Origin of the sequence: Streptomyces tateyamensis (genome assembly GCF_003205575.1) — a bacterium.
GTDB lineage: Bacteria > Actinomycetota > Actinomycetes > Streptomycetales > Streptomycetaceae > Kitasatospora > Kitasatospora tateyamensis.
In genome coordinates this window covers 1-48,030 of sequence record NZ_PYBW01000134.1, presented here as the reverse complement: position 1 = coordinate 48,030, position 48,030 = coordinate 1, and the positions used below count along the sequence as shown (strand labels likewise).

Annotated in this window: 41 protein-coding genes, 3 tRNA genes and 1 pseudogene; 26 read left to right on the top strand and 19 right to left on the bottom strand. The window is 72.8% G+C overall.

The window, feature by feature from the left end; genetic code table 11:
• Positions 1-202: 202 nt before the first annotated feature.
• From C7C46_RS34470 to C7C46_RS28905, 3 genes are all read left to right on the top strand, one after another.
• The gene (locus tag C7C46_RS34470) at positions 203-391 is read left to right on the top strand and encodes a hypothetical protein (protein WP_146259243.1); all 189 of its coding nucleotides are present in this window, start codon (positions 203-205) and stop codon (positions 389-391) included.
• Positions 392-885: 494 nt separating this feature from the next.
• Positions 886-1,098 (top strand): excisionase family DNA-binding protein, encoded by a 213-nt coding sequence (locus C7C46_RS28910; protein WP_110672882.1) that lies wholly within the window; start codon positions 886-888, stop codon positions 1,096-1,098.
• Positions 1,098-2,300: a tyrosine-type recombinase/integrase gene (locus C7C46_RS28905; RefSeq protein ID WP_110672881.1), complete on the top strand. Its 1,203-nt coding sequence runs from the start codon at positions 1,098-1,100 to the stop codon at positions 2,298-2,300. Before C7C46_RS28910 ends, C7C46_RS28905 begins: the two co-directional genes overlap by 1 nt.
• Before the next feature lie 350 nt (positions 2,301-2,650).
• Here C7C46_RS28905 and C7C46_RS28900 read toward each other — a convergent pair.
• Positions 2,651-2,724: transfer RNA gene (locus C7C46_RS28900), tRNA-Gly, on the bottom strand.
• A gap of 173 nt (positions 2,725-2,897) precedes the next feature.
• Between C7C46_RS28900 and C7C46_RS36880 the strand changes: the two genes are divergently transcribed.
• Together C7C46_RS36880 and dcd are read left to right on the top strand one after the other, a co-directional pair.
• Positions 2,898-3,101, top strand: coding sequence for a hypothetical protein (locus C7C46_RS36880; RefSeq protein ID WP_110672880.1), 204 nt, complete (start codon positions 2,898-2,900; stop codon positions 3,099-3,101).
• Between the two features lie 97 nt (positions 3,102-3,198).
• Positions 3,199-3,774 (top strand): dCTP deaminase, encoded by a 576-nt coding sequence (dcd, locus tag C7C46_RS28890; RefSeq protein WP_110672879.1) that lies wholly within the window; start codon positions 3,199-3,201, stop codon positions 3,772-3,774.
• A 48-nt stretch (positions 3,775-3,822) separates the two neighbouring features.
• On the opposite strand, the gene C7C46_RS28885 is transcribed toward dcd, so the two are convergent.
• The 4 genes and pseudogenes from C7C46_RS28885 to C7C46_RS28870 form a co-directional block, all read right to left on the bottom strand.
• Complete coding sequence (locus C7C46_RS28885) at positions 3,823-4,713, bottom strand: alanyl-tRNA editing protein (protein WP_110672878.1); 891 nt, start codon at positions 4,711-4,713, stop codon at positions 3,823-3,825.
• 44 nt (positions 4,714-4,757) lie between these two features.
• Positions 4,758-5,660, bottom strand: coding sequence for a Yip1 family protein (locus C7C46_RS28880; RefSeq protein WP_146259242.1), 903 nt, complete (start codon positions 5,658-5,660; stop codon positions 4,758-4,760).
• 209 nt (positions 5,661-5,869) lie between these two features.
• Positions 5,870-6,934: pseudogene (gene manB / locus C7C46_RS28875) on the bottom strand (mannose-1-phosphate guanylyltransferase); the annotation flags it as partial.
• A 293-nt stretch (positions 6,935-7,227) separates the two neighbouring features.
• The gene (locus C7C46_RS28870) at positions 7,228-9,453 is read right to left on the bottom strand and encodes a (Fe-S)-binding protein (RefSeq protein WP_110672875.1); all 2,226 of its coding nucleotides are present in this window, start codon (positions 9,451-9,453) and stop codon (positions 7,228-7,230) included.
• Positions 9,454-9,742: 289 nt separating this feature from the next.
• On the opposite strand from C7C46_RS28870, the gene dnaK reads away from it, so the two are divergent.
• From dnaK to C7C46_RS28840, 6 genes are all read left to right on the top strand, one after another.
• Positions 9,743-11,584: a molecular chaperone DnaK gene (dnaK, locus tag C7C46_RS28865; protein ID WP_110672874.1), complete on the top strand. Its 1,842-nt coding sequence runs from the start codon at positions 9,743-9,745 to the stop codon at positions 11,582-11,584.
• Positions 11,581-12,189 (top strand): nucleotide exchange factor GrpE, encoded by a 609-nt coding sequence (gene grpE, locus C7C46_RS28860; RefSeq protein WP_110672873.1) that lies wholly within the window; start codon positions 11,581-11,583, stop codon positions 12,187-12,189. The genes dnaK and grpE overlap by 4 nt, the downstream gene beginning before the upstream one ends.
• A 90-nt stretch (positions 12,190-12,279) precedes the next feature.
• Positions 12,280-13,425 carry a molecular chaperone DnaJ gene (gene dnaJ, locus C7C46_RS28855; protein ID WP_110672872.1) on the top strand — a complete coding sequence of 382 codons (1,146 nt, stop codon included), beginning with the start codon at positions 12,280-12,282 and terminating at the stop codon, positions 13,423-13,425.
• 6 nt (positions 13,426-13,431) lie between these two features.
• A complete protein-coding gene (locus tag C7C46_RS28850; protein ID WP_110672871.1) occupies positions 13,432-13,944 on the top strand; it encodes a heat shock protein transcriptional repressor HspR in 513 nt (170 codons plus the stop codon).
• Between the two features lie 358 nt (positions 13,945-14,302).
• Positions 14,303-15,091, top strand: a complete 789-nt coding sequence (locus C7C46_RS28845; protein WP_110672870.1) for a helix-turn-helix domain-containing protein — start codon at positions 14,303-14,305, stop codon at positions 15,089-15,091.
• A 678-nt stretch (positions 15,092-15,769) separates the two neighbouring features.
• Positions 15,770-16,387: a TIR domain-containing protein gene (locus tag C7C46_RS28840; RefSeq protein WP_110672869.1), complete on the top strand. Its 618-nt coding sequence runs from the start codon at positions 15,770-15,772 to the stop codon at positions 16,385-16,387.
• Positions 16,388-16,394: 7 nt separating this feature from the next.
• Here C7C46_RS28840 and C7C46_RS28835 read toward each other — a convergent pair whose 3' ends face one another.
• The 5 genes from C7C46_RS28835 to C7C46_RS28815 form a co-directional block, all read right to left on the bottom strand.
• Positions 16,395-17,351, bottom strand: coding sequence for a helix-turn-helix domain-containing protein (locus tag C7C46_RS28835; RefSeq protein WP_110672868.1), 957 nt, complete (start codon positions 17,349-17,351; stop codon positions 16,395-16,397).
• Positions 17,348-18,373 (bottom strand): LuxR C-terminal-related transcriptional regulator, encoded by a 1,026-nt coding sequence (locus C7C46_RS28830; RefSeq protein WP_110672867.1) that lies wholly within the window; start codon positions 18,371-18,373, stop codon positions 17,348-17,350. Before C7C46_RS28830 ends, C7C46_RS28835 begins: the two co-directional genes overlap by 4 nt.
• An 804-nt stretch (positions 18,374-19,177) precedes the next feature.
• Positions 19,178-19,510 carry a hypothetical protein gene (locus tag C7C46_RS28825; RefSeq protein WP_110672866.1) on the bottom strand — a complete coding sequence of 111 codons (333 nt, stop codon included), beginning with the start codon at positions 19,508-19,510 and terminating at the stop codon, positions 19,178-19,180.
• Positions 19,511-19,640: 130 nt separating this feature from the next.
• The gene (locus C7C46_RS28820) at positions 19,641-20,621 is read right to left on the bottom strand and encodes a LuxR C-terminal-related transcriptional regulator (protein WP_110672865.1); all 981 of its coding nucleotides are present in this window, start codon (positions 20,619-20,621) and stop codon (positions 19,641-19,643) included.
• Positions 20,622-20,813: 192 nt separating this feature from the next.
• Positions 20,814-21,923 (bottom strand): TDT family transporter, encoded by a 1,110-nt coding sequence (locus C7C46_RS28815; RefSeq protein ID WP_110672864.1) that lies wholly within the window; start codon positions 21,921-21,923, stop codon positions 20,814-20,816.
• 70 nt (positions 21,924-21,993) lie between these two features.
• Between C7C46_RS28815 and C7C46_RS28810 the strand changes: the two genes are divergently transcribed.
• From C7C46_RS28810 to C7C46_RS28790, 5 genes are all read left to right on the top strand, one after another.
• Positions 21,994-22,905 carry a LysR family transcriptional regulator gene (locus C7C46_RS28810; RefSeq protein ID WP_110672863.1) on the top strand — a complete coding sequence of 304 codons (912 nt, stop codon included), beginning with the start codon at positions 21,994-21,996 and terminating at the stop codon, positions 22,903-22,905.
• An 82-nt stretch (positions 22,906-22,987) separates the two neighbouring features.
• Positions 22,988-25,579 (top strand): ATP-dependent chaperone ClpB, encoded by a 2,592-nt coding sequence (clpB, locus tag C7C46_RS28805; RefSeq protein WP_110672886.1) that lies wholly within the window; start codon positions 22,988-22,990, stop codon positions 25,577-25,579.
• A gap of 140 nt (positions 25,580-25,719) precedes the next feature.
• Entirely contained in the window at positions 25,720-26,274 is a 555-nt protein-coding gene (locus C7C46_RS28800; RefSeq protein WP_110672862.1) for a type III secretion system chaperone family protein, read from the top strand.
• A 145-nt stretch (positions 26,275-26,419) separates the two neighbouring features.
• The gene (locus tag C7C46_RS28795) at positions 26,420-27,580 is read left to right on the top strand and encodes a pyridoxal phosphate-dependent aminotransferase (protein ID WP_110672861.1); all 1,161 of its coding nucleotides are present in this window, start codon (positions 26,420-26,422) and stop codon (positions 27,578-27,580) included.
• Between the two features lie 123 nt (positions 27,581-27,703).
• Positions 27,704-28,963 (top strand): L,D-transpeptidase, encoded by a 1,260-nt coding sequence (locus C7C46_RS28790; protein WP_110672860.1) that lies wholly within the window; start codon positions 27,704-27,706, stop codon positions 28,961-28,963.
• A 25-nt stretch (positions 28,964-28,988) separates the two neighbouring features.
• Here C7C46_RS28790 and C7C46_RS28785 read toward each other — a convergent pair whose 3' ends face one another.
• Entirely contained in the window at positions 28,989-29,234 is a 246-nt protein-coding gene (locus C7C46_RS28785) for a hypothetical protein (protein WP_110672859.1), read from the bottom strand.
• A 219-nt stretch (positions 29,235-29,453) separates the two neighbouring features.
• On the opposite strand from C7C46_RS28785, the gene C7C46_RS28780 reads away from it, so the two are divergent.
• The 5 genes from C7C46_RS28780 (at position 29,454) to pyrE (ending at position 35,330) form a co-directional block, all read left to right on the top strand.
• A complete protein-coding gene (locus tag C7C46_RS28780) occupies positions 29,454-30,755 on the top strand; it encodes an MFS transporter (protein WP_110672858.1) in 1,302 nt (433 codons plus the stop codon).
• 405 nt (positions 30,756-31,160) lie between these two features.
• Entirely contained in the window at positions 31,161-31,811 is a 651-nt protein-coding gene (locus tag C7C46_RS28775; RefSeq protein ID WP_110672857.1) for a DUF2617 family protein, read from the top strand.
• 300 nt (positions 31,812-32,111) lie between these two features.
• Positions 32,112-33,638: a polyamine aminopropyltransferase gene (locus C7C46_RS28770; RefSeq protein ID WP_110672885.1), complete on the top strand. Its 1,527-nt coding sequence runs from the start codon at positions 32,112-32,114 to the stop codon at positions 33,636-33,638.
• An 88-nt stretch (positions 33,639-33,726) separates the two neighbouring features.
• Positions 33,727-34,749 (top strand): SRPBCC family protein, encoded by a 1,023-nt coding sequence (locus C7C46_RS28765; protein WP_110672856.1) that lies wholly within the window; start codon positions 33,727-33,729, stop codon positions 34,747-34,749.
• Positions 34,750-34,781: 32 nt separating this feature from the next.
• Positions 34,782-35,330, top strand: coding sequence for an orotate phosphoribosyltransferase (pyrE, locus tag C7C46_RS28760; protein WP_110672855.1), 549 nt, complete (start codon positions 34,782-34,784; stop codon positions 35,328-35,330).
• Between the two features lie 83 nt (positions 35,331-35,413).
• On the opposite strand, the gene C7C46_RS28755 is transcribed toward pyrE, so the two are convergent.
• Complete coding sequence (locus C7C46_RS28755; RefSeq protein WP_110672854.1) at positions 35,414-36,154, bottom strand: DedA family protein; 741 nt, start codon at positions 36,152-36,154, stop codon at positions 35,414-35,416.
• A gap of 262 nt (positions 36,155-36,416) precedes the next feature.
• Between C7C46_RS28755 and fbaA the strand changes: the two genes are divergently transcribed.
• Together fbaA and C7C46_RS28745 are read left to right on the top strand one after the other, a co-directional pair.
• The gene (gene fbaA / locus C7C46_RS28750; RefSeq protein ID WP_110672853.1) at positions 36,417-37,439 is read left to right on the top strand and encodes a class II fructose-bisphosphate aldolase; all 1,023 of its coding nucleotides are present in this window, start codon (positions 36,417-36,419) and stop codon (positions 37,437-37,439) included.
• Between the two features lie 132 nt (positions 37,440-37,571).
• Positions 37,572-37,991: a DUF3151 domain-containing protein gene (locus C7C46_RS28745; RefSeq protein WP_110672852.1), complete on the top strand. Its 420-nt coding sequence runs from the start codon at positions 37,572-37,574 to the stop codon at positions 37,989-37,991.
• A 91-nt stretch (positions 37,992-38,082) separates the two neighbouring features.
• Here C7C46_RS28745 and C7C46_RS28740 read toward each other — a convergent pair whose 3' ends face one another.
• From C7C46_RS28740 to purS, 4 genes are all read right to left on the bottom strand, one after another.
• Positions 38,083-38,922, bottom strand: coding sequence for a sterol carrier family protein (locus C7C46_RS28740; RefSeq protein ID WP_110672851.1), 840 nt, complete (start codon positions 38,920-38,922; stop codon positions 38,083-38,085).
• A gap of 76 nt (positions 38,923-38,998) precedes the next feature.
• A complete protein-coding gene (purL, locus tag C7C46_RS28735) occupies positions 38,999-41,254 on the bottom strand; it encodes a phosphoribosylformylglycinamidine synthase subunit PurL (RefSeq protein ID WP_110672850.1) in 2,256 nt (751 codons plus the stop codon).
• A gap of 1 nt (position 41,255) precedes the next feature.
• Positions 41,256-41,936: a phosphoribosylformylglycinamidine synthase subunit PurQ gene (gene purQ / locus C7C46_RS28730; protein ID WP_110672849.1), complete on the bottom strand. Its 681-nt coding sequence runs from the start codon at positions 41,934-41,936 to the stop codon at positions 41,256-41,258.
• Positions 41,933-42,184: a phosphoribosylformylglycinamidine synthase subunit PurS gene (gene purS, locus C7C46_RS28725; protein WP_110672848.1), complete on the bottom strand. Its 252-nt coding sequence runs from the start codon at positions 42,182-42,184 to the stop codon at positions 41,933-41,935. The genes purQ and purS overlap by 4 nt, the downstream gene beginning before the upstream one ends.
• Before the next feature lie 491 nt (positions 42,185-42,675).
• Between purS and C7C46_RS28720 the strand changes: the two genes are divergently transcribed.
• The 3 genes from C7C46_RS28720 to C7C46_RS28710 all read left to right on the top strand — a co-directional run bounded on the left by C7C46_RS28720 (position 42,676) and on the right by C7C46_RS28710 (position 43,337).
• Entirely contained in the window at positions 42,676-42,993 is a 318-nt protein-coding gene (locus C7C46_RS28720; protein ID WP_035847257.1) for a histone-like nucleoid-structuring protein Lsr2, read from the top strand.
• A gap of 150 nt (positions 42,994-43,143) precedes the next feature.
• A tRNA-Gly gene (locus tag C7C46_RS28715) sits at positions 43,144-43,216 on the top strand.
• 45 nt (positions 43,217-43,261) lie between these two features.
• Positions 43,262-43,337, top strand: a tRNA-Gly gene (locus C7C46_RS28710).
• A gap of 102 nt (positions 43,338-43,439) precedes the next feature.
• Here the strand turns inward: C7C46_RS28710 and C7C46_RS28705 are convergent.
• The 3 genes from C7C46_RS28705 to C7C46_RS28695 all read right to left on the bottom strand — a co-directional run bounded on the left by C7C46_RS28705 (position 43,440) and on the right by C7C46_RS28695 (position 47,617).
• Positions 43,440-44,339: a phosphoribosylaminoimidazolesuccinocarboxamide synthase gene (locus C7C46_RS28705; protein WP_110672847.1), complete on the bottom strand. Its 900-nt coding sequence runs from the start codon at positions 44,337-44,339 to the stop codon at positions 43,440-43,442.
• Between the two features lie 58 nt (positions 44,340-44,397).
• On the bottom strand, positions 44,398-45,936 hold the full coding sequence (locus C7C46_RS28700) for a N,N-dimethylformamidase beta subunit family domain-containing protein (RefSeq protein WP_110672846.1): 1,539 nt from the start codon (positions 45,934-45,936) through the stop codon (positions 44,398-44,400).
• Between the two features lie 163 nt (positions 45,937-46,099).
• Positions 46,100-47,617: a hypothetical protein gene (locus tag C7C46_RS28695; RefSeq protein WP_110672884.1), complete on the bottom strand. Its 1,518-nt coding sequence runs from the start codon at positions 47,615-47,617 to the stop codon at positions 46,100-46,102.
• Positions 47,618-48,030: the final 413 nt, after the last annotated feature.

Here is a 48,030-nt window from a genome sequence, read left to right as displayed (position 1 = left end):
CTTAAGCTAAGTGGCATTGCATAGCCGGGGCCACCTGCCCGCATACCTGCAGCCTCACCCGAGGTGCCTAATTCTCTATATACGACATCGGAGGAGCCATATCATCGAGCACTACGCCACCGCACCCGCCATCGAATCGGACATCGGCTCTACCGCAGACTCCACCCTCCTGACGGCTGCGAGCGATGCTGCCGCTTGGCGGATGCGCTTCGACCGTCAGCTTCGCGGCTGGAGCACAGGCGAGATCACCTGGCGGGCCGCGGTCGACAGCTGCCCGGCGGCGCGCCAGGCAGCCTGGCCGACTGCGCTACGCCAGCCCCGACGGCGGACCGTCCTGGAAGAGCCCGTCACCATCGGCCAGGTTCTCGGCTTGCTGGCCCTCACTGACTGAGGCCCCTGGGGGCCAGGCTCTGCGGGCGGCCCGACGGGAAGACACACCCCGGCGTACCTGACCACCAGGTCAGCCGACTTGCCCACCTCCGTCGATGAGTGCCGCGCCGTTACAGCGACCGCAGGAGCGCCGCAGAGCTGACGGCACGGCTCGCTGCCCTGGCGGAGCGAAGATCCGTCGCACCCTGCCCGCCGCGTTTTTCCGGGTCGCCTCCCCTCCCGACATTCCCCATCACTACGGACCCGCGCGAGCGTGAACTCCCGCTCCCGCAAGCAGGATCCGACGGGCCCAGCGCACTACCCAGCGCCCGTCGCGGAGCACCGAGCAGAGCCCGCCAGATGCGGCGCCGCCCGGCCCCGGTCATCTGCAAGCGAGCCGCAGCCTCCCAGGCCAGTGCCCGCCTGGGCCACCCTGAAGCCCCGTCTCAGGGACGCCCACCACTCCACCGACACCCACGACGCCGACCACGGTCCGCGCCGTGCAGAAGGACGTGCATGCCCGAGCAGTACCTCACCGTCGCCCAGGTCGCCGAACGCCTGGGCACCAGCGAGCGGTTCCCCCGCCGGCTGATCGCCGAGCGCCGCATCGCCTTCGTCAAGATGGGCACCCACGTCCGCATCGCCGAGAGCACCCTCGCCGCCTACCTCACCTCCGGCACCGTCCCCGCCGTCCCCTCCCGTCGCGACCGCCGAGGGGGTAACGCCTGATGCCGCGTAAGAAGAACGCGCCCAGCCGTCGCCGGTTCGGCGCCGTCCGCCAGTACCGCTCCGGCCGTTGGACCGCCAGCTACCGTGACGCCGCCGGCAAGGAGCACCGCGCTCCGGAGACCTTCGAGACCAAGACCGACGCCGAGGTCTGGCTCACCGTCACCGAGGCCGACCTCACCCGGGGCAACTGGATCGACCCCGACGCCGGCAACGTCGACTTCCAGACCTACGCCCTGCGCTGGACCGACGAGCGCGGGCTGATGCCGACCACCGACGAGCTGTACCGGCGCCTGCTGCGCCTACACCTCCTGCCGACCTTCGCCGCTCTCACCCTCAACGAGATCACGGCTGCCCGCGTCCGCACCTGGCACGCCGAGCGTAAGCAGGCGACCGGCGCCACCACCGTGGCCAAGTCGTACCGCCTGCTGAAGGCTGTCCTGGAGACGGCCGTCGAGGACGACGTGATCGTCCGCAACCCCTGCCGCATCAAGGGCGCCGGTAAGGAGGAGGCCGAAGAGCGGCCCGTCGCCACCGCCGAGCAGGTCTTCGAGCTCGCCGAACTCATGGGCCCGCGGTGGCGGTTCATGGTCTTCCTCGGAGCCTTCGCCACCCTGCGCCCCGAGGAACTCGCCGAACTCCGCCGCGAGGACGTCGACCTGGACAAGCGGACCCTGCGGATCACCGAGGCGTCGCCCGAGCTGAACACGGGCAAACGCGCCACCGGCCCGACCAAGTCGAGGGCCGGCAAGCGCACGATCCACCTGCCGTCCTTCCTCGACCAGGCACTGCGCCAGCACATGGCCTGGTACGCGGAGAAGGAACCCGACGGCCTGCTCTTCGTCGGCGAGAAAGGCGCTCCGTTCCGACGGACCACCTTCGGCCGCAAGTTCGGCAAGGCCCGCGCCAAGGTCATCGACCTGCCGCAGAACTTCACCTTCTACGACCTGCGGCACACCGGCAACACCCTCCTCGCCGAGGAGGGCGCCAGCCTCAAGGACCTCATGGTCCGCATGGGCCAGTCCTCGGTGCGCGCCGCGATGCTCTACCAGCACTCCACTGCCAGCCGCCAGCGCCAGCTCGCCGCCAAGCTCGACACCCGTGTCCGCAGCGACACCGGACGCACCCCGCCGACACCACCCACACCCCCTGCCGGGGTACCTAGTGGTGCGGCAGTGGTGCGCCCCATCCGACGCTCGATCTGACGCCACGTCAGGGGCTGGCGAATGCCCGTCGCCGCCCCCTGGCGACCCCTGACGCTCACCGCGCGCCGCACGCAGGCGGGCGCCGATGTGCCTCTGAGCTGCGGGTATGTGCTTTTTCGGTACTCCAGGCGCCAGTGACCGGCATCACACTGAAGCCCGAATTGGCGTGATCCAGATCACAGAAAGTGCATCTCGTAATTCGAGACGATCATCGAGCGAATGTTCGAAGGCGTCCATATCTGACGCTTCGTCATCCCTTTCGGGGTACCTAGTGGTGCACCAGTGGTGCGCGAGCCTGGAATTGGTCCAGACAATAAGCAAACCCCAGGCCGCTGGCCTGGGGTTTTGCGTGGAGCGGGCGACGAGAATCGAACTCGCGCTATAAGCTTGGGAAGCTCATGTTCTACCATTAAACTACGCCCGCACTGACGAACCGTCAGTAGCGGCTCGATCATGCTCCACTGTACCCCATCCCGGCAGTGGTGTTGGACACCGGCGAGCCATCGTGGGGGATGTCCGGCAGGTCCCCTACTGTGACGCTGTCGTCGCGCGGCTGGTGGCCGCGGCTTGGGCAGGCGTGGTGTGGGAAGGGGATCGATGGAGCGGCGGACGGTGGTTCGTTGTGCCGAGGGGCATGTGTTCAGTACCAGCACGTTCCCGATGCGGAACCTCGGGGTCGGGCGGCTCGGGCCCGGGCGGTTGATCAGGTGTCCGCAGTGCGGGCGGCTGCGCAGTTCGGTGCCGGCCGACCTGGGGGCGTTGTCCGAGGGGCAGCTGGCCCAGGCGTCGCGTTCGGCGTAGTGGCGGCCGTTCCCCGCGGGCCCCGACCTGGTGGTGGGAGGGGTCCGCGGGGTGGTCGGGAATTGGGGGCGGGCCGCCGACCACGTACTCTCGTGGCGTGCTGCTCTCCGACAAAGACATCCGCAACGAGATCGACAAGGGCCGGGTCGTGGTCGACCCGTTCGAGCCCGCGATGGTCCAGCCCTCCAGCATCGACGTGCGGCTGGACCGTTTCTTCCGGGTGTTCGAGAACCACCGGTACCCGCACATCGACCCGGCGCAGGAGCAACCGGACCTGACCCGGCTGGTGGAGCCGGAGGGTGAGGAGCCCTTCATCCTGCACCCGGGCGAGTTCGTACTGGCCTCCACCTACGAGGTCATCACGCTGCCGGACGACGTGGCCTCCCGGCTGGAGGGCAAGTCGAGCCTGGGGCGGCTGGGCCTGCTGACCCACTCCACGGCCGGCTTCATCGACCCGGGCTTCAGCGGGCACGTGACGCTGGAGCTGTCGAACGTGGCCACCCTGCCGATCAAGCTCTACCCGGGGATGAAGATCGGTCAGCTCTGCCTGTTCCGGCTCTCCTCGCCCTCCGAGCACCCGTACGGCTCGGAGCGGTACGGCTCGCGCTACCAGGGGCAGCGCGGTCCGACCCCGTCCCGCTCCTTCCTGAACTTCCACCGCACCGAGGTCTGAGACCAGCAGGAACCAGAGTCCGGGAAGAGCAGGAGAGCAGAAGACGCGTCAGGCTCGCTTGGGGCGGGTGACGGCGACCAGCTCGCTGCCGTCCTCCGCCAGGGTCAGCTCGGCCTCCAGGGCGCTGAGCTGGCCCAGCCGGTGCAGGTGGCTGCCGCCGCAGGCGATGGTGGCCGAGCCCTCCGGGAGCTCGCAGTGCCAGCGGCGCCGGGCGGTCAGCTCGGGGCCCGGCACCTCGATCCGTACCGGGGCGTCGGCCGCCACCCAGCCGGCCAGGCGCCGGTTGACCGCCTCGGTGATCGCGGGCAGCGCCTCGGCCAGGGCCGGCAGCTCGTCCACGGCGTCCACCGTGAAGCCCTTCTTGCGCAGCGACTTGCCCAGCCGGTAGGTGTCGGTGCTGGCCTCGGCGTCCATCACCGAGGTGGCCATCGCCAGGCTGTCGAAGTCCGGGTGGCCGAACGCGTCCACCCGGCCCGGGTCCTTGCGCCAGCGCGGGGCCAGCGCCTCGTTCAGCGCCAGGGCCAGCAGGTGGCAGCCGGTGTGCGCGGCGCTCAGCGCCAGCCGCCGCTCGGCGTCCACGGCCAGCGCGACGGGCTCGCCGACCACCGCGCCCGGGTCCTCGGCCAGCACGTGCAGCACCAACCAGGACCAGGCCTCGTCGCCGCGCCGCACCGGGATGTCCCCGCCCACCAGCAGCTCGCCGCCCTCGGGGCCGACCGCGCCGGTCAGGCAGTCCAGCACCGCGAACTCGCGCCCGGCCACGGTCAGCGTGCCGGTGTCGGCGGGCTGGTCGGGCCAGGTGTGGTCGAGCGGGTGGAACGGCGTCGCGGCGGTGACCACGGCGAACCGGTCGTCGCCGAGCGGGTGCACGGCGAGCACGGTGGACTCCCCGGTCACAGCTCCGCCGGGGAAGCTGACACGGGTGGTGGCGAGGGTCATTCAGGAACTCCGTACGTATGAACAGGTGGTCGGCCGAGCAGCACTCAGCCGAGCGTCGGCAGCTTGATCAGCACCAGCAGCGCCAGCAACTGCAGCGAAGCGGCGCCGACCGCTTTGCCCCAGGGTAGGTCGTGCACTCGGCGCACCATCGCGCTCAGCAGGTAGCCGCAGCACAGCCAGCTGGCCCAACCCACCGCCTGCACCACCGAGTTGCCGGAGGGCAGGAAGAGCGCGAGCAGCAGCCGGGGCACGTCCGTGGTCCATCCGATCAGGATCGCCAGGCCGACCGTGGACGCCAACGGCCCGTCGCCGCCGAGCTGGCGGGCCAGCGCGAAGGTGACCGTGCCGAGCATCAGGCCGGCCAGTGTGAAGGCGACCGCGGACCCGGCCAGCGACCAGAGCGCCACCGTGAAGGTGGACTTGAACACCTCGTCGTGGGTGCTGCCGAAGCCGAGCACGGCGAGCACCCCGTAGAGCAGCGAGACGCTGACCGCGGGCAGCCAGAGCTGGTGGTCGCGGACCAGGTCGAAGGTGCGGGTGGGGCGGCGGTACAGCCCGGTCAGCAGCTGGCGCCAGCGCGGCCGCGGCCCGGTGGCCCGAGGCTTGGTGCGCCCGCCGGCCCGGTAGGTGGCCACGCTCTCCCGCTCCCCCGAACCGCGCGACCCGTCAGACCCGCGAGACCCGTCAGACCCGCCCGGAACGCCCTGCCCGCCTGAGCCGCCCTGCTCCCCGTCGAAGTACCCCTGGGGGAACTCCCGCGTGAACCCGGGCTGCTCGTCCCCCTGGTACTCGCCCTGGTGTCCGTCCCCCTGGTACCCGTCCCCCCGGTACGGCTCGCCGCCGTAGCGACCGTCACCGTACTGGCTGAGACCGTACTGGCCGACGCCGTACTGGTCCTCCCCGTACGGAGCCCCGCCCCACCCGCTCTGATACCCGTTGCCAGCCACCCTCCGACGGTACCCAAAAAGCCCAACCCAGGCCCGGCCGTGGCAGAAGTGCAGCAGGGCTGTGACGCGGTGTGCGCCACAGCCCTGCCGGAGCTCCCATAGTTCCCACCGGAACGGCGGGAACGGAACCGCTACTTCTGCAGCACCGACCCGTGCACCGCGGCCGCCGAGGTCTCGCCGGCCGGGCAGCCGCCGGGGCCCGCGGTGGTGCGCACGGCACCCATCGGCAGCCGCACGCCGCAGGCGATCCGGATGCCGTTCGGCAGCTCGTTGTCCGACTCCACCACGGCACCGTCGCCGATCACCGCGCCGTCCACCACGGTGCGCTCGCCGATCACCGCGAAGGCGCCGACGATCGAGTCCTTGACCACGGCGTCGGCGGCGACCACCGCGCCCGGCAGCACGACGCTGCCCTCGACGATCGCGCCGGCGGCCACCGAGGCGCCGTCAGCGACCACGGTGCCCGAGCTGAGCACGGCGGCCGGGTCGATCGCCGCACCGGACAGCACCAGCGCCTCACCGGTGGGGCCGGGCACCGCCGGGGAGTCCACCCGGCCGAGCACCAGGTCGGCCGAGCCGCGCACGAACGCGGCCGGGGTCCCCAGGTCCAGCCAGTACGAGGTGTCCACCACGCCGCGCACCAGGGCGCCGGTGGCCAGCAGCTCGGGGAAGGTCTCGCGCTCCACCGAGACCACCCGGCCGGCCGGGATCCGGTCGATCACCGAACGGGTGAAGACGTAGCAGCCCGCGTTGATCTGGTCGGTGACGATCTGCTCGGGGGTCTCCGGCTTCTCCAGGAACTCCAGCACCCGGCCGTTCTCGTCGGTCGGCACCAGGCCGAAGGCGCGCGGGTCCTCGACCCGGGTCAGGTGCAGGGTGACGTCGGCGCCGGCGGCCACGTGGCCGTCGCGCAGCGCGGCGATGTCCAGGCCGGAGAGGATGTCACCGTTGAAGATCAGCACCGGCTCGTCCGGGCCGCAGGTCAGGCCCTCGGCGGCGTTGCGGATCGCCCCGCCGGTGCCCAGCGGCTCGACCTCGGTGAGGTAGACCAGCTCCAGCCCGTAGGGGGTGCCGTCGGCGAAGTGCTCCTCGAAGACCTCGGCGAGGTAGGAGGTGGCCAGCACCACGCGGGTGACACCGGCGGCCGCGGCCCGAGCCAGCTGGTGGGCGATGAACGGCACACCGGCGACCGGGAGCATCGGCTTGGGGGTGTGCGTGGTGAGCGGGCGGAGCCGGGTGCCCTGACCGCCGACCAGCATGATCGCCTGGGTCATCTGTGCTTTTCTCCCCTTGAATCGGGCAGCGACCCGGCCTGTGGAGTGTTGCCGCAGGGTCGCTTGGGTGCGTGGTGCTTGTCGAAGCCAGACGGAAGCAGCCTGCCCCGGGCGGATACCACCCCGGGGCAGGCATCATATGTGAGCCGTCGAGCCGTAAGCACATTCGCGCTCGTCTCGAACAACCACCTTAAACCGCCGTCCGGCCCGGCTTTCGGCGGCCTGCACCGCGGCCGCCCGGGCGACCCGGGCGGCCGGCACCGCGGCGGGCCGCAGGACGCCGACGGCCGGTGCTAGGCGGGCTCGGCGACCGCCTCGACCGGCTCGGCCGGAGCGGCCTTCACCGAGTCGAGCAGCAGCTGCGCGACGTCGACCACCTTCAGGTGCTCCTTGGCCGCGCCCTCGTTCTTCTTGCCGTTGACCGAGTCGGAGAGCATCACCAGGCAGAACGGGCAGGCGGTGGAGACGATGTCGGGGTTGAGCGACAGCGCCTCGTCGACCCGCTCGGTGTTGATCCGCTTGCCGATCCGCTCCTCCATCCACATCCGCGCGCCACCGGCGCCGCAGCAGAAGCCGCGCTCCTTGTGACGGTGCATCTCCTGCTGGCGCAGGCCGGGGACCTTGTCCATGATCTCGCGCGGCGGGCTGTAGACCTTGTTGTGCCGACCCAGGTAGCACGGGTCGTGATAGGTGATCAGGCCCTCAACCGGGTTGACCGGGACCAGCTTGCCCTCGTCGATCAGGTGCTGCAGCAGCTGGGTGTGGTGGATCACCTCGAAGTGCCCGCCGAGCTGCGGGTACTCGTTGGCGATGGTGTTGAAGCAGTGCGGGCAGGTGGCCACGATCCGCTTCTTCGGAGCGTCCTCCAGCGCCGCGTTCAGCGTCTCGACGTTCTGCGCGCCGAGCATCTGGAACAGGAACTCGTTGCCCAGGCGGCGGGCCGAGTCACCGGTGCAGGACTCCTCCTTGCCGAGGATGGCGAACTTCACCCCGGCGGAGTGCAGCAGTTCGGCGAAGGCCTTGGTGGTCTTCTTGGCCCGGTCCTCCAGCGCGCCGGCGCAGCCGACCCAGTACAGGTACTCGACCTCGGCCGGCTCGATGTCCTCGCCGATCACCGGCACCTCGATGCCGGTCTCCTTCTTCAGCTCCTTGACCCAGTCGAGCCGCGCCTTGGTGGCCAGGCCCCACGGGTTGCCCTTGTTCTCCAGGTTCTTGAGCATCGTCCCGGCCTCGGTGGGGAACGAGGACTCGATCATCACCTGGTAGCGGCGCATGTCGACGATGTGGTCGACGTGCTCGATGTCCACCGGGCACTGCTCGACGCAGGCGCCGCAGGTGGTGCAGGACCAGAGCACGTCGGGGTCGATGACCCCGCCCTCCTCGGCGGTGCCGATCAGCGGGCGCTCGGCCTCGGCCAGCGCGGCGGCCGGCACCGAGGCCAGCTGCTCGGCGGTGGCCTTCTCCTCGCCCTCGGCGTCCTTGCCGCCGCCGGCCAGCAGGTACGGCGCCTTGGCGAAGGCGTGGTCGCGCAGGCTCATGATCAGCAGCTTCGGCGACAGCGGCTTGCCGGTGTTCCAGGCGGGGCACTGCGACTGGCAGCGGCCGCACTCGGTGCAGGTGGAGAAGTCGAGGATGCCCTTCCAGGAGAACTGCTCCACCTGGGAGACGCCGAAGACCGCGTCCTCGGCCGGGTCCTCGAAGTCGATCGGCCGGCCGCCGGAGCTCATCGGCTGCAGCGCGCCGAGTGCGACCTCGCCGTCGGCGTTGCGCTTGAACCAGATGTTCGGGAAGCCGAGGAACCGGTGCCAGGCCACACCCATGTCGGTGTTGAGCGAGACGGTGATCATCCAGATGAAGGAGGTGGCGATCTTGACCGTGGCGATCGCCCAGATCAGGTTGTGCAGGGTGCCCAGGCCCAGCCCGGCGAACGCCTTCACCAGCGGGTAGGAGACCAGGTAGGCGGCCGAGTAGTGGTCCGCACCCTCCAGCGCGCCCTCCAGGCCGCGCAGGGTCAGGATCGCCAGGCCGATGATCAGGATCACCGACTCGACGAAGTAGGCCTGGCCCATCCGGGAGCCGGCGAACCGGGACTTGCGGCCGGCCCGGTTCGGCAGGCTCAGCTGGCGGATCACGATCAGCACCGCGATGCCCAGCGTGGTGAGGAGGCCGATCAGCTCCTCGAACACCAGGTACGGGGTCCAGTCGCCGATCACCGGGATCACGAACTCCGGGTCGAAGAGCTGCCCGAACGCCGTCACCAGGGTGAGGATCAGGGTGTAGAACCCGACCGCGACGAACCAGTGGGCGACACCGACGATGCCCCACTTGTTCATCCGGGTGTGGCCGACGAACTCCCGGGCCAGGGTCAGCGTGCGGGCCACCGGGTCGTTGATCCGGGCTCCGGCCGGCACCGGCTGGCCGAGCCGGACGAAGCGGTAGATCGAGGCGATGGCCCGAGCGAACAGCGCCACGCCGACCACGGCGGTGCCCAGTGAGATGAGGATCGCTGCTAGCTGCATCCGGGTGTCTCCGTACTCCAGCGGCGTGAGGCAGGTCAGTTAAGGGTACCGGTGGGTAACTTAACCACCCACCGGCCGGACCTTACCGCCCGATAGCAGCAATCCAGAAGACGCTCAAGGTATGGCGGCAGTCACGTGGCTCCCAAGTCGCCCGTTCGGGGGCAAATCCGGCCTGGCGGCCCGAGCCAGCAGAAAAGTTGAGTGGCTCCGACTCAGGGCTGTTGACTCGTTCCGAACCCTGGGGCATGCTTGAGTGCGTACAGCTCAACTCTTCGTGGAGGTATTTACGATGGCACGCGCGGTCGGTATCGACCTCGGCACGACGAACTCGGTCGTCACTGTCCTCGAAGGCGGTGAGCCCACCGTCATCACCAACGCCGAGGGCGCCCGGACCACGCCGTCCGTCGTCGCCTTCGCCAAGAACGGTGAGGTGCTGGTCGGCGAGGTCGCCAAGCGCCAGGCGGTCACCAACGTCGACCGGACCATCCGCTCGGTCAAGCGCCACATGGGCACCGGGTGGAAGATCAACCTGGACGGCAAGGACTTCAACCCGCAGCAGATCAGCGCCTTCATCCTGCAGAAGCTGAAGCGCGACGCGGAGGCCTACCTGGGCGAGACGGTCACCGACGCCGTCATCACCGTCCCGGCCTACTTCTCGGACTCCGAGCGCCAGGCCACCAAGGAGGCCGGCGAGATCGCGGGCCTGAACGTCCTGCGCATCGTCAACGAGCCGACCGCCGCCGCCCTCGCCTACGGCCTGGACAAGGACGACCAGACCATCCTGGTCTTCGACCTCGGTGGCGGCACCTTCGACGTCTCGCTGCTGGAGATCGGCGACGGCGTGGTCGAGGTCAAGGCCACCAACGGTGACAACCACCTCGGTGGCGACGACTGGGACCAGCGGGTCGTCGACCACCTGGTGAAGGTCTTCCAGGCCGGCCACGGCGTCGACCTGTCCAAGGACAAGATGGCGCTGCAGCGCCTGCGCGAGGCGGCCGAGAAGGCCAAGATCGAGCTCTCCTCGTCCTCCGAGACCAGCATCAACCTGCCCTACATCACGGCCTCCGCCGAGGGCCCGCTGCACCTGGACGAGAAGCTCACCCGCTCGCAGTTCCAGCAGCTGACCGCGGACCTGCTGGAGCGCTGCAAGCTCCCGTTCAACAACGTCATCAAGGACGCCGGCATCTCGCTCTCCGAGATCGACCACGTCGTCCTGGTCGGCGGCTCGACCCGGATGCCCGCCGTCGCGGAGCTGGTCAAGGAGCTGACCGGCGGCAAGGACGCCAACAAGGGCGTCAACCCGGACGAGGTCGTGGCGATCGGCGCCGCGCTCCAGGCCGGTGTCCTCAAGGGTGAGGTCAAGGACGTCCTGCTGCTGGACGTGACCCCGCTGTCCCTGGGCATCGAGACCAAGGGCGGCATCATGACCAAGCTGATCGAGCGCAACACCACGATCCCGACCAAGCGTTCGGAGATCTTCACCACCGCCGAGGACAACCAGCCCTCCGTGCAGATCCAGGTCTACCAGGGCGAGCGCGAGATCGCGGCGTACAACAAGAAGCTCGGCATGTTCGAGCTGACCGGCCTGCCGCCGGCCCCGCGCGGCCTGCCGCAGATCGAGGTCACCTTCGACATCGACGCCAACGGCATCATGCACGTCGGCGCCAAGGACCTCGGCACCGGCAAGGAGCAGCGGATGACCGTCACCGGCGGCTCCTCGCTGCCCAAGGAGGACATCGAGCGGATGACCCGCGAGGCCGAGCAGTACGCGGAGGAGGACCACAAGCGCCGCGAGGCCGTGGAGACCCGCAACCAGGCCGAGCAGCTCGTCTACTCCACCGAGAAGTTCATCGCCGACAACACCGACAAGCTCCCCGCCGACGTCAAGACCGAGGTCGAGGCCGCGATCGGCGAGCTCAAGGAGGCCCTGAAGGGCGAGGACATCGCGGCCATCCGCGAGGCCTCGGAGAAGGTCTCCACCACCGCCCAGAAGCTCGGCCAGGCGCTCTACGCCGACGCCCAGGCCTCCGGTGCGGCGGGTGCCGCCGGTGCCGGCGAGGCCCCCAAGGACGACGACGTGGTCGACGCCGAGATCATCGACGACGAGAAGCCCAAGGGCGGTGCGGCATGACGGAGAAGCCGCAGGGCGTCGAGCCCGGCGACGACTCCGACGCCGACGACGCGGTGATCCAGGCCGCCGAGGAAGCCCTCAAGGCCCTCTCGGGGGACGGTGACGCGGCCGCCGCCAAGCGCGAGGCGGCCGAGCGTACGGCCGACCTGCAGCGCTTGCAGGCCGAGTACCAGAACTACCGCAAGCGGGTCGAGCGGGACCGGCTGACGGTGCGTGAGATCGCGGTCTCCAACATCCTGGAGTCGCTGATCCCCGTGCTGGACGACATCGGCCGGGCCCGCGAGCACGGCGAGGTGACCGGCGGCTTCAAGTCGGTCGCCGAGTCGCTGGAGACCGTGGTGGCCAAGCTGGGCCTGCAGCAGTTCGGCAAGGAGGGCGAGCCCTTCGACCCGAACCTGCACGAGGCGCTGATGCACAGCTACTCCTCGGAGGTCACCGAGGACACCTGCGTGCAGGTGCTGCAGCCCGGCTACCGGATCGGCGAGCGGATCATCCGCCCGGCGATGGTGGCGGTGGCCGAGCCGCAGCCGGGCACCCAGTCCACCGGCGGCCCGGACGGCGACGGCCCGGCGGCCCCCGAGGCTGACGGTGCGGCCGAGAACTGACACGCTGTGCGCTGCGGGGCCGCACGTCGCCGGTGGCGATGTGCGGCTCCGCAGCGCCGTATCGACCAACTACGGGAGGTGGCTGAAGTCATGAGCACGAAGGACTACGTGGAGAAGGACTACTACAAGGTCCTCGGCGTGCCCAAGGACGCCACCACCACCGAGATCAAGAAGACCTACCGCAAGCTCGCCCGGGAGTTCCACCCCGACGCCAACAAGGGCGACGCCAAGGCGGAGGAGCGCTTCAAGGACATCTCCGAGGCCTACGACGTCCTGTCCGACGAGAAGCGCCGCAAGGAGTACGACGAGGCGCGCAGCCTGTTCGGGGCCGGCGGCATGCGCGGCCAGGGCGCCGGCGGCAACGGGTACAGCTTCGACTTCGGCGACCTGTTCAACGGCTCGCAGGCGGGCAACGGCGGGATCGGCGACATGTTCGGCGGCCTGTTCAACCGCGGCGGCCGGCAGGCCCAGCCGCGCCGCGGCGCCGACGTCGAGACCGAGGTGACGCTCAGCTTCGAGGAGGCGGTGGACGGCGCCACCGTCCCGCTGCGGATGACCAGTCAGGCGGCCTGCCGGGCCTGCGCCGGCACCGGGGCCAAGGCCGGCACCACGCCGCGGGTCTGCCCGACCTGCGTCGGCGCCGGCACGGTCAGCCGCGGCCAGGGCGCCTTCGCGCTCTCCGAGCCCTGCCGGGACTGCAAGGGCCGCGGCATGATCGTCGACGACCCGTGCCCCGACTGCCACGGCAGCGGGCGGGCCAGCTCGGCCCGCACCATGCAGGTGCGGATCCCGGCCGGGGTGCAGGACGCCCAGCGGATCCGGCTCAAGGGCAAGGGTGCCCAGGGCGAGCGGGGCGGCCAGCCCGGCGACCTCTACGTCACCGTGCACGTCACCACCCACCCCGTCTTCGGCCGCAAGGGCGACAACCTCACGGTGACGGTGCCGGTCTCCTTCCCCGAGGCCGCGCTCGGTGGCACCATCGACGTCCCCACCCTGAACGGCCCCTCGGTCCGGCTGCGGCTGCCGGCCGGCAGCGCCAACGGCCTGACCCTGCGGGCCCGTGGCAAGGGCGCCACCCGCAAGGACGGCACCCGCGGCGACCTGCTGGTCACGGTCGAGGTGACGGTGCCGCAGGAGACCAGCGGGGAGGCCCTGACCGCACTCGAGCAGTACCGCGACGCCACCGCGTCCGAGGACCCGCGTGCCGCCCTGTTCAAGGCGGCGGAGGGAGCGTGATCTGACATGAGCCCCGACAACCCCGGTATCGGCGCAGGTCTCGGCGAGGGCCTGCCCGGTGGCCCCGGCCCGCGCCGGCGCCCCACCGTCGCCGCCGCGGCGGCCTACGTGCTCACCGAGGAGACCCCGGTCTACGTGATCTCGGTGGCCGCCGAGCTCTCCGGCCTGCACCCGCAGACGCTGCGCCAGTACGACCGGCTCGGCCTGGTCTGCCCCGACCGCACCGGCGGCGGCGGCCGGCGCTACTCGGCCCGGGACATCCAGCAGTTGCGCGAGGTGCAGCGGCTGTCCCAGGACGAGGGCATCAACCTGGCCGGGATCAAGCGGATCATCGAACTGGAGAACCAGGTCGCCGCCCTCCAGTCCCGGGTCGCCGAACTGGCCGCGGCCGTCGAGGGCGCGGGCGCCGCACTGCAGGCCCGGGAGGCCGCGGTGCACGCGAGCTACCGGCGGGACCTGGTCCCGTACCAGCCGGCCGCGCAGTCGAGCGCGCTGGTGGTCTGGCGGCCGCGGCGGTAGTCGACGGATTCCCGAGCGCGCTTGGCATTCCCGCCAATAGGTGGGGTGCCAAGTGCGCCTGTTCTTGCGTAGAGTGCTGGCTTGCGGGCCGTCTGATTTCCCAGGAGAGGGAGGGTTGGGGATGAGTTCGGCGGGCTCAAAGGGCGATGCCGAGAAGGAGCACGCGGAGTACGTCTCCCCGGAGGCCAAATCCCTGTACCTGCGGGTAATCGCCGCAGGTGGCACCTTGCAGCTTGATGATCCCGAGCTGGACTCCGCCAAAGCCGAACTCAGTCAACTCGGTCTATTGGTGATCGGCCAAGGAAATCCCGCGACCGCTATTGCGACAGATCCCAACCGCCTGGCGACCCGGCTGAGTATGGCGTGGCAGAAGCAGGCGCTGGCACTTCTCTCGCAGGCGGTGACGGTGCCGACCGCCATGCAGGACCTGAGCCAGGCGTACCAGACGCTGGAGCAGCAGCCCGGTCCCGGCGGCGCCGTGGAGCACATCCACGGGCTGGTGGAGATCAACCGGCGGCTGGAGGCGCTGCTCGACAACGCCGAGTCGGAGGTGCTGACCGCGCAGCCCGGCGGGCGCGGCCGCGAGGGCACCGTCCAGCAGGTGGAGGAGCGCGACCTGGGCCTGGTGCGCCGCGGGCTCACCCGGCGGATCGTCTACCACCCCAGCGCCCGCTACTCGGCGCCGCACCGGCAGTACGTGGAGCGGATGACGGAGTTCGGCGCCGAGGTCCGCACCCTGGCAGAGCCTTTCACCAGGCTCTTCATCATCGACCGGCAGTACGCGGTGATCCCGATCCAGGGGGACAACGAGAAGGCCGCGATCATCAGTGATCCGGCCATCGTCGGCTACCTGCTCGACAACTACCAGAGACTCTGGGAGCGGTCGAGCCCGTTCCTCGGTGCCACGGAGGTGCCGCCCGAGGTCATCTCCCGCATGCGGACCAACATCCTGCGGATGATGATCCAGGGCGTGGGGCACCGGGTGATCGCCCGGAACCTCGGCATCAGCGAACGCACGCTGGCCCGGCACATCGCGGACTTCCGCGAGGAGTACGAGTCGGAGACCCTCTTCCAGCTGGGCTGGCGGATGGCGCTGAACTCCCCCGGCGGGCTCTACGGCGAGGCCGAACGCCCTGCGGGGGAGTAGCGCCCGCTTCGTCGCGCGTACGCCGGCTACTTGGTCCAACCGATGTCGTCGGGCTGCACCAGCACGGCATCGGCAGGGGCCGCAGCGGTCCAGCCGATGTCCTGCGAGGCAGGCCGCAGGGTCCATCCAATGTCGGCCCGAGTACTGGCACCGGCAGGCGCCGTCGCAGCAGATATGGAGCCGACTGCCAGAACGGCCGCGGCAGCGACGGCAGTAGCCGCAAGCGCGCGAATCACGATTCGAGGTGCACGGCGCATGCGGGGCCTCCTTGTCATGAACCTGATATAACTGTCACACATTTTGATGTCCGACCTCTGCGCGCACAGATGCGAACAAGCGTTTATCAAAGCCGTGGCCCCGGGTCTATGGCAAGCCGGGGCATAGCAATATGCATGTCATCGTGCTGCCAGGCAGAAATATGACACCTGCCTTCCCTGCGCGTCTTCGGCCATGCCCCTGCCAGCTCGTCGATGTCATCCGAGTGCCAGTCAGGGAGATGACACACCGGTCCTGTGGACGCCGTGTGGCGCGGACAGTGACGATCAATAAGGCGAGCGGATGCCGAGTACCCACGGCTCGATGCGGCTTCAGGAGTCGTCCCGGCCTGCTCCACCCGCTGCTTCACCTGCGGTGACACCACACTCCGCAGGACCGTCGACTTCCCCGGAGCCATTCGCCATGACTGAGCCCTACATGCGCCAGCACGCAGTCCAGGCCCCCGAAGGGCGCCGGGCCCGTGTCTTCCTCGCCGCCCCCCTGATGCGGCTGACCGGGCCGGCCGACAGCGTGGTGACCCTCGCCAGCCGGACCCGGCTGACGGCGCTGCGCAGTTCGCTGCTGCGCAGCGGTGCCGCCGTCTTCAGCGCGCACCACAGCGACGCCTGGACCGTCGAGGGCCGCGCCCCCGAGCCGCGGGTCCCGTCGGACTTCCGCGCCATGCAGACGGCCGACCTGGTCTTCGCCTACGTCGGTTCGCCGCTGTCGGCCGGCGTCTCGCTGGAGCTCGGCTGGGGCTCGGCGCTGCGCAAGCCGATCGTGCTGCTGGTGGACGAGGCGATCACCCACAACCCGCTGATCGCCACCATCGAGCAGGTCGCCCCGGTGCTGCCGCTGGTCTTCGACGACAGCTGGTCCCAGGAGAGCCTGCGCCACATCGTGGAGACCGCGCTGGACTGGGCCGGGATGGCGCTCTCGCTGCGCGAGGGCTTCTGGACCGCCCCCGGCGAGTTCGGCCCGCTCTCCGCCCACGTGGACCCCTACGGCAGCTGGCCCAGCACCGGCGCGGCCACCGGCTGATCCGCCGTCACTGCGGTGGTACGGCGCCGGCCCGGGCCTGCCACCCCAGCTGGAAGAGCGTCTGCGCGTCGTACCGCTCCCGCAGGGCGGCGATCCGGGCCGCGACCGTCCGCTCGCTCAGGCCCAGCCGGCTGCCGATGGTCCGCTGGGTGAGGCCCTGGGCGAGCAGGGCGATCAGCGGGGCGTCGCCGGGCTCCACCGGCGACTCCCAGCGGACCCGCTCGGCGCGCTCCCAGTCCCGCTCGAACATCGCCACCAGGACGTCGACCAGGGCCGGCTCCTCGACGAAGGTGGCGCTCATGTTGTCCTCCCGGCCGGGGATCACCGCCACCCTGCGGTCGAAGATCATGACGCGTTTGAAGTCCTCGTCCAGCACGCGGATCCGCATCCCGAGGCCGGTCGCGTAGGCGGCGTAGGCCGCCGTGCCGGGGTCGGCCCGGACGGCAGGCTGGTACAGGGTGCGCAGGACCAGTCCCCGTGCGGCGAGGTCCCGGGCGTTGGCGTACATGGTGGGCAGCACCTCGGCCGGCCGCGACCCCCCGGGCTGCGCGGCCACCACCTCCCTGCGGCAGGTCCGGATGAGCTGCTCCACCCGGCGCTGGATCGGTTCCAGCTCCGCCACGTTCCGGATCACCCGGCGCCCGGCCAGCCGGTCGGGCAGCCGGTCGAAAGCCTCGACCAGCTCGGTGTACTCCGGCACCGCCTCGTCCGCCTTGGCCAGCAGCGCCACCCCGGCGGCTCGCAGCCCGGCACTGAGCTGCTGACCGGCCAGCTGCGGGTCGACCGCGAGCCAGACCTCCCTCAGGTCCGGCGCGATCACCGTCGCCAGCCCGGCCGCCCGCAGCCGCTCGAACACCGGCGCCTCGGCCGGCCCGACCTCGGCCACCGGCCACAGCCCGCCGCGCTCCAGCAGCCGCAGGTACAGCTCCCGGGCCTGCTCGTCCGGCAGTTGAACGCCGCTCATGCCGACCGACGCTCCCCCGCAGCCGCGCGCATCAGCCAGCCGAGCTGGAACAGGGTCTGGGCGTCGTACTGCTCGCGCAGCCGGGAGATGTGGCCGGCCACGGTGCGTTCGCTGAGCCCCAGCCGGGTGGCGATGGTGCGCTGGGTGAGCCCCTGCGAGAGCATCCGGCCGACCTGGGCGGGCACCGGCAGGGCGGCCGGGTCGGGGGCGGTGGTCGACCAGGGCACCGGTTCGGCCCGCTGCCAGTCGCGCTCGAACATGCCGACCAGGAAGGCCACCACGGCCGGGTCGTCCACCACCGCCAGGCCGGTGTAGTCGGCCGCGGTGGGGATCACCGCGGTGTGCCGGTCGAAGATGGTCATCCGCTTGAAGGACTCGCCCAGCACCCGGAACCGGGCGCCCAGCTCGGTGGCCTCCAGCACGTAGGCGGTGGTCGGCCCGTCGGAGCGGGCGGCGGGCTCGAACAGGCAGCGGCCGGCCCCGCCGCGCGCCAGGAACGGCTTGGTGCGCCGGGCCGACTGGGCCAGCACCGGGGTGGGCAGCGCGCTGCCCGGCTGGGCGGTGAGGATCTCGTCGGCGGACCCGGCGAACAGCGCGTCGAGGCGGGCGTTGATCTGCTCCGTCTCGTGCAGGTGCAGCACCTCGCCGGAGCGGTCCACCTTGCGCGCCGTCAGGTCGTAGGCGCGGCTGAGGTCCTCCAGCAGGGTGGGCATCTCCTGGGCCTGGACCAGCAGCCGGGTGCCGGCCGAGCGCAGGTCCTCGCTGAGCCGGCCGCCCACCACCCGCGGGTTGACCGCGGTGAAGACCCCGTCGGCGGGGTCGGCGGTCAGCAGTCCGAGCTCCAGCAGTTCGCCGACCAGCGGGTGCTGCCCGGCGGTCACCTCGGCCATCCGCAGCCGGCCGCCCTCGCCCAGCACCCCGAGGTAGAACTCCCGGGCCGCCTCGCCCGGCACCGGAAGCGGGCCGCCCGGTGCGCCGCCGGGCAGCGGTGGTTCCTGGCCGGTACTGCTGCTCTCGCTCATCGTTCGCTCTCCCCCGGTTCGTGGTGCCCGCCCGCTCGGTCCAACCGCGCCGCGGCGTCGGAAGGTTCCGACCGGCGGGCGGCAGGGGTGGGGGCGGGGGCCGGCAGCGCGGCGAGGGAGCGGGCCCGCTCGGCGGCGGGCGCGGGTGGTGCGGTACGGGGTGCGGCTGCGGTAGCGGGCACCGGTGGCTTCACGGTGGCCTCGGGCACCCCATCCCCCTGCGCGCTGGACCGGCAGCGGTCGAACGACCGCCTCGGGGCGCATCATCTCATTCGGGATGCAGGATCCGGGTAAGGGCCTGGGGCCCACGGGTGAGGACCGGCCGGCCTCCGGTGCGGGGCCTCGGCCGCCCGCCCCCCGAGCGGGCCACCTCAGGCGTTCCCCGTGGGCGGATCCGGCCCGGGCCCAGGGACCCACAGTCTCCTGGGCCCGGGCGGATCCACTTCACTACGCCAAATCCGAGGTGCTTCCAGCGAGGCGGAGCAGCAACGCCTCGCTGGTACCGGGGTGGGGGCCATCACCACATATGGCCGACCACCCGGCGTTCCCCCGTCCGTCCCACAGATACCTCTGCCCCTGCACGACGAAGGAGAACGAGTCACCACCAACGGGTTGCGGTTTCCCGGGCGGCTTGGCGTGTACCCAGCCTCACAGCGCGCGGACCAGCGGACAAGGGCCGCCCGTGTGCACGTTCCCGCAACTGCACGAACGTGCACGCGGGGGCTGCGAACGATCCGTCCACACACGGCTGAGCTGCGGCTATGACTGAACGTTCGGTCGGGGCAGGTCGACCGACGGCCCTGCTCAGTGCAGCACCACCCGGCCGTCGGCCCGCCGCACCGCCCCGTCCAGGGCCGCGGCGCCGGTCACCCGGACGTACGGCACGACCCTGGCGGCGACCAGCGCCCGGTGGGTCAGCGAGAGGTCGTCGGCCCACACCTCCGAACCCAGCTCGACCAACCGGGCCAGCTCCGGTATCGCGTCCGAGCAGGCGGCGAACACCCCGTCCTCCACCAGGTAGAGGATCACCCGGTCGCCCGCCTCGGCCAGCGAGAGCGCCTCCCTCAGGAACTCCCCCGCCGTCGGCTTCCCCCAGACCGCCTGGCTCTCCACCATGACGTGCGAGCGTCCGGCCATCACGTGCCCCTCCCCGTTGCCCCGCATCCCCGCAGCCAGGCTCGCAAAGGGTGCCCGGGCAGGACAAGGCACCGGCAGCTGCGATTTCCGGCAGCTGCGCGATCGTGCAGACGCACCGTCAGGGACCTTGTCAGTCGGGCGGGTTGTCCCCGCGCCCGCGCATCAGCCAGCCCAGCTGGAACAAGGTCTCCGCCTCGTACTCCTGGCGCAGCCTGGCCAGGTGCGCGGCCACCGTGCGCTCGCTCAGGCCCAGCCGGTGGGCGATGCCGCGCCGGCTCAGCCCGCAGGCCAGCAGCCGGGCGATCCGGTCGGCCACCGCCCCGGGGTCCGGCACCGTGTGCGCCGAGCCCCAGGCCACCCGCTCGGCCCGCTGCCAGTCCCGCTCGAAGAGCTCGACCAGCAGCTCCACCGCGGTGTGGTCGAAGACGAAGGCGGCGCTGCCCATGTCGGCCGAGGCCGGGATCACCGCGACCGAGCGGTCGAAGATCAGCATCCGCTGGAAGTCCTCGTCCAGCACCCGGATCCGGGCCCCGTACGGGGTGACGGCGGCCGCGTAGGCGCTGGTGGCCGGGTCGGTGCGGGCCACCGGCTGGTAGAGCGTGCGCATCGCGCCGCCGGCCCGCAGGAACGGGATGTCCTGGGCCATCGCCCAGGCCAGGTGGTCGGCGGCCCGGTCGCCGCCGGGCTGGGCGGTGAGGACCTCGGTCTCGGTGTCGGCCACCAGCTGGGCGATCCGGTGCCGGATGGTGTCCCGGTCGCGCACCGTCTCCACGGTCCCGGTGCGGTCGATCCGGCGCGGCGCGACGTCCCAGGCCTGGGCCAGCTCCTCCAGCCGCCCGGGCAGCTCGTCGGCCTGGCGCAGCAGCTCGGTGGCCCGGCTGCGCAGCGCGCCGGCCGCCCGGCCCAGGAAGGCGCGCGGGCTGACCGCCGAGTAGAAGGTGCCGCCGGGCAGGCCGCGGACCAGGCCCAGGGCGAGCAGCCGGGCCAGCGCGGGCGCGTCCGCGGTGGACACCTCGGCCGACTTCACCCAGCCGCCCTGGGCCACCACGGCGAGGTAGAGCTCGCGGGCGGCCGGATCCAGGGCGAGCAGCTCGCCCAGCGCTTGCGACACGCCGCCCAACCTTTCTGACCCACCGTCATATCTTGACTGTCCGCCGCCATCCTGCCAGCCGTCCCGCACCGGCGCGAGAGCGGGTGAGCGGGCGCCGGCCGCGGCCCCGGCTCAGGCGCCCGCACGCACGCAGCCGCCCGCGCGGCAGCCGTCCGCGCACGGCGCGCGGGCGGCGTCCGGTGCGGCCCCGGCTCAGGCGCCCGCGCGCAGCAGCCGCCCGTCCCGCACCGCGGCCACGGTACGCGTGCCGGCCACCGCCCAGCCGGTCAGCAGCAGCAGGTACAGGCCGGCCGCGAGCCAGCCGAAGCCGGCGAACCCGGTGTGCCGGGCCAGCCCGGCGGCGCCGGTGACGCAGGTGCCCAGCGGGAAGGTGAAGGCCCACCAGGTGAGCGCGAACGGCATCCGCTGCCGGTGCAGCGCCCGCAGGTTGGCGGCCCCGGCGACCAGCAGCCACAGCACCGCGAAGCCGATCGCTGCGGTGCCGTAGAGCACCGCGAGGCCCAGCGCCGCCGGGGCCAGCGCGGGCGCGGTGCCGGGCGCGGCGTCGGCCAGTTGGTTGACCGCGGTGGTGGACTGGCCCAGCGGGCCGAGCACCAGGAAGAGCGAGGGGGTCAGCAGCACGCTCGGCAGCTTGCTGTGCACCAGGCCTGCGAAGACCACCGGCAGCACCACCAGGGTGGCCAGCAGGCTGGCACCGAACAGCGCGTAGCAGCCGTAGAACAGGGCCGACCGCAGCCCGGCGGGCAGGTGCGGCAGCAGCGCGGGGCCGAGGGCGGCTGACACCATCGGGGCCACCACCGGCAGCAGCCAGGTGGGGTTGGCGCGCAGCGCGTCCAGCCGGTGCCGGGTGACCATCAGGTAGGGGATGCCGGCCGCCACCAGCACCGCGTAGAGCGTGCCGGCCGTCCACAGCACCAGGTCCAGCGCGACGGCGGGGCCGGTGCCCAGCAGCGGGGCGCCGACCGCCAGGGTGCCGTAGCCGACCGCCAGCAGCGCCATCGGCGGGCAGCCGTAGAAGACCGCGGTGCCGGGCTCGTCCAGCAGGTGCGCGCGGGCGGTGTCGCGGTGGCGGGTCAGGTGCACCAGCCGGCCCGCCAGCAGGGCCAGCAGCAGCGCCAGCGACAGCGCCCACACCGCCCGGGCGAAGCCGACCTGGCCGGGCACCCGGTAGGGCAGCGCCAGCGCGGCGTTGGCGGTGATCGCGGTGCCCATCACGGCGGCGTACCAGTTGGGCCCCAGACCGCGCAGGCTGAACGGCGAGCGGACGGCGGAGGGGCTGCGCAGCAGCGTGACGGTGGCCATGCCTCCACCCTCGGCCCGGACCCCGCGTGCCGGTAGCCGCCCGCGCTCTATGAGGACATAACCTGGCCCTATGGCCCTGTCACCGCTGGTTCCCGAGTTGAGTGCGCTGGAGCTGCTGCTGGCAGTGGCCCGGCACGGCAGCGTCGGGCAGGCCGCGGTCGAGCTGGGGATCAGCCAACCGGCCGCCAGCGCCCGGATCAAGGGCATGGAGCGCCAGCTCGGAGTGGCCCTGCTGGTCCGCTCCCCGCGCGGCTCCCGGCCCACCCCGCAGGGGCTGCTGGTGATCGAGTGGGCCCGCCAGGTGATCGAGGCGGCCCAGGCGCTGGACGCCGGGATCGCCGCACTGCGCGAGGACCGGGACGCCCGGCTGCGGGTGGTCGCCTCGCTCACCGTGGCCGAGTACCTGATGCCCGGCTGGCTGCTGGCGCTGCGCGCGGCCCGGCCCGACACCGCGGTCACGCTGCGCGCCGCCAACTCTGCCGCGGTGGCCGAGCAGGTGCTGGCCGGCGAGGCCGACCTGGGCTTCGTGGAGGGTCCGCGCGCCCCGGCCGGGCTGGCCGGCACCGTGGTGGCGGCCGACCGGCTGGTGCTGGTGGTGGAGCCGGGCCACCGCTGGGCGCACCGGCGGGCGCCGGTGACCGCGGCGGAGCTGGCCGCCACGCCGCTGGTGCTGCGCGAGCCGGGGTCCGGCACCCGGGAGGTGCTGGACCGGGCGCTGGCCGGGCAGCTCGGGGCCGGCGCCCGGTCCACCCCGCTGCTGGAGCTGGCCTCCACCACCGCGCTCAAGGCGGCCGCGCTGGGCGGCGCCGGGCCGGTCTGCCTGAGCGTGCTGGCCGTCGCCGACGAACTGGCCACCCGCCGGCTGGTCGAGGTTCCGCTGGCCGGGCTGGACCTGCGCCGGCCGCTGCGCGCGGTCTGGCCGGCCGGACGCCGGCCGGCCGGCCCGGCACGCGACCTGCTCTCCTTTACCAGGAAAACCTGAGCGAGCTAGACTCAACTTAGCTGCCTGCCACTGAGGCAGCCCACCCGACCGCTGCACCTGGAGGAGTACGACCACCGTGGCCATGGACGCGAGCAAGTTCACCACCAAGACCCAGGACGCCCTGTCCGTGGCGATCCGGCAGGCCGGCAGCGCGGGAAACCCGGACGTCAGGCCGGTGCACATCCTGCTCGCCCTGCTCGAGCAGCCCGAGGGCATCGCCCGCCCGCTGCTCGAGGCGGTCGGCGCGGACGTCTCCCAGCTGATCGGCGCCGCCCGGCAGCAGCTGCGCGCCCTGCCCGCCGCCCAGGGCGCCACCGTGAGCGCCCCGCAGCTGGGCCGCGACACCCTGGCGGTGCTGGAGGACGCCGGCCGGCGCGCCGACAAGCTGGACGACGCCTACGTCTCCACCGAGCACCTGCTGGTCGGCCTGGCCGCCGAGGGCGGTGCGGTGGCCGAGCTGCTGGCCCGCCAGGGCGCCACCCCCAGCGCCCTGCTGGAGCGGTTCACCGAGGTGCGCGGCTCGGGCAAGGTCACCTCGCCCGACCCGGAGGGCACCTACAAGGCGCTGGAGAAGTACGGCACCGACCTGACCCAGGCCGCCCGGGACGGCAAGCTCGACCCGGTGATCGGCCGCGACCAGGAGATCCGCCGGGTGGTCCAGGTGCTCTCCCGGCGCACCAAGAACAACCCGGTGCTGATCGGCGAGCCCGGCGTCGGCAAGACCGCCGTGGTCGAGGGCCTGGCCCAGCGGATCGTGGCCGGCGACGTCCCCGAGTCGCTGCGCGGCAAGCGGCTGGTCGCCCTGGACCTGGGCGCCATGGTGGCCGGGGCCAAGTACCGCGGCGAGTTCGAGGAGCGGCTCAAGGCCGTGCTGAACGACATCAAGCAGAGCAACGGCCAGGTGGTCACCTTCATCGACGAGCTGCACACCATGGTCGGCGCCGGCGCCGGCGGCGACTCCTCGATGGACGCGGGCAACATGCTCAAGCCGATGCTGGCCCGCGGCGAGCTGCGGATGGTCGGCGCCACCACGCTGGACGAGTACCGCGAGCGGATCGAGAAGGACCCGGCGCTGGAGCGCCGGTTCCAGCAGGTGCTGGTCGGCGAGCCCAGCGTGGAGGACTCGATCGCCATCCTGCGCGGCCTCAAGGGACGCTACGAGGCGCACCACAAGGTGCAGATCGCGGATGCCGCGCTGGTCGCCGCCGCCACCTTGTCCAACCGCTACATCACCTCCCGGTTCCTGCCCGACAAGGCGATCGACCTGGTGGACGAGGCCGCCTCCCGGCTGCGCATGGAGATCGACTCCTCCCCGGTGGAGATCGACGAACTCCAGCGCTCCGTCGACCGGTTGCGGATGGAGGAGCTGGCCCTGGAGAAGGAGTCGGACCCGGCCTCGGTGGACCGGCTGGCCCGGCTGCGCCGCGACCTGGCCGACCGGCAGGAGCAGTTGAGCGGCCTGACGGCCCGCTGGGAGCAGGAGAAGAAGAGCCTGAACCGGGTCGGCGAGCTCAAGGAGCGCCTCGACGGCCTGCAGAGCGCCCTGGAGCGGGCCCAGCGGGACGGCGACTTCGAGCAGGCCTCCAAGCTGATGTACGCCGAGATCCCGTCCGCCGAGCAGGAGTTGACGGACGCTCAGGAGCGGGCCCAGGACCAGGACAGCAGTGCCTCGATGGTCAAGGAGGAGGTCGGCCCGGACGACGTGGCCGACGTGGTCGCCTCCTGGACCGGCATCCCGGCCGGCCGGCTGCTGGAGGGCGAGAGTGGCAAACTGCTCCGCATGGAGGAGGAGTTGGGCCGCCGCCTGATCGGCCAGCAGGAGGCCGTGCAGGCCGTCTCGGACGCGGTGCGGCGCACCCGCTCCGGCATCGCCGACCCGGACCGCCCCACCGGCTCCTTCCTCTTCCTCGGCCCCACCGGCGTCGGCAAGACCGAACTCGCCAAGGCGCTGGCCGACTTCCTCTTCGACGACGAGCGGGCCATGGTCCGCATCGACATGAGCGAGTACGGCGAGAAGCACTCGGTGGCCCGGCTGGTCGGCGCCCCGCCCGGGTACGTCGGCTACGAGGAGGGCGGCCAGCTCACCGAGGCGGTGCGCCGCCGCCCGTACAGCGTGGTGCTGCTGGACGAGGTGGAGAAGGCCCACCCCGAGGTCTTCGACGTGCTGCTGCAGGTGCTGGACGACGGCCGGCTCACCGACGGTCAGGGCCGCACCGTGGACTTCCGCAACGCGATCCTGCTGCTCACCTCCAACCTGGGCTCGCAGTACCTGGTCGACCCCACGGTGCCGGACCCGGCCAAGAAGGAGCTGGTGCTGGACTCCGTCCGGTCCGCCTTCAAGCCGGAGTTCCTCAACCGGCTGGACGACATCGTGGTCTTCGAGCCGCTCGGCACGGCCGAGCTGAGCCGGATCGTCGACCTGCAGGTGGCCAGGCTGGGCGAGCGGCTGCGCGAGCGCCGGCTCACCCTGGACGTCACCGCGGCCGCCCGCGACTGGCTCTCGCTCACCGGCTACGACCCGGCCTACGGCGCCCGGCCACTGCGCCGGCTGATCCAGTCGGCGATCGGCGACCAACTGGCTCGGGCGATCCTGTCCGGACAGGTGCACGACGGGGACACCGTGCTGGTCGAGCGGGACGAGGCGGGCGACCGGCTGACCGTGCGCGCCGCCTGACCGCGCGCCGCCCCGGGCGCTGCGGCCACCGTCGGCCGGTGGCCGCAGAGCCTGTGCCGAGCGGCCCCGATGAGGCAGGATGGAGGCATGGAAGGGCGGCCGTGCGGCCCTCGTTTTTGCACCTGTGAAGGGACCTCCCCGTGAGCATTGACCCGTCGTCGATCCCGTCCTTCGGCGCGCCCCAGCCCCCGGCCGGCGGCGGCCGTCCGGCCGGGCCGCCGCCGATCGTGGTCCCGGACCAGGCCCTGGTCACCCAGTTGCTGGACCAGATGCAGCTCAAGCACGTGGTGGACGACGAGGGCGATCTCACCGCCCCCTGGGAGGGTTTCCGGGTCTACTACATGTTCCGCGGTGAGCAGAAGGAGCTGTTCGCGGTCCGCTCGTTCTACGACCGGCCCTACCCGCTGGAGCGCAAGCACGAGATCCTCGACCTGCTGGACGAGTGGAACCGCGAGACCCTGTGGCCCAAGGTCTACACCCACACCCACGAGGACGGCGTGGTCCGGCTGATCGGCGAGTGCCAGATGATCGTCGGCACCGGCGTCAACCTGGACTACTTCGTCACCACCACCGCGAACTGGACCCAGGCCGCGGTCGGCTTCGAGCAGTGGATGGTCGAGCGCCTGGGCCTGCAGGAGGACATCGAGGGCCAGGAGGGCGAGCAGCCCTCCGACGAGGGCGACGACGAGGCCTGATCCCCGCGCCACCCCGCCGACCGGCCCGGCCCGCCCTCCCAGCGGGCCGGGCCTCGGCGTGTCGGGGCCCGGTGTGTCGGGGCTTGTCCGAGCCGGTGCGGCGACGCGAGGATGAGCGCCGACGACCGAGGGCGAGGAGCCGCTGATGGGTGCCAGGCCGCTGTTGAACCGCCGGCTGGCGGGCATGGGCACGACGATCTTCGCGGAGATGTCCGCGCTGGCCACCGCCACCGGCTCGATCAACCTCGGCCAGGGGTTCCCGGACACCGACGGCCCGCGCGAGATCGCCGAGGCGGCCGCCCGGGCGGTGCTGGAGGGCCGCGGCAACCAGTACCCGCCCGGCCCCGGCATCCCCGAGCTGCGCACCGCCGTCGCCGAGCACCAGCAGCGCTTCTACGGCCTGAGCTACCACCCCGACACCGAGGTCCTGGTCACCGCCGGCGCCACCGAGGCCATCGCCGCCGCCCTGCTGGCCCTGCTGGAGCCCGGCGACGAGGTGATCGCCTTCGAGCCGTTCTACGACTCCTACGCCGCCTGCATCGCGATGGCCGGCGCCACCCGGGTCCCGCTGACGCTGCGTCAACCCGCCTTCCGCCCCGACCTGGACGAGCTGCGCTCCCTGATCACCCCGCGCACCCGGCTGCTACTGATCAACACCCCGCACAACCCCACCGGCACCGTCCTGCACCCCGACGAGCTCGCCGCCATCGCCGCACTCGCCGTCGAGCACGACCTGCTGGTGATCACCGACGAGGTCTACGAGCACCTCGTCTTCACCGGCGGCCACCATCCGATCGCCGCCCTGCCGGGCATGCGCGAGCGCACCGTCGCCATCTCCTCGGCCGGCAAGACCTTCTCCTTCACCGGCTGGAAGGTCGGCTGGGTGACCGCCGCCCCCGAGCTGGTGGCCGCGGTGCGCACCGCCAAGCAGTACCTCACCTACGTCAGCGCCGGCCCGTTCCAGTACGCGGTGGCCGAGGCACTGCGGCTGCCGGCGAGCTACTTCGAGCAGTTCCGTGCCGACCTGCGCCGCAAGCGCGACCTGCTGGCCACCGGCCTGGCCGACGCCGGCTTCGGGGTGCACGAGCCGGAGGGCACCTACTTCATCACCACCGACATCACCCCGCTCGGCGAGAAGGACGGCATCGAGTTCTGCCGCGCCCTGCCCGAGCGCTGCGGCGTGGTCGCCATCCCCAACCAGGTCTTCTACGACAACACCGAGGCCGGGCGCAGCCTGGTCCGGTTCACCTTCTGCAAGAAGGACGAGGTGCTGCTCACGGCGGTGGAGCGGCTGCGGCGGCTGTAGGCGGCCGTAGTCCGCGCCGCCGAATGTCCCGATTGCGTGACAGTCGCGCCCGGGCTGCGGCGTGGGCGGGTTCCACAGCGTCAGTAGGTCGTACGGACGATCGACGACCTCGGGGGGACTGGCATGCGGTGCAGGAGGACAGCCGGCACGGTTACGGCGCTGCTGATCGGCGGGGCGCTGCTGCTCACCACGGCCTGCGGAGGCGGTGGCGGGCACCCGGGCGCCGCGGCCGGCAGCGCGGGCGGCGGGAGCAGCGCCGGCGGCAGCGGTTCGGGCGGCGGCAGCGGCTCGGGCGGGCCGGTCTCGGCCGAGTCTCCGGCGGCCGCGGCGAAGGGCTCGGCGGCCGTGCTGTCCGTGCTGCCCGCCGACGGGGCGACGGGCGTGGCGATCACTGGCGCGGTCAAGGTGTCCGTCGGCAGCGGAAAGCTGACCCAGGTCACCGTGACCGGCCCGGACGGGAAGTCGGTGCCGGGCACGGTCGGCGCGGACGGCAGCTGGGCGCCCACCACCGCACTGGCGGTCGCGACCCGCTACCGGGTGGACGCCGGCGCGGTGGACCAGGCCGGCCTGGCCACGACCGTCAGCACCAGCTTCACCACCCTCGCCCCGGCCCGGACGATGACGGTGGTCGACAACCTGACGGGCGACGAGACGTACGGCGTCGGCATGATCATCAGCGTCACCTTCGGCCAGCCGGTCACCGACCGCGCCGCCGCCGAGGCGGCGGTCACCGTGGAGGCCTCGGACCACACCCAGGTGCGCGCCCACTGGTTCAGCAGCACCCGGATGGACCTGCGCCCGCAGGAGTACTGGAAGCCCGGCACCAAGGTCACCGTGCACCGGCGGGCCACCAGCGCGCAGCTGGCGCCCGGCGTCTACGGCGCCACCGACCGGGACGAGACCTTCACCGTGGCCCGCTCCAAGGTCAGCACGGTGGACGCGGCCACCCATCGGATGACCGTGGTCGAGGACGGCCTCGCCCCACAGACCATCGACATCACCGCGGGCGCCGACGACAACCCCTCGTGGAACGGCACCATGGTGGTCTTCAGCAGGGAACCGATGGTCCACATGGACTCGGCGACCACCAACATCAAGGGCAAGCCGTACGTGGTCGACGAGCCGCACGGACTGCAGATCGCCACCACCGGCTCCTACGTGCACGGCAACGAGAACGCGGTCGGCGCCGCGGGGCACCGGAACATCAGCCACGGCTGCATCGGCCTGCCGGACACCAAGACCGGCGACCCCGACTCGGTGGCCGGCAAGTTCTGGCAGGACTCGAAGATCGGCGACGTGGTGATCGTGAAGAACTCGGTCGGCGACCCGGTCGCGCCCGACAACGGCCTGTCCGGTTGGAGCCTGCCCTGGGCGAAGTGGTAGCCGTACCGGCCGGGGCCGCTCATCCTCAGCCCCGCCGCGGCCGGCGCCACTCCCCCGAGCCGAGCGGCAGGTAGCCCTGCCCCTCGCAGGCCGAACAGGTCTGCGGCACGAAGCCGGTACCCATCAGCAGGCAGTCGCTGCCGTCGCGGTGGGTGTGCGGACGGGCGCCGGCCCGCACCCGGGTCCGGGTGCCGTCGTCGCAGCAGGGGCAGGGCATCCGGAACTTGACGTATCCGGTACCGGGCGGGCCGTTCAGCTCGTCCTCGCTCATACCCACGTCCTTTCCCCCGCCCGGCCGATCACACCCGACGGGCCCCACAGGTCGTCAACTCCGCTCTCGCAATCGCCCGGTGGGGCGCAGGCACAACGGATGGCTGTCCCCCGGACCCGACTCCCCGTTCCACTGCGGCCGCACCGCCGTCAAGATGTCCCTGACCGGTCGTCAGACTACGTACTGCCGCCGGTGTCCGTGCTTCGGGGGGAGTGGCTCATGGTGCCGATCGGCTCGCAGCTGCCGCGCGCGCTGGCCTTCTGGCTGGTCGCGGCAGTACTGGCGCTGCTGCTGTTCGCCTCCGGCGCGCCCTCCCCGCTCTACGTGACCTACCAGCAGGCCTGGCACTTCTCACCGCTGGCGCTGACCGCGGTGTACGCGGCCAACGCGCTGTCGCTGCTGGTCACCCTGCTCTTCGTGGGCTCGCTCTCGGACCACCTGGGGCGCCGCCCCGTACTGCTGGCCGCGGTGCTGGTGGAGCTGGGCTCGATGCTGCTGTTCGCCGAAGCCCGGGGCCTGGCCTGGCTGTTCGCCGGCCGGATCGTGCAGGGCGTGGCTACCGGAGCGGCCACCGGGGCGCTCAGCGCGGCCCTGATCGACCTGCAGCCGGCCGGCAGCCGGCTCGGCGCACTGGTGACCAACGCGGCCTCGGCCGGCGGGCTGGCGGTGGGCGCGCTGTGCGCCGGGCTGCTGGTGGCCTACGGCCCGGCGCCGACCCGGCTGGTCTTCTGGCTGCTGGTCACCGCCTTCGACGCCGCGCTGCCGCTGCTCGCGGTGCTGCCCGAGACGGTGCGCCCGGACGGCGGCTGGCGGCGCACGCTGCGGCCCGAGCTGGCCGTGCCACCGGCGGTGCGCGGCGCTTTCACCGCGCTGCTGCCCTCGGTGGTGGCCAGCTGGGCGCTGGCCGGGCTCTACCTCTCGCTGGGCGGCTCGCTGGTCCGCTCGGTGCTGCACCTGCACAGCCTGCTGGCCGGCGGGCTGGTGATCGTCGCACTGCAGGGCACCTCGGCGGTGGTCGCGGTGGCGGCCCGGGACTGGTCGGTGCGGCGCTCGCTGCTGGTCGGTCCGGTGGCGCTGATCCTCGGGGTGGCGCTGGCCATGCCGGCGCTGCGGACCGGGTCGGCGGCGCTGTTCTTCCTCGGCAGCGCGGTGGCCGGGGTCGGCTTCGGACCGTCCTTCAGCGGGGCGCTGCGCACCCTGACCGCGCTGGCGCCGGCCGACCGGCGGGCCGAGGTGGTGACGGCGGTCTACGTCGCCTCCTACCTGGCGCTGAGCCTGCCGGCGGTGGCGGCGGGGCTGGCGGTCTCGCACGTCGGGCTGACCACCACGGCGACCTGGTACGGCGCGGCGGTCTGCGTGCTGGAGGCGGTGGCGCTGCTCGGCACACTGCGCCGGCGCGAGGCGGCGGCCACCGGCGCCGCGGCCTCCCCGGCCCCGGCCCAGGCCGAGCCCGCGCTCCCGGTGACCGGACCAGGCTGCGCCGCTCCCTGCCCGCGGACGCTGGCCGCGCAGTCCCACTAGACCCACCGGCGGCCCACCCCCTGGGGCCGCCGGTGCCTGCCACCCGCTGCCCGCACAGCGCACACTCCGGCTTGCTGCCAAGAGCAGGGGCGCACTTCAAAGCTTTGCGCCCCTTTCACTCAAGTCATGCGACTACGCGCAAATGGCGTATTACGAGCAGTCTCCTGCGCGCTCTTGATCACACCTGACACGGCACTACGCCCAGAACGGTGAATGTCCGACAAGAAGGGGTAAATCCCTGACGGACCCGGAGAATTCGTGCTTCTCTGCTGCTGAATCTCCAGCCGGAATCCTTCCTTCCACGGTCGGCCGCGTCCTGGACCGCACAGCAAGCCACCAGCCGGCCGTCGGGCCGAGTCGGGCACTGCACGGGGGCGCGTACGGAGCTGAATTGCGGAGCCGAGCATGCTCACCACACTGCAGACCTCCTATACCGACACCCGCGCCGGTGACCTGGCCTGGTGTCTCGGCGGCGGACCGCTGCCCGCGCTCGCGGTGCGCGACCTGCCGCTGCCGGGTCCCGCCGACGCCCTGGTACCCGCGGGCCCGGACGGCCACCAGGAGAGCGGCAGCATCGCGAGCGGCAGAACCGGCCGCACCGCCGCGGCCGGCACCCTGCAGCTGCGGCTGCTCGGCGCCTCGCACCAGGTGGTGATCGCGGCCGGCCCCGGCGAGTGCCTGGAGACGGTGGCCTGCCTGCCCGGCCGCCGGACCCCGCTGCCGGCCCGGGTGGCCGAGCAAGTGGCCGGCTGGGAGTACGAGTTCGCCGCCCGGATCGAGTCGCTGCCGCCGCACGTCTTCGCGGCCCGGGCCCAGGAGATCCTGGCCCTGGTGGACGAGCACCCCAGAGGCCTGGCCGGCGTCTTCCCGGGCGATCCGAGCGCCTTCACCGCGCTGGTCGCCCAGGGCAGCGCCGAACGGGTGCTCTGGCGGACCTGGCACGCCTACCCGCAGGAGGGACGGCTGGTCTGCACCCGCTCCTCGCTGGTGGTCCGCGGCCCGGGCGCGGCGCGGGCCGCCCCCAGGTGCGCGCTGACCCGACCGGTCGCCCGGTGAGGCGGGGAGCGGGCCGAACACCATGACGACCGGTCAACCCGAACCCGGCCGCTGTCCCTCCAACGGGTGCAGCTGTACCGGTGCCCGGTCGCCTAGCGTTTCTTCGTGATCAACCAGCCGACCGGCCCACCCGCCCAGCCCGGCCTCGACCCCGTCCGCACCCGCCGCCCGGCCCTGGCCCTGCCGGTGCGCCGCGCGCGGCTCGGCACCCGGAGCCGGGCCCGCGGTCGGCAGCGCGAGGGGGCGACGGGGCCCGGCGGCCCGCCGGTCGCCGCCCGCCCCGGCGGCCGGCCCCGGCGGCTGCCGGCGCGGGCCCGGCTGCTGGTGCTGCTGGCGGCCTTCGTCTGCGCCGCCTGCGGCCTGGTCTACGAGCTGGAGCTGGTCGCGCTCGGCGGCTACCTGCTGGGCGACTCGGTCACCCAGACCTCCGTGGTGCTCTCCGTGATGGTGTTCGCCATGGGCCTGGGCTCGCTGCTCGCCAAGCACTTCACCCGGCGCGCGGCCGTCTCCTTCGCCCTGGTCGAGTGCGCGCTGGCGGTGGTCGGCGGGCTCTCGGTGCTGCTGCTCTACGCCTGCTGGGCCTGGCTCGGCCGCTACCAGGTCGCCCTGATCGCGCTGACCTGCCTGATCGGGGTGCTGATCGGCGCCGAGATCCCGCTGCTGATGACGCTGATCCAGCGGATCCGCCGGGAGGAGGCCGGCCGCGCCGCAGCCGACCTGTTCGCCGCCGACTACGTGGGCGCGCTGATCGGCGGCCTGGCCTTCCCGTTCCTGCTGCTGCCCGCGCTCGGCCAGGCCGACGGCGCGCTGCTGACCGGGGCGGTCAACGCGGTGGCGGGCGCGGCCGTGGTGCTCTGGCTGTTCCGCGACGAGCCCAGTCCGCGGGCCCGGCTGCTGCTGTGGACCGGCTGCGGCACCGTGCTGGCCGTGCTCGCGGTGGCCGGCGCCTGCACCGGCGCGATCGAGCGGGCCGCCCGGCACGCGCTGTACGGCACCACGCCGCGGCAGGCGGTGCAGAGCCGGTACGGCGAGATCGTGCTGACCGGCCAGGCGCGGGTCCCGGCCCAGGCCGGCCAGCCGCTGCGGCTCTACCTGTCCGGCCGGCTGGCCGCCTGCGGCAGCGACGAGTACCGCTACCACGAGGCGCTGGTCCACCCCGCGCTGGCCGGCGTCGGGGACAGCCGGGTGCTGCTGCTCGGCGGCGGGGACGGCCTGGCGCTTCGCGAGGTGCTGCGCCACCGCAAGGTGACCGAGGTGCTGGTGGTCACCCTGGACCCGGCGGTGCCCGCGCTGGCCCGCACCGATCCGGCGCTGTCCGCGCTCGGCGAGCACTCCTTCGCCGACCCCCGGGTGCGGGTGGTCACCGCCGACCCGCTGGCCTGGCTGCGCGAGGACTCGGCCACCGAGCGGTTCGACGCGGTGCTGGCCGACCTGCCCGCCCCCGAGCGGGCCTCGCGCAGCGAGTACCACGCGGTCGAGTTCTACGGCCTGGCCGCCGCCCGGCTGGCCACCGCCGGCCGGCTCGCGGTGCCCGCACCGGCGGGTCCGGGCTTGTGGACGGTGGAGGCCGGCCTGCGCGCCGCCGGGCTGTTCACCGTGCCCTTCCCGGTCCCCGGCAGCGGGCCGGCCTGCGACCCGGCGGGCAGCGGGGACGCGGCCACCGTGCTGCTGGCCGCCAGGGACCTGCGGCCCGAGCCCGCGCTCGCCGCCGACGCCCCGCCGCCGCGCTCCTTCACCGCCCCGGAGCTGTCCGCCGCGGCCACCCGGCTGGCCACCGGCCGCCCGCAGCCGCTGCCCCCGCCGAGCACGCTGCTGGAGCCGCGCTGACGGCGCCGAGCCGCCACCGGAGCGAGCCTGCCGACCAACCCGGTGGCGTGCTCTCCACGCCGTGCGGCGGGTCGGTAGGCTCACAGGTATGGAGCATGAGGTTGCCGTCCCGCTGCCGGTCGAGCTCGTCCAGCTGGCCCTGGAAGATCCCGCGCTGCTCGCCCGCTGCGTGCCGGGGCTGAGCACCGAGGCCGAGGCGCCCCGGGCCGCCGGGAAGTCCGCCGCACCGGCCCCGGCCGAGATCCACGGTCGGCTCAAGCTGCGGGTCGGCAGCTCCACCATCACCTACCGGGGCGTCATCTCGCTGATCCGCAGAGGCGGTTCGGGTGTGCTGACGGCCCTGGTCGAGGGCCAGGAGGCGCGCGGCGACGGCGAGGTGGTGGCCACCGTGCGCCTGGGCCTGGAGCCGGACGGCGAGCAGGCCACCGTGCTGCGCTGGCACGCCGACCTGACGCCGGGCGGGCGGCTGGCCGAGTTCGACGCGGCCGTCCTGGCCGCCGCCGGGCGCCGCCTGCTGGATCGTTTCGCCGCCGCGCTGGCCGCGGAAATGGCCGAGAAGCCGGCCGGGTCCGAGCCGGCCGACCCGGACGCGTCGGGCACCCCGACCCTGACCGTGGTCCCCGACCTGCCGGCCGGGGCCGCGGAGGCCGAGGAGCTGCCGGACGACCTGTTCGCCGACGACCTCTCCGACCTGATCGCCTTCCCCGGCAGCGAGGAGGACACCGGACCGGCTCCGGACCTCCCCGAGGGGGCCGAGCCGGCCGCCGGCTGGGGTCGGATCGACGTGCCCTACGGCTTCGGGCGCTCGGCCGAGGACGGCTTCGACGCCGACCTGCCGCCCTTCCCGGACGAGCTGCTCGGCGGCCCGGTCCGGCGCAGCATCGTCGGGCGCTCCGCCGAGGAGGTGGACCACGCCCCGCCGCGCGGCCGCTACGCCCCCGCGCTGCCGGCCCGCAGCGCCCGGGCCCGGGCGGCCACCCGCTGGTACGGCGACCAGCCGGGCGGCGCCGCGACCGGCCACCGCCGGCTCAGCGCTCCCTGGGTGATCGGCGGCGGGGTCGCGCTGCTCGGCGGCGCGGTGATCGTGGCCCGGGTGCTGCGCCGCCGCTGACCTGGGCCGGGCGCCGCATAGACTGACTGCCCATGAGCAACCCGAGCAACGACCGCGACGCCCTGCTGGCGCAGATCAAGACCAAGGCCGTGGTGCACGGCAAGGTCATCCTCTCCTCCGGCCGCGAGGCCGACTACTACGTGGACCTGCGCCGGATCACGCTGGACGCGCAGGCCGCTCCGCTGGTCGGCCGGGTACTGCTGGACGCCACCGCCGACCTGGAGTACGACGCGGTGGGCGGCCTGACCCTGGGCGCCGACCCGGTCGCCGCCGCGATGCTGCACGCCGCCGCCGCGCGCGGCCGCGAGCTGGACGCCTTCGTGGTCCGCAAGGCCGGCAAGGCGCACGGCCTGCAGCGCCGGATCGAGGGCCCGGACGTCAAGGGCCGCCGGGTGCTCGCGGTCGAGGACACCTCCACCACCGGCGGCTCGGTGCTGACCGCCGTCGAGGCGCTGCGCGAGGCGGGCGCCGAGGTGGTCGGCGTCGCGGTGATCGTCGAGCGCGGCGCCGCGCCGGCCATCGAGGCGGCCGGGCTGCCCTACTACACCGTCTTCACCGCGGCCGACCTCGACCTGGGCTGACCGTCCGGGCCGGATGTTTCACGTGAAACAGCCGGGGCGGGCGCCTGCGAAGGCGCCCGCCCCGGCTGTTCGTCGTCTATGGCTCAGCCGCGGCGGTGCCGGCCGCCGGACTGCACCGGCTCACCCGGCTCGCCCGGCTCGGCGGCGGCCGGCGCGACCAGTCCGGCCTTGCGCTTCTTCCGGTCGCGGACCAGCTCGACCAGGATCGGCGAGATCGACAGCAGGATGATCAGCGCCATCGCCGGGATCAGGTACTTGTCGATCACCGGCGCCATCGAGTCACCGAAGAAGTACCCGATGCAGAGCATGACCTCGGTCCAGAGCACACCGCCGATCACGTTCCACACGAAGAACTTGCGGGCCGGCATCTCCAGCACCCCGGCCACCGGGTTGAGGAAGGTGCGCACGATCGGGATGAAGCGGGCCATCACCACGGCCTTCTCCGGACCGAACTTGGCGAAGTAGTCCTCGGCCTTCTGCACGTACTCGCGCTTGAAGATCTTCGAGTCGGGTTTGTCGAACATCCTCGTGCCGACCTTCGCGCCGAGCAGGTGCCCCAGCTGGGCACCGGCGACGGCGCAGAGCGGGGCGGCGAGCAGCAGCACCGCGATCGGCATCTGCACCCCGGGGCCGAAGGCCGTGGCCGCCGCCGAGGAAGCCGCCACACCCCCGAGGATCAGCAGCGAGTCGCCGGGCAGGAAGAAGCCGATCAGCAGACCGGTCTCGGCGAAGATGATCGCCAGCAGGCCGATCGTCCCGACCGAGCTGATCAGTGACTTGGCATCCAGGAGGTTGACCGCGAGGTCGGTGGTGGAGGGGTTCACGGGCGCAGGATAGCGCGCCCGGGTGGCAGGAGTCTGAAGACGGGGCCTTCAGGGCATTCCGGTTGCTTTGTCCGATTGGCCGTCCCGAGTGGCGGGCGCGGTGGTGTCCCCGGACACGAGTCTGGGAGGATGAGCCAGGTGTCCCGCCCGCGGTCGAGGACCACCCTCGTTCCTCCAGCCGCGCCGACGCCATGTACCAACAGGCGTATCGAGCATCGGACAGCGTCGTCCGACAGCCCCACACCGACAGGAGCGGATTCGCATGCCCATCGCAACCCCCGATGTCTACAACGAGATGCTGGACCGGGCCAAGGCAGGCAAGTTCGCCTACCCGGCCATCAACGTCACCTCGTCGCAGACCCTGCACGCGGCCCTGCGCGGCTTCGCCGAGGCGGAGAGCGACGGCATCATCCAGATCTCGACCGGTGGCGCCGAGTTCCTGGGCGGCCAGCACAACAAGGACATGGTGACCGGCGCCGTCGCGCTCGCCGAGTTCGCCCACATCGTGGCCGCCAAGTACGACATCACGGTCGCGCTGCACACCGACCACTGCCCCAAGGACAAGCTGGACGGCTACGTCCGCCCGCTGCTGGCGATCTCCGCCGAGCGCGTGGCCCGTGGCGAGAACCCGCTCTTCCAGTCGCACATGTGGGACGGCTCGGCCGAGACCCTGGCCGACAACCTGGCCATCGGCCAGGAGCTGCTGGCCATCGCGCACGCCGCCAAGATCATCCTCGAGGTCGAGATCACCCCGACCGGCGGCGAGGAGGACGGTGTCTCGCACGAGATCAACGACTCCCTCTACACCACGGTCAACGACGGCGTGCGCACCGCCGAGGCGCTCGGCCTGGGCGAGAGGGGCCGCTACCTGCTGGCCGCCTCCTTCGGCAACGTGCACGGCGTGTACAAGCCGGGCAACGTGGTGCTCCGCCCCGAGCTGCTGCGCGACCTGCAGGACGCGATCGGCGCCCAGTACGGCAAGCAGGACCCGTTCGACTTCGTCTTCCACGGCGGCTCCGGCTCGTCCCAGCAGGAGATCGAGACCGCGCTGGAGAACGGCGTGGTCAAGATGAACCTGGACACCGACACCCAGTACGCCTTCACCCGCCCGGTCGTGGACCACATGTTCCGCAACTACGACGGCGTGCTGAAGGTCGACGGCGAGGTCGGCAAGAAGAACACCTACGACCCGCGCACCTGGGGCAAGCTGGCCGAGGCCGGCATGGCCGCCCGCGTGCTCGAGGCCGCCCAGACCCTGCGCTCGGCGGGCAACCGCCTGAAGTGAGCCCACGCGGCCTGACGGGCCCGGCCGGCAGCCGCCGGCCGGGCCCGCCGTCGTCGTCGCCCGCGGGGGTGATCGCCGAACCTCCACCCCGGGCGCACCGGGGCCGCCCGGGCGGCTGGCAGACTGGGAAGCATGACTGACCACAAGAACTTGCTCGCGGGCCCGGGCCCGACGCTGCTGTCCGAGGATCCCGAGCCGTACCGCCGGCTCGCCGAGGAGTCCGCGTCACCCACCCAGCTCGCGGCGGACTACCCGTGGTTCTCGCTCGCCTGGGCGATGCTGGCCGACGACGCCTTCGCCGAGGGCCGGGTCGTCGAGTCGTACGCCTACGCGCGCACCGGCTACCACCGCGGCCTGGACGCGCTGCGCAGGGCCGGCTGGAAGGGCCACGGTCCGGTGCCGTGGGACCACCGCGCCAACCGCGGCTTCCTGCGCTGCCTGGCCGGGCTGGCCCGGGCCGCCGACTCGATCAAGGAGGCCGAGGAGGCCGAGCGCTGCTGGCAGTTCCTACGGGACAGCAGCCCCGAGGCCTACGCCGAGCTGAAGCAGTAGTAGCACCGCGCGCACCCGTTGCCGAAGGGCACCCACCGGACTCCGGCGGGTGCCCTTCGCGTCAGCGCTCTTCACATTGGCGCTCTTCGCGTCAGCGCAGCACCGGCAGGTAGCCGCTCAGGTCGCTGCGCTCCCCGCTGGCCGTCAGCCGCGGCCCGTCGGCCAGCTCGGCCCACCCCACCCGCCCGGTGGCCAGCCGGATCCAGTCCAGCGGCGCCGCCTCCACCACGTTCGGCGGGGTCCCCCGGGTGTGCCGGGGCCCGGGCACCGCCTGCACCACCGCGAACGGCGGCACCCGCAGCTCCACCGCACCGCCGGGCACCCGGGCGGCGAACGCGTCCGCGAGCAGTCGGCAGACCGTGGCCAGGGCGAACCGGTCGTGCGGGAACTCGGCCGGGCCCAGCGCCGCGGCCAGGTCGTCGGCGTGCACCACCGCCTCGACCAGCCGGGTGATCAGGAAGTCGGTCAGCGTCATCGACCCCAACCGGATCTCGAACCGGCGCCGCTCGTCCCGCACCTCGGGCCCCGCCAGCAGCGCGAGCAGCGCGTCGGCGGCCGCGTCGAAGCCGGCGGCCACCTCGGCCGGCGGCCCGGCGAAGGCCTGCGCGCCGTACTGCCTGGTGCCGGCGTCCAGCAGCTCGGCCAGCGAGCCGACCCCGCCCACCCAGCCGGCCAGGTCCAGTGCCGCCCGCCCCTCGACCGGGTCCGCCAGGTGGGCCGGCGCCCAGGCCAGCTGCAGCGCCAGGTGCGCCACCAGCTCCCGCACCGTCCACTCCCCCAGCCGGGTCGGCCCGGCCAGCAGTTCCTCGGCCGCCGGGTCCGCGCAGAGCCCGCGCACCACCGTGCGCAGCGCGTCGGTCTGGGCGGCCAGCGCCGCCCGTACCTTGGCCGGATCGTAGGAGCGCGCCTTGCGGGCCGCCGTGTTCGCCATGGCGCCAACCTACCGGCTGCCCGGACAGCCGAAAGCGGCCCGCCCCGGCAGGGGCGGGCCGCTCCGTGACGAACCCTCAGCCGAGCAGGGCCTCGATCACACCGGTGTGCGCCTCGGTCAGCTCCGCCAGCGAGACGGTGAACTGGCCCTGGACCTCCAGGGCGTCCCCGTCCACCACGCCGATCCGGGTGGCCGGCAGCCCGCGGGCGCCGCACATGTCGGTGAACCGCAGCTCCTCGCTGCGCGGCACCGCCACCACCGCGCGGCCGGCCGACTCCGAGAAGAGGAAGACGAACGGGTCCAGCTCGGCGGGGACGATCACCCGGGCGCCGAGGCCGCCGCGCAGGCAGCTCTCCACCAGCGCCTGGGCCAGCCCGCCGTCCGAGAGGTCGTGCGCCGCGTCGATCATGCCGTCGCGCGAGGCGGCGATCAGGATCTCGGCGAGCAGCCGCTCGCGCTCCAGGTCCACCTTGGGCGGCAGGCCGCCGAGGTGGTCGTGCACCACCTGCGACCAGGCGGAGCCGCCCAGCTCGTCGGCGGTGTCACCGAGCAGGTAGAGGTGGTGGCCCTCGTCGGCGAAGCCGATCGGGGTGCGCCGGGTGACGTCGTCGATCACGCCCAGCACCGCGACCACGGGGGTCGGGTGGATGGCCACCTCACCGGTCTGGTTGTAGAGCGAGACGTTGCCGCCGGTCACCGGGGTGCCCAGCACCAGGCAGGCGTCGGCCAGGCCGCGGGTGGCCTCGGCGAACTGCCACATCACGTCCGGGTCCTCGGGGGAGCCGAAGTTGAGGCAGTCGGAGACCGCGAGCGGCTTGGCACCGCTGGCCGCGACGTTGCGGTACGCCTCGGCCAGCGCCAGCTGGGCGCCGGCGTACGGGTCCAGCTTGGCGTACCGGCCGTTGCCGTCGGTGGCGACCGAGACGCCGAGGTTGGTCTCCTCGTCGATCCGGACCATGCCGGAGTCCTCGGGGGTGGCCAGCACGGTGTTGCCGATCACGAACCGGTCGTACTGGTCGGTGATCCACGCCTTGGAGGCCTGGTTGGGCGAGCCGGCCACCTTGAGCAGCGTCTGCTTCAGCTCCTCGCCGGTGCCCGGGCGGGCCAGCCGCTCGGCGGTCGGGGCGTCGGCCTGCAGCGCGTCCTGCCAGGACGGGCGGGCGTACGGGCGCTGGTACACCGGGCCGTCGTGCGCCACGGTGCGCGGCGGCACGTCCACCACCTGCTCGCCGTGCCAGAAGATCTCCAGCCGCTCGCCCTCGGTCACCTCACCGATCACGGTGGCGATGACGTCCCACTTCTCGCAGATCTCCAGGAAGCGCTCGACCTTGCCGGGCTCGACGATCGCGCACATCCGCTCCTGCGACTCGCTCATGAGGATCTCCTCCGGCGAGAGCGTGGCGTCGCGCAGCGGCACCAGGTCCAGGTCGATCCGCATGCCGCCGGAACCGGCCGAGGCCAGCTCCGAGGTGGCGCAGGACAGGCCCGCGCCGCCCAGGTCCTGGATGCCCAGGACGAGCTTCTCGCGGAACACCTCGAGGGTGCACTCGATCAGCAGCTTCTCCTGGAACGGGTCGCCGACCTGGACCGCCGGGCGCTTGGCCGGGCCGGTCGCGTCGAAGGTCTCCGAGGCCAGCACCGAGACGCCGCCGATGCCGTCGCCGCCGGTGCGGGCGCCGTACAGGATGACCTTGTTGCCGGCGCCGCTGGCCTGCGCGAGGTGGATGTCCTCGTGCTTCATCACGCCCACGCAGAGCGCGTTGACCAGCGGGTTGCCCTGGTAGCAGGAGTCGAAGACGACCTCGCCGCCGATGTTGGGCAGGCCCAGGCAGTTGCCGTAGCCGCCGATGCCGGCCACGATCCCCGGCAGCACCCGGCGGGTGTCCGGGTGGTCGGCCGCACCGAACCGCAGCGGGTCCATCACCGCGACCGGGCGGGCGCCCATCGCCAGGATGTCGCGCACGATGCCGCCGATGCCGGTGGCCGCGCCCTGGTAGGGCTCGATGTACGAGGGGTGGTTGTGCGACTCCACCTTGAAGGTGACCGCGTAGCCCTGGCCCACGTCGACCACGCCGGCGTTCTCGCCGATGCCGACCAGCATCGCGTCGGACTGCGGGGCCTTCTCGCCGAACTGCTTCAGGTGCACCTTGGAGCTCTTGTACGAGCAGTGCTCCGACCACATCACCGAGTACATCGCCAGCTCGGCGCCGGTGGGGCGGCGGCCGAGGATCTCGCGGATCCGGGCGTACTCGTCCGCCTTCAGACCGAGTTCGGCCCAGGGCTGCCCCGCGTCGGGAGTCTGCTCGGCGTTCTTTACGGTGTCGAGGCTCATCTCAGGAACTCACCAGCTGCTTCAGGACGGAGGTGAAGAACGGCAGGCCGTCGGTACGGCCGGTGCCGACCAGCGGCTCGACGGCGTGCTCGGGGTGCGGCATCAGGCCGACCACGTTGCCGGCCGCGTTGGTGATCCCGGCAATATCGTTGATCGAGCCGTTCGGGTTGACGTCGACGTAGCGGAAAACCACCCGCCCCTCGGCCTCGAGCTCCTCGATGGTGCGCGGGTCCGCGGTGTAGCGGCCGTCCATGTTCTTCAGCGGGACGGAAATCTCCTGGCCCACCTGGTAATCCGAGGTCCAGGCCGTGGTCGCATTCTCGACCCGCAACTTCTGGTCCCGGCAGATGAAGTGCAGGTGGTTGTTGCGCAGCATCGCGCCGGGCAGCAGGTGCGACTCGGTGAGGACCTGGAAGCCGTTGCAGATACCGAGGACCGGCATTCCGAGCCTGGCCTGCTCGATGATGGTCGCCATCACCGGCGAGAAGCGGGAGATCGCCCCGGCCCGCAGATAGTCGCCGTAGCTGAAACCGCCCGGCAGGACCACCGCGTCGACCTGGTGCAGGTCCTTGTCGCGGTGCCAGAGCGCCACCGGCTCGGCCCCGGCCAGACGCACCGCGCGCTGGGCGTCGCGGTCGTCCAGCGAACCGGGGAAAGTGACGACGCCGACGCGGGTGGTCACTGGCCGTCCTCCACCCGAACGGTGAAGTCCTCGATCACGGTGTTGGCGAGAAACGTCTCGGCGGCTTCGCGGATGCGGGCGAGCGCGGCGTCGTCGACCGGGCCCTCCAGTTCCAGCTCGAAACGCTTGCCCTGGCGGACGTCGGCGATCCCGGTGAATCCGAGACGGGGCAGTGCGCGCTGCACCGCCTGTCCCTGGGGGTCGAGGATCTCCGGCTTGAGCATGACGTCGACTACGACGCGTGCCACTGGCACTCCCAAAGGTGTGGTGCGTGAAGGCGGGGGACCTTCAGACTACCGGGGCCCGGAGGCCGTTCGGCTGCACGGGATGTGACGTCCATTGCGCGACGCGCGTAGACCAACGCCCCTTACGCCCCTTGGGTTCCGCCCTTCCCCGAGGTCCGATTCCTCCCCCTTTAAAGGGTCGGTCAGCGGCCGCCCGGAGCCCGGCGAATACCGGCACTCCGGACAGATCGACCACGGATACCCGAGCCAATCACCGCCGAAGTAACGGTGCGACGGCGAAGCGAGGTGAATATCCGGAAAAGAAAGCAGTGCCCATCGATTTCTTGGAAGGACCGGTGCAGAATAGGGCCACCGATGGTGCCGGGAACCCCGTGTGCGCCGCGGACCGCCGGTGGGCCCCACTGCTCCTGCCGCGCGTTCCGGTACTGCCGGAGCACATGGCTGCCGTGGCACACCGCGCCCGGTCGGCCGAATTGCCGAGAGGATTGACACCCATGGCTCAGCGTGTAGTCGTCACGCTCTCCGACGACCTGGACGGCGGCGCGGCCGCCGAAACCGTCCACTTCGGCGTCGACGGGAAGTCGTACGAGATCGACCTGTCCCTGGACAACGCGGAAAAGCTCCGCGAGGCACTCGCCCCCTTCGTCGCCGCCGGCCGCCGCCAGAGCCGCACCGGAAAGTCCTTCCGCCGCACCGCGTTGGCGCCGGACCCGGCCGCCGTGCGCGCCTGGGCCCAGTCCCGGGGCATGGAACTGCCGGCCCGCGGCCGCATCCCCAAGCACGTCTACGAAGCGTTCTCCGAGGCGAACTGACCGTCGTCGGGCGCCCCTTCCGCCGTCGCCGGACAGCGGCGGCGGAAGGGATGCGTGAGCACTCCCGGCGATGGGGTAGAGTATTTCTCGTCGCCACAACCGGGGCCGAACAGGCCACCGGGAGTAGCGACCGGTGTCGACAGACACCGTGCGGACGTGGCTCAGTTGGTAGAGCATCACCTTGCCAAGGTGAGGGTCGCGAGTTCGAATCTCGTCGTCCGCTCGCAGGATCACCGTTACGGTGTTGTGCAAAACAAGTGAAGATCGTGCGGACGTGGCTCAGTTGGTAGAGCATCACCTTGCCAAGGTGAGGGTCGCGAGTTCGAATCTCGTCGTCCGCTCCAGTAGTGAAATGGGTCTCCTTCGGGGGCCCATTTCGCATTTCCTGCCATCTCCGGGATCCGGCGGCCGACCGGGCAAGCGCCCGGTCGGCCGCCCGAGCTGCCTCAGTCCCAGCTGGTCCCGGTCAGCCGCTCGTAGGCCTCCACGTACTTGGCCCGGCTGCGCTCCAGGATCTCCGGCGGCAGCACCGGCGGCGGCAGCTCGCCGGCCGGGTCCCAGCCGGACTCGGGCGAGGCCAGCCAGTCGCGGATGAACTGCTTGTCGAAGGAGGGCTGCGCCGTGCCCGGCTCCCACCGGTCGGCCGGCCAGAACCGCGAGGAGTCCGGGGTCAGCACCTCGTCGCCGATCACCAGCTCCTCACCGCGGCGGCCGAACTCGAACTTGGTGTCGGCCAGGATCAGGCCCTGCTCCCGGGCGATGTCCCGGGCCCGGCCGTAGACCGCCAGCGTGATCTGGCGCAGGGTGGCCGCCCACTCGGCGCCGATCCGGCGTGCCGTCTCCTCGTAGGGCACGTTCTCGTCGTGCTCGCCGACCTCGGCCTTGAGCGCCGGGGTGTAGATCGGGGCCGGCAGCTCGGAGCCGTCCACCAGGCCCGCGGGCAGCGCGATGCCGTTGACCGTGCGGGAGACGTCGTACTCCTTGAGGCCGGAGCCGGTCAGGTAGCCACGGGCCACGCACTCCACCGGGAACATCTCCAGCGGCTCGCAGACCATGGTCCGGCCCGCCCAGTCGGCCGGGGCGCCGGCCGGGACCTCGGTGGAGATCACGTGGTTGGGGACCAGGTCGGCGATCCGCTCGAACCACCAGAGCGAGAGCTGGGTGAGGATCCGCCCCTTGTCCGGGATGTCGCTGGGCAGCACCCAGTCGAACGCCGAGGTCCGGTCGCTGGCCACCATGACCAGCCGGCCCGCCTGGTCGCGGTAGAGGTCGCGCACCTTGCCGGTGTGCAGGTGTTCCAGGCCGGGCACCTGGACCGGTTCGGGCTTGGTGACAAATCCGCTCAAGGTCGTTCCTCGCAAGTGGGGGGGTCGCTGGGCGCCCCCGATCCTTTCACGCGAGGCCTCAGCCGTCCTTGCAGACCCGGTCCAGCAGATTGGCGGTGGCCCGCTGGATCCGCTCGTCGGTGTGGCCGGGGCGGTCGAGTGCGGGCGACCAGGCGAAGGTGCCGGCGGCGAACACGTAGGCGCCGCTGGGGGCCCGGTAGAGCGAGGTCTCCTGGTACCGGGGGCGGCCCAGGTCGTCCTGGTAGGGGGAGTGCGCGAGCAGCACCCGCTCGGTGCTCGTGGGGAGCGCCACCTTGGGGAAGTAGCGGTCCGCCTCCCCCGCCACCAGGCCCGGCACCCGGTCGCCGTCGGCCAGGCCGGTGCCGGCCCACAGCCAGTGCCAGGTGTTGCCCACCACCAACGGCACCGGCTGGGCCACCCGGCCGGCGTACTGGATGCCCAGCAGGTGCTGCTCCGGCTCGCCCGCGTCGCGCCACAGCGCGCTGGCGGCGCCGGGCAGGCCGGCCGCCGGGGACCCGGGGAGCACCCGCTGCCGCTTGCGGCAGTGCAGCAGCCGGTTCGGCTCGCCGGCCGCGCTCGGGCCCAGCTCGACCCGCCAGTAGAGGGCGTTGGCGGAGAGGAAGAGCAGCGAGGTGCCGCCGTCCCGGGCCCGCTCGGCGCTGCGGCGCATCGGCTCCGACCAGTACTCGTCGTGCCCGGGGAAGACCAGCGCCCGGTGCCGGGACGGCTCCACCAGGCCGGCGTGCAGGTCGGTGGCGGTGGCGTAGGCCAGCGGGTAGCCGTACCGCTCGGCCCAGCGGATGAAGTCGTAGGCGTGGCCGACGTGCAGCGGCAGGCCCGCCCCGGCGTGCGGGCGGTCGAAGGAGACGGTGACCGCCGTCGCCGACTCGCCGAGCAGCCCGCCGTGCTCGTCCCAGCAGTGGTACAGGCTGGCCCCGCTGTGGCCGTCCTCCGGGAACAGGTTGTACGCCTGCCAGGTGACGTCCGGCAGCACCAGCAGCAGTTCGGGGCCCGGACCGTCGGTGCGCGGGTCGCGGACGGTGAACGGGACGTGGCTGCGGTTTCGCTGGTCGGCGGTGGTGAGCACCGCGACGTACGCGCCGGGGGCCCAGTGCGCGGGGACCTGGAGGCGCCAGGAGTGCCACCAGTGGTGGCAGCTGACGGTCCGTCCGGCCACCAGGGGGGCGGGCTGGCGCAGGCCGGGGATCAGCGGACTGGCCGTCATGTGCCGGGCCCCGGCCCCCGCGTAGTGGCCGATCCGGTAGACGTCGACCCGGAAGTCGCGCGGCGGGTTGACGGTGACCCGCAGGTCCACCGCGCCGCCGGGGTGCACCGCGCCGGCCGCGGCGAAGCCCTTGATCTGCTGCACCACGTCGTCCGAGTTGCGCGGGGTGCCGACCAGCGGCGGCGGCGCGGCGGGCAGCGGCAGTTGGCCGGGCGCGTCCGCGCTGACGTACCAGGGGATCGGGTCCTCGGTGCCCTCGAAGTAGTGGTCGGGGCTGCGCAGCCAGGGCAGCGGGCCCTGGCCGAACGGGTCCGAGACGCCGTGCGCGAGCGTCCCGGACTCCCATCTGCGACCCGACGACTCCCTGTCCATGCCGCCCTCCCGTGGTACGCGCTCCGGCATGTGCCCCGAAAATATGCGAGTGGTCCAGCAGACCACACCCGGCCGACGGTGCGTCACCCCCAGGCCGTCGATTTGGTGCGCGCGGCGCCCGCTGAGCGCTCGTCAGGTGCTCCCCGGGCGCCAGGACCCCGAGCTACCCGAGCCGGACCGGCTTCTCCAGCCGCACCCCGGCCGCCTCCAGCCAGCCGCGCAGCGGGGCGGCGCGGCCGAGCTCCACCGCGTCCGCCACCGGCTCGGCCAGGTCGCCGCGGCGCACCCCGCCGAGCAGCAGCACCGGGCCGTCCAGCCAGTCCAGGCCCGGGCGCCCGCCCGCGGTGTCCACCGCGGCGCAGCAGACCAGCGCGGTGACGCAGTCGGCCAGCAGCTCCCGGCTGCCGCGCTCGGCGGCCCCCGGCACCGCGGGCGGCGCGGCGGCGGCCAGCGCCCGGGCCAGCTCGCCCACCCGGCCCGCCTCCAGCAGGGCCAGCAGCCGGGCCAGCGCCGGCTCGGGCCGAGCGGGCGCGGGCGGCGGCGCGACCTGGTCCAGCGCCTCCTTCAGGGCCAGCGCCTGCAGCCGCCAGCCGCGGTCCACCACCTGCTCCGGGTAGTCCTCCCAGTGCAGTTCGGCCCGCCCGCCGGGCACCGGGCCGTGGAACAGCTGGGCGGCCAGCAGCGAGACCTCGGCGTCCGCCGCGCCGGGCTCCTCCAGCAGGTCGCAGGCCGGGCGGTCGCCGAGCCGGCTCTCGTACCCCTCGGCCAGCCGGTCGCGGCGGGACAGCTCGGTGAGCGCGGACACCACGCCGGCGTTCAGCTGGGCCGGGCAGCGGCCCAGCTGCCAGGCGGGCAGCGCGACCCGGGTGAGCAGCCGGTCCCAGCCCGCGTAGGCCAGCCCGACCTGGGCCTGGGCGGCCACCCGCAACCCGTAGTCGACCGCCTTGGCCTGCTCGGAGGCGGCCGCCGCGGCGGCCCGCTCGAGCTCCGCCACGTGCTCGCGGCAGGCCCGCAGCAGGGTGCGGGTGATCCGGTCCAGCAGCCGGGCCAGCAGACCGCGCCGGCCCTGGCCCAGCGCCGCGTCCAGCCCGCGCACGAACCTGCGGGCGGCGGCGATCTCCGGGTCGGCGGCAGCCGCGGTGCCGGCCACCACCGGGGCGAGCAGCGCGCGCAGCTCGTCGGCCCGCATCCACCACAGGAACGGCGAGCCGATCACCAGGGTGGGCGCCACCGACTCGGCGGCGGGGCGCAGCAGGCCGCGCAGCACCGGGACGGCCGCCGGCGGCTCCTCCAGCCAGCTGTCGCAGTCCGGGGTGAGCGCGATGGCGGCCGGGGCGGGCACGCCGAGCCGGCCGGCCAGCTCGTGGATCAGCCGGTGCAGCTCGGGGGCCCGGGCGGCCGGCACCGGGATCGCCGGAGTGCTCGGCGGCACCGCCCGGGCGTGCCGGACCACCGCGGCCACCGCCACGGCGGCGACCAGCAGGGCGAGTGCACCGACGACCCACCGGACCACGTCCCAGCCGGCCGCGTCGGGCGACCCGGGAGCGCCGATCCGGCCGGTCAGCCGGCCGGCCAGCAGCACCACGGCGACGGCGGCGGGCAGCACCGCGGCCGCCCTGGCCAGACTGCGGATCCGCAGCACGGCGCGAGCCCGTGCGCGCGCGGCGTCGAGAGCGGCCATCCGGTGCTGCACCCCCCTCGGGAGTCTCGGAGCTGTGTGCTGCTGCCTGGTGTCGTGGGACCGGCGACGGGTGGACTCCCCCGGTGCCGCCCTGCGGTGCCCCGGGAGCGGACCCGGTACTGGTTGGACGCACCCGCGGGGGCCGGTGTTCCGGCTACGGCCGGATACCACTCGTCCCGGTGACAGTTGCAGCTTCCCCCCGGCCGGGCCCACGCACCCGGCGGCGACCGCGGAGCCGCCACCGGCGGGCCCGCGATTCAGCGCACCCTACGGCGGTGGAGCCACCGACGTCAGCCGGATGACCTCGCATTCACTCGAAGGGCTGGAATCGCCCGCCCGTTCGCAAGGTCGGACCGGCGCGGCGAGCCGTCCGGCCCGCGTTGGCGCGAACGAGGAAAGGGCGCTGCCGGCCC

Coding starts and splice junctions, on each gene's coding strand:
- C7C46_RS28695 (WP_110672884.1), bottom strand. CDS start 47,617: ATGGCCGCTCTCGACGCCGCGCGCGCACGGGCTCGCGCCGTGCTGCGG.
- C7C46_RS28785 (WP_110672859.1), bottom strand. CDS start 29,234: ATGAGCGAGGACGAGCTGAACGGCCCGCCCGGTACCGGATACGTCAAG.
- fbaA (WP_110672853.1), top strand. CDS start 36,417: ATGCCCATCGCAACCCCCGATGTCTACAACGAGATGCTGGACCGGGCC.
- C7C46_RS28905 (WP_110672881.1), top strand. CDS start 1,098: ATGCCGCGTAAGAAGAACGCGCCCAGCCGTCGCCGGTTCGGCGCCGTC.
- C7C46_RS36880 (WP_110672880.1), top strand. CDS start 2,898: ATGGAGCGGCGGACGGTGGTTCGTTGTGCCGAGGGGCATGTGTTCAGT.
- dnaK (WP_110672874.1), top strand. CDS start 9,743: ATGGCACGCGCGGTCGGTATCGACCTCGGCACGACGAACTCGGTCGTC.
- C7C46_RS28700 (WP_110672846.1), bottom strand. CDS start 45,936: ATGGACAGGGAGTCGTCGGGTCGCAGATGGGAGTCCGGGACGCTCGCG.
- dnaJ (WP_110672872.1), top strand. CDS start 12,280: ATGAGCACGAAGGACTACGTGGAGAAGGACTACTACAAGGTCCTCGGC.
- C7C46_RS28765 (WP_110672856.1), top strand. CDS start 33,727: ATGGAGCATGAGGTTGCCGTCCCGCTGCCGGTCGAGCTCGTCCAGCTG.
- C7C46_RS28830 (WP_110672867.1), bottom strand. CDS start 18,373: ATGAGCGAGAGCAGCAGTACCGGCCAGGAACCACCGCTGCCCGGCGGC.
- C7C46_RS28815 (WP_110672864.1), bottom strand. CDS start 21,923: ATGGCCACCGTCACGCTGCTGCGCAGCCCCTCCGCCGTCCGCTCGCCG.
- C7C46_RS28835 (WP_110672868.1), bottom strand. CDS start 17,351: ATGAGCGGCGTTCAACTGCCGGACGAGCAGGCCCGGGAGCTGTACCTG.
- purL (WP_110672850.1), bottom strand. CDS start 41,254: ATGAGCCTCGACACCGTAAAGAACGCCGAGCAGACTCCCGACGCGGGG.
- grpE (WP_110672873.1), top strand. CDS start 11,581: ATGACGGAGAAGCCGCAGGGCGTCGAGCCCGGCGACGACTCCGACGCC.
- C7C46_RS28740 (WP_110672851.1), bottom strand. CDS start 38,922: ATGGCGAACACGGCGGCCCGCAAGGCGCGCTCCTACGATCCGGCCAAG.
- C7C46_RS34470 (WP_146259243.1), top strand. CDS start 203: ATGCGCTTCGACCGTCAGCTTCGCGGCTGGAGCACAGGCGAGATCACC.
- C7C46_RS28790 (WP_110672860.1), top strand. CDS start 27,704: ATGCGGTGCAGGAGGACAGCCGGCACGGTTACGGCGCTGCTGATCGGC.
- C7C46_RS28810 (WP_110672863.1), top strand. CDS start 21,994: ATGGCCCTGTCACCGCTGGTTCCCGAGTTGAGTGCGCTGGAGCTGCTG.
- C7C46_RS28840 (WP_110672869.1), top strand. CDS start 15,770: ATGACTGAGCCCTACATGCGCCAGCACGCAGTCCAGGCCCCCGAAGGG.
- C7C46_RS28850 (WP_110672871.1), top strand. CDS start 13,432: ATGAGCCCCGACAACCCCGGTATCGGCGCAGGTCTCGGCGAGGGCCTG.
- pyrE (WP_110672855.1), top strand. CDS start 34,782: ATGAGCAACCCGAGCAACGACCGCGACGCCCTGCTGGCGCAGATCAAG.
- C7C46_RS28720 (WP_035847257.1), top strand. CDS start 42,676: ATGGCTCAGCGTGTAGTCGTCACGCTCTCCGACGACCTGGACGGCGGC.
- C7C46_RS28780 (WP_110672858.1), top strand. CDS start 29,454: ATGGTGCCGATCGGCTCGCAGCTGCCGCGCGCGCTGGCCTTCTGGCTG.
- clpB (WP_110672886.1), top strand. CDS start 22,988: ATGGACGCGAGCAAGTTCACCACCAAGACCCAGGACGCCCTGTCCGTG.
- C7C46_RS28825 (WP_110672866.1), bottom strand. CDS start 19,510: ATGGCCGGACGCTCGCACGTCATGGTGGAGAGCCAGGCGGTCTGGGGG.
- C7C46_RS28845 (WP_110672870.1), top strand. CDS start 14,303: ATGGCGTGGCAGAAGCAGGCGCTGGCACTTCTCTCGCAGGCGGTGACG.
- C7C46_RS28910 (WP_110672882.1), top strand. CDS start 886: ATGCCCGAGCAGTACCTCACCGTCGCCCAGGTCGCCGAACGCCTGGGC.
- C7C46_RS28870 (WP_110672875.1), bottom strand. CDS start 9,453: ATGCAGCTAGCAGCGATCCTCATCTCACTGGGCACCGCCGTGGTCGGC.
- C7C46_RS28745 (WP_110672852.1), top strand. CDS start 37,572: ATGACTGACCACAAGAACTTGCTCGCGGGCCCGGGCCCGACGCTGCTG.
- C7C46_RS28885 (WP_110672878.1), bottom strand. CDS start 4,713: ATGACCCTCGCCACCACCCGTGTCAGCTTCCCCGGCGGAGCTGTGACC.
- C7C46_RS28775 (WP_110672857.1), top strand. CDS start 31,161: ATGCTCACCACACTGCAGACCTCCTATACCGACACCCGCGCCGGTGAC.
- C7C46_RS28795 (WP_110672861.1), top strand. CDS start 26,420: ATGGGTGCCAGGCCGCTGTTGAACCGCCGGCTGGCGGGCATGGGCACG.